This is a genomic window from Mesorhizobium sp. WSM4819, from assembly GCF_055811215.1.
The window spans coordinates 57,672-115,342 of sequence record NZ_JBVVQO010000017.1 but is presented as its reverse complement, the minus strand read 5'-3'; the positions used below and the strand labels follow the sequence as shown (position 1 = coordinate 115,342).

The 57,671-nt window shown below is 63.3% G+C and carries 46 protein-coding genes and 1 tRNA gene (2 of these 47 cut by a window edge); 24 read left to right on the top strand and 23 right to left on the bottom strand.

Annotation, left to right across the window (positions count from 1 at the left end; all coding sequences use genetic code 11):
- Window positions 1-710 carry the 3' portion of an ABC transporter permease subunit gene (locus AC0L18_RS17410; protein ID WP_473493473.1) on the top strand. The gene continues 265 nt to the left of window position 1, outside the view, so only the last 710 of its 975 coding nucleotides appear in the window; its start codon lies off the left edge, out of view; its stop codon occupies window positions 708-710.
- On the top strand, window positions 707-1,525 hold the full coding sequence (locus AC0L18_RS17405) for an ABC transporter permease (protein WP_473493472.1): 819 nt from the start codon (window positions 707-709) through the stop codon (window positions 1,523-1,525). The genes AC0L18_RS17410 and AC0L18_RS17405 overlap by 4 nt, the downstream gene beginning before the upstream one ends.
- Window positions 1,526-1,593: 68 nt before the next feature.
- Here AC0L18_RS17405 and AC0L18_RS17400 read toward each other — a convergent pair whose 3' ends face one another.
- Window positions 1,594-3,444 (bottom strand): AsmA family protein, encoded by a 1,851-nt coding sequence (locus AC0L18_RS17400; RefSeq protein ID WP_473493470.1) that lies wholly within the window; start codon window positions 3,442-3,444, stop codon window positions 1,594-1,596.
- Window positions 3,445-3,743: 299 nt separating this feature from the next.
- Between AC0L18_RS17400 and AC0L18_RS17395 the strand changes: the two genes are divergently transcribed.
- Window positions 3,744-5,738 carry an acetoacetate--CoA ligase gene (locus AC0L18_RS17395; RefSeq protein ID WP_473493469.1) on the top strand — a complete coding sequence of 665 codons (1,995 nt, stop codon included), beginning with the start codon at window positions 3,744-3,746 and terminating at the stop codon, window positions 5,736-5,738.
- 379 nt (window positions 5,739-6,117) lie between these two features.
- On the opposite strand, the gene AC0L18_RS17390 is transcribed toward AC0L18_RS17395, so the two are convergent.
- Complete coding sequence (locus tag AC0L18_RS17390) at window positions 6,118-9,792, bottom strand: PAS domain S-box protein (RefSeq protein ID WP_473493468.1); 3,675 nt, start codon at window positions 9,790-9,792, stop codon at window positions 6,118-6,120.
- 254 nt (window positions 9,793-10,046) lie between these two features.
- On the opposite strand from AC0L18_RS17390, the gene AC0L18_RS17385 reads away from it, so the two are divergent.
- The gene (locus tag AC0L18_RS17385; RefSeq protein ID WP_473493467.1) at window positions 10,047-10,505 is read left to right on the top strand and encodes a phasin; all 459 of its coding nucleotides are present in this window, start codon (window positions 10,047-10,049) and stop codon (window positions 10,503-10,505) included.
- A 442-nt stretch (window positions 10,506-10,947) separates the two neighbouring features.
- A tRNA-His gene (locus tag AC0L18_RS17380) sits at window positions 10,948-11,024 on the top strand.
- A 265-nt stretch (window positions 11,025-11,289) separates the two neighbouring features.
- On the opposite strand, the gene AC0L18_RS17375 is transcribed toward AC0L18_RS17380, so the two are convergent.
- Window positions 11,290-12,741, bottom strand: coding sequence for an acetamidase/formamidase family protein (locus tag AC0L18_RS17375; protein WP_473493466.1), 1,452 nt, complete (start codon window positions 12,739-12,741; stop codon window positions 11,290-11,292).
- Window positions 12,742-13,070: 329 nt separating this feature from the next.
- Here AC0L18_RS17375 and AC0L18_RS17370 point away from each other — a divergent pair, with 329 nt between their 5' ends.
- Window positions 13,071-15,386: an acetamidase/formamidase family protein gene (locus AC0L18_RS17370; protein WP_473493464.1), complete on the top strand. Its 2,316-nt coding sequence runs from the start codon at window positions 13,071-13,073 to the stop codon at window positions 15,384-15,386.
- 10 nt (window positions 15,387-15,396) lie between these two features.
- Here the strand turns inward: AC0L18_RS17370 and AC0L18_RS17365 are convergent, their stop codons facing one another.
- The 3 genes from AC0L18_RS17365 to AC0L18_RS17355 all read right to left on the bottom strand — a co-directional run bounded on the left by AC0L18_RS17365 (window position 15,397) and on the right by AC0L18_RS17355 (window position 20,227).
- Complete coding sequence (locus tag AC0L18_RS17365) at window positions 15,397-17,337, bottom strand: putative bifunctional diguanylate cyclase/phosphodiesterase (protein ID WP_473493463.1); 1,941 nt, start codon at window positions 17,335-17,337, stop codon at window positions 15,397-15,399.
- A 231-nt stretch (window positions 17,338-17,568) separates the two neighbouring features.
- Window positions 17,569-19,053 (bottom strand): ROK family protein, encoded by a 1,485-nt coding sequence (locus AC0L18_RS17360; RefSeq protein WP_473493462.1) that lies wholly within the window; start codon window positions 19,051-19,053, stop codon window positions 17,569-17,571.
- Window positions 19,054-19,321: 268 nt separating this feature from the next.
- A complete protein-coding gene (locus AC0L18_RS17355) occupies window positions 19,322-20,227 on the bottom strand; it encodes a tagatose-bisphosphate aldolase (protein WP_091595244.1) in 906 nt (301 codons plus the stop codon).
- 284 nt (window positions 20,228-20,511) lie between these two features.
- Between AC0L18_RS17355 and AC0L18_RS17350 the strand changes: the two genes are divergently transcribed.
- The 5 genes from AC0L18_RS17350 to AC0L18_RS17330 all read left to right on the top strand — a co-directional run bounded on the left by AC0L18_RS17350 (window position 20,512) and on the right by AC0L18_RS17330 (window position 25,493).
- Window positions 20,512-21,417, top strand: a complete 906-nt coding sequence (locus AC0L18_RS17350) for a sugar-binding transcriptional regulator (RefSeq protein ID WP_473493461.1) — start codon at window positions 20,512-20,514, stop codon at window positions 21,415-21,417.
- 465 nt (window positions 21,418-21,882) lie between these two features.
- Window positions 21,883-22,863 (top strand): ABC transporter substrate-binding protein, encoded by a 981-nt coding sequence (locus AC0L18_RS17345; protein WP_473493459.1) that lies wholly within the window; start codon window positions 21,883-21,885, stop codon window positions 22,861-22,863.
- A 96-nt stretch (window positions 22,864-22,959) separates the two neighbouring features.
- Window positions 22,960-24,012, top strand: a complete 1,053-nt coding sequence (locus AC0L18_RS17340) for an ABC transporter permease subunit (RefSeq protein WP_473493458.1) — start codon at window positions 22,960-22,962, stop codon at window positions 24,010-24,012.
- The gene (locus AC0L18_RS17335) at window positions 24,005-24,760 is read left to right on the top strand and encodes an ATP-binding cassette domain-containing protein (protein WP_023800331.1); all 756 of its coding nucleotides are present in this window, start codon (window positions 24,005-24,007) and stop codon (window positions 24,758-24,760) included. The genes AC0L18_RS17340 and AC0L18_RS17335 overlap by 8 nt, the downstream gene beginning before the upstream one ends.
- Window positions 24,761-25,250: 490 nt before the next feature.
- A complete protein-coding gene (locus AC0L18_RS17330) occupies window positions 25,251-25,493 on the top strand; it encodes a DUF768 domain-containing protein (RefSeq protein ID WP_027156330.1) in 243 nt (80 codons plus the stop codon).
- 170 nt (window positions 25,494-25,663) lie between these two features.
- On the opposite strand, the gene AC0L18_RS17325 is transcribed toward AC0L18_RS17330, so the two are convergent.
- Both AC0L18_RS17325 and xseA read right to left on the bottom strand, forming a co-directional pair.
- A complete protein-coding gene (locus tag AC0L18_RS17325; RefSeq protein ID WP_473493501.1) occupies window positions 25,664-26,797 on the bottom strand; it encodes a DmpA family aminopeptidase in 1,134 nt (377 codons plus the stop codon).
- A gap of 9 nt (window positions 26,798-26,806) precedes the next feature.
- Entirely contained in the window at window positions 26,807-28,372 is a 1,566-nt protein-coding gene (gene xseA, locus AC0L18_RS17320) for an exodeoxyribonuclease VII large subunit (RefSeq protein ID WP_473493456.1), read from the bottom strand.
- 115 nt (window positions 28,373-28,487) lie between these two features.
- Between xseA and AC0L18_RS17315 the strand changes: the two genes are divergently transcribed.
- Window positions 28,488-30,701, top strand: coding sequence for a putative bifunctional diguanylate cyclase/phosphodiesterase (locus AC0L18_RS17315; RefSeq protein ID WP_473493455.1), 2,214 nt, complete (start codon window positions 28,488-28,490; stop codon window positions 30,699-30,701).
- A 3-nt stretch (window positions 30,702-30,704) separates the two neighbouring features.
- Here AC0L18_RS17315 and AC0L18_RS17310 read toward each other — a convergent pair whose 3' ends face one another.
- Window positions 30,705-31,655 (bottom strand): LysR substrate-binding domain-containing protein, encoded by a 951-nt coding sequence (locus tag AC0L18_RS17310; RefSeq protein WP_473493454.1) that lies wholly within the window; start codon window positions 31,653-31,655, stop codon window positions 30,705-30,707.
- 232 nt (window positions 31,656-31,887) lie between these two features.
- On the opposite strand from AC0L18_RS17310, the gene AC0L18_RS17305 reads away from it, so the two are divergent.
- Window positions 31,888-32,172, top strand: a complete 285-nt coding sequence (locus AC0L18_RS17305) for a DUF1127 domain-containing protein (protein ID WP_473493453.1) — start codon at window positions 31,888-31,890, stop codon at window positions 32,170-32,172.
- 159 nt (window positions 32,173-32,331) lie between these two features.
- On the opposite strand, the gene AC0L18_RS17300 is transcribed toward AC0L18_RS17305, so the two are convergent.
- From AC0L18_RS17300 to AC0L18_RS17285, 4 genes are all read right to left on the bottom strand, one after another.
- Window positions 32,332-33,216 carry a DUF937 domain-containing protein gene (locus tag AC0L18_RS17300; RefSeq protein ID WP_473493452.1) on the bottom strand — a complete coding sequence of 295 codons (885 nt, stop codon included), beginning with the start codon at window positions 33,214-33,216 and terminating at the stop codon, window positions 32,332-32,334.
- Window positions 33,217-33,330: 114 nt separating this feature from the next.
- Window positions 33,331-34,704, bottom strand: a complete 1,374-nt coding sequence (locus AC0L18_RS17295) for a glutamate--cysteine ligase (protein WP_091595268.1) — start codon at window positions 34,702-34,704, stop codon at window positions 33,331-33,333.
- A 257-nt stretch (window positions 34,705-34,961) separates the two neighbouring features.
- Window positions 34,962-35,696 (bottom strand): 16S rRNA (uracil(1498)-N(3))-methyltransferase, encoded by a 735-nt coding sequence (locus tag AC0L18_RS17290; protein WP_473493499.1) that lies wholly within the window; start codon window positions 35,694-35,696, stop codon window positions 34,962-34,964.
- Between the two features lie 31 nt (window positions 35,697-35,727).
- Window positions 35,728-36,420 (bottom strand): hypothetical protein, encoded by a 693-nt coding sequence (locus tag AC0L18_RS17285; protein WP_473493450.1) that lies wholly within the window; start codon window positions 36,418-36,420, stop codon window positions 35,728-35,730.
- A gap of 87 nt (window positions 36,421-36,507) precedes the next feature.
- Between AC0L18_RS17285 and AC0L18_RS17280 the strand changes: the two genes are divergently transcribed.
- The gene (locus AC0L18_RS17280; RefSeq protein WP_473493497.1) at window positions 36,508-37,206 is read left to right on the top strand and encodes a type 1 glutamine amidotransferase; all 699 of its coding nucleotides are present in this window, start codon (window positions 36,508-36,510) and stop codon (window positions 37,204-37,206) included.
- Window positions 37,207-37,489: 283 nt separating this feature from the next.
- Window positions 37,490-37,621 (top strand): hypothetical protein, encoded by a 132-nt coding sequence (locus AC0L18_RS17275; protein WP_258124092.1) that lies wholly within the window; start codon window positions 37,490-37,492, stop codon window positions 37,619-37,621.
- Between the two features lie 5 nt (window positions 37,622-37,626).
- Here AC0L18_RS17275 and AC0L18_RS17270 read toward each other — a convergent pair whose 3' ends face one another.
- Genes AC0L18_RS17270 through AC0L18_RS17260 form a run of 3 tightly spaced genes read right to left on the bottom strand, consistent with a single transcriptional unit; the run spans window position 37,627 to window position 40,425 of the window.
- Window positions 37,627-38,400 (bottom strand): metallophosphoesterase, encoded by a 774-nt coding sequence (locus tag AC0L18_RS17270; RefSeq protein WP_473493495.1) that lies wholly within the window; start codon window positions 38,398-38,400, stop codon window positions 37,627-37,629.
- A gap of 35 nt (window positions 38,401-38,435) precedes the next feature.
- Window positions 38,436-39,572, bottom strand: coding sequence for an alpha-hydroxy acid oxidase (locus AC0L18_RS17265; protein WP_128175226.1), 1,137 nt, complete (start codon window positions 39,570-39,572; stop codon window positions 38,436-38,438).
- Between the two features lie 49 nt (window positions 39,573-39,621).
- Window positions 39,622-40,425, bottom strand: a complete 804-nt coding sequence (locus AC0L18_RS17260; protein ID WP_473493449.1) for a FadR/GntR family transcriptional regulator — start codon at window positions 40,423-40,425, stop codon at window positions 39,622-39,624.
- A gap of 199 nt (window positions 40,426-40,624) precedes the next feature.
- Between AC0L18_RS17260 and AC0L18_RS17255 the strand changes: the two genes are divergently transcribed.
- From AC0L18_RS17255 to glcF, 4 genes are all read left to right on the top strand, one after another.
- Window positions 40,625-41,968, top strand: a complete 1,344-nt coding sequence (locus AC0L18_RS17255; protein ID WP_473493447.1) for a DUF3422 family protein — start codon at window positions 40,625-40,627, stop codon at window positions 41,966-41,968.
- Between the two features lie 156 nt (window positions 41,969-42,124).
- On the top strand, window positions 42,125-43,621 hold the full coding sequence (locus AC0L18_RS17250; RefSeq protein WP_473493446.1) for an FAD-linked oxidase C-terminal domain-containing protein: 1,497 nt from the start codon (window positions 42,125-42,127) through the stop codon (window positions 43,619-43,621).
- Between the two features lie 240 nt (window positions 43,622-43,861).
- Window positions 43,862-45,067: an FAD-binding protein gene (locus AC0L18_RS17245; RefSeq protein WP_473493445.1), complete on the top strand. Its 1,206-nt coding sequence runs from the start codon at window positions 43,862-43,864 to the stop codon at window positions 45,065-45,067.
- Window positions 45,068-45,077: 10 nt separating this feature from the next.
- Window positions 45,078-46,409 (top strand): glycolate oxidase subunit GlcF, encoded by a 1,332-nt coding sequence (gene glcF / locus AC0L18_RS17240; protein WP_473493443.1) that lies wholly within the window; start codon window positions 45,078-45,080, stop codon window positions 46,407-46,409.
- Between the two features lie 18 nt (window positions 46,410-46,427).
- Here the strand turns inward: glcF and AC0L18_RS17235 are convergent, their stop codons facing one another.
- Both AC0L18_RS17235 and AC0L18_RS17230 read right to left on the bottom strand, forming a co-directional pair.
- The gene (locus AC0L18_RS17235) at window positions 46,428-47,348 is read right to left on the bottom strand and encodes a bifunctional 5,10-methylenetetrahydrofolate dehydrogenase/5,10-methenyltetrahydrofolate cyclohydrolase (protein ID WP_287071305.1); all 921 of its coding nucleotides are present in this window, start codon (window positions 47,346-47,348) and stop codon (window positions 46,428-46,430) included.
- A 266-nt stretch (window positions 47,349-47,614) separates the two neighbouring features.
- Window positions 47,615-48,358: a L,D-transpeptidase gene (locus AC0L18_RS17230; RefSeq protein WP_473493442.1), complete on the bottom strand. Its 744-nt coding sequence runs from the start codon at window positions 48,356-48,358 to the stop codon at window positions 47,615-47,617.
- 213 nt (window positions 48,359-48,571) lie between these two features.
- Between AC0L18_RS17230 and AC0L18_RS17225 the strand changes: the two genes are divergently transcribed.
- Window positions 48,572-49,207 carry a DNA-3-methyladenine glycosylase I gene (locus tag AC0L18_RS17225; protein WP_473493441.1) on the top strand — a complete coding sequence of 212 codons (636 nt, stop codon included), beginning with the start codon at window positions 48,572-48,574 and terminating at the stop codon, window positions 49,205-49,207.
- A gap of 55 nt (window positions 49,208-49,262) precedes the next feature.
- On the opposite strand, the gene AC0L18_RS17220 is transcribed toward AC0L18_RS17225, so the two are convergent.
- Complete coding sequence (locus AC0L18_RS17220; protein ID WP_473493440.1) at window positions 49,263-49,514, bottom strand: hypothetical protein; 252 nt, start codon at window positions 49,512-49,514, stop codon at window positions 49,263-49,265.
- 203 nt (window positions 49,515-49,717) lie between these two features.
- On the opposite strand from AC0L18_RS17220, the gene hisS reads away from it, so the two are divergent.
- From hisS to AC0L18_RS17200, 4 genes are all read left to right on the top strand, one after another.
- Window positions 49,718-51,250, top strand: coding sequence for a histidine--tRNA ligase (gene hisS, locus AC0L18_RS17215; protein WP_473493438.1), 1,533 nt, complete (start codon window positions 49,718-49,720; stop codon window positions 51,248-51,250).
- Window positions 51,251-51,428: 178 nt separating this feature from the next.
- Entirely contained in the window at window positions 51,429-52,550 is a 1,122-nt protein-coding gene (locus AC0L18_RS17210; protein WP_473493436.1) for an ATP phosphoribosyltransferase regulatory subunit, read from the top strand.
- Window positions 52,547-53,248, top strand: a complete 702-nt coding sequence (hisG, locus tag AC0L18_RS17205; RefSeq protein WP_473493435.1) for an ATP phosphoribosyltransferase — start codon at window positions 52,547-52,549, stop codon at window positions 53,246-53,248. Before AC0L18_RS17210 ends, hisG begins: the two co-directional genes overlap by 4 nt.
- Before the next feature lie 198 nt (window positions 53,249-53,446).
- Window positions 53,447-55,219 (top strand): AMP-binding protein, encoded by a 1,773-nt coding sequence (locus AC0L18_RS17200; RefSeq protein ID WP_473493434.1) that lies wholly within the window; start codon window positions 53,447-53,449, stop codon window positions 55,217-55,219.
- Window positions 55,220-55,279: 60 nt separating this feature from the next.
- Here the strand turns inward: AC0L18_RS17200 and AC0L18_RS17195 are convergent, their stop codons facing one another.
- The 4 genes from AC0L18_RS17195 to AC0L18_RS17180 form a co-directional block, all read right to left on the bottom strand.
- Window positions 55,280-55,804 (bottom strand): hypothetical protein, encoded by a 525-nt coding sequence (locus AC0L18_RS17195; RefSeq protein WP_473493433.1) that lies wholly within the window; start codon window positions 55,802-55,804, stop codon window positions 55,280-55,282.
- Window positions 55,805-56,002: 198 nt separating this feature from the next.
- Window positions 56,003-56,170, bottom strand: a complete 168-nt coding sequence (locus AC0L18_RS17190) for a hypothetical protein (protein ID WP_473493432.1) — start codon at window positions 56,168-56,170, stop codon at window positions 56,003-56,005.
- A gap of 24 nt (window positions 56,171-56,194) precedes the next feature.
- Window positions 56,195-57,616, bottom strand: a complete 1,422-nt coding sequence (locus tag AC0L18_RS17185) for a TRAP transporter large permease (protein WP_473493431.1) — start codon at window positions 57,614-57,616, stop codon at window positions 56,195-56,197.
- Window positions 57,613-57,671 carry the final stretch of a TRAP transporter small permease subunit gene (locus AC0L18_RS17180; protein WP_027152428.1) on the bottom strand. Its footprint extends 589 nt past the window's final position, so the window shows 59 of its 648 coding nt (coding positions 590-648); its start codon lies off the right edge, out of view — the gene reads right to left on this strand; it ends in the stop codon at window positions 57,613-57,615. Before AC0L18_RS17180 ends, AC0L18_RS17185 begins: the two co-directional genes overlap by 4 nt.

Genomic DNA, 57,671 nt, shown 5'->3' with positions numbered 1-57,671 from the left:
GCATCGACAACTACACATGGCTGACGCAGGACGCGCTCTACGTCAACGCCTATGTGACCAGCGTCATCGTCGCCGCCATCTCGACGGTGCTGACATTGCTTGTCGGCTACCCGATCGCCTACGGCATGGCGCGCGCCCCGGCGATGCTGCGCCCGACTTTGCTGATGCTGGTGATCCTGCCGTTCTGGACCTCGTTCCTGATCCGGGTCTACGCTTGGATCGGCATCCTCAAGCCTGAGGGGCTGCTCAACCAGTTGCTGCTCGCCACCGGCGTTATCAGCCAGCCGCTGATCATCCTCAACACCTATACGGCGATCTTCATCGGCATCGTCTATTCCTACCTGCCGTTCATGGTGCTGCCGCTCTATTCGTCGCTGGAAAAGATGGATTATTCGCTGATCGAGGCAGCCAAGGATCTCGGCTGCCCACCGACCAGCGCCTTCTGGAAGATCACCTTTCCGCTGTCGCTACCCGGCGTCATCGCCGGCTGCCTGCTGGTGTTCATCCCCGCCGTCGGCGAATTCGTCATTCCCGACCTGCTCGGCGGCTCACAGACGCTGATGATCGGCAAGACGCTGTGGAACGAGTTCTTCGCCAATCGTGACTGGCCGGTGTCTTCGGCCGTCGCCGTCATCCTGCTGTTGCTGCTGATCGTGCCGATCATGCTCTTCCAGCGGGCCCAGGCCCGCGCCCAGGAGCAGGACAGATGAACCCGACCTGGAGCCGCTTCAACATCACTTCGATCGTGCTCGGCTTTGCCTTTCTTTACCTGCCGATCGTCCTGCTCGTCGTCTTCTCTTTCAACGAATCGAAACTGGTCACCGTCTGGGGCGGCTTCTCGACCAAATGGTACGTCTCGCTGTTCCACAACCAGGGTCTCATGGACGCCACCTGGGTAACGGCCCGTGTCGCCGTCATCTCGGCCACCGTGGCGACCGTGCTCGGCACGCTGGCGGCTCTCACCTTGACGCGCTACACGCGCTTCAAGGGCCGGACGCTGTTTTCCGGCATGGTCTTTGCGCCGCTGGTCATGCCGGAAGTCATTACCGGCCTGTCGCTGCTGCTGCTCTTTGTCGCCGTCGGTCTCGACCGCGGTTTTGTCACCGTCACGCTTGCCCACATCACCCTGACCATGTGCTTCGTCGCCGTCGTCGTGCAGTCGCGCCTGCTCACGTTTGACCGCTCGCTCGAAGAAGCCGCGATGGATCTTGGCGCGCCGCCGGTGAAGACCTTCTTCCAGATCACGCTGCCGGTCATCATGCCGGCGATCGTGTCCGGCTGGATGCTGGCGTTCACACTGTCGCTCGACGATCTGGTCATCGCCAGCTTCACCTCAGGGCCTGGCGCCACCACGCTGCCGATGAAGATCTACAGCCAGGTTCGTCTCGGTGTGACGCCGGAGATCAACGCCGCCTGCACCATCCTGATCGCGGTTGTGGCGGTCGGCGTCATCATCGCGTCGCTCGCCAACAAGCGGCGCGAGGTCCAGCGCCAGCGCGACGAGCAGGCCGCTCAGCGTGGGTGACGAAAGGGGCGGCAGCAGCAAAAGCCGGCAGGAAGCACTTCTGACGACGACCGCAGCAGCTTCGTTGCTTACTCGCCGGATACCCCGCGGCTTATCGGCGAAATGAACGGCGTGCTCCACGTTCCGCCGATGAAGAACGAAGACTGGTTGGGACCTTGGCTATTTGTCTGCGTGGCTGGCTGGTCCGCCTGAATGATGCCGCCGGACAACGCCAGTCCGCGCCCGGCATAGGAGGCGATGCCGGAAAGCCAGATCTTGTACTTCGCCGAATTCGCTTCGGCCTTGTCGATCTTCGCCACACCGTTCGAAATGCTCGCCTTGAGTTCGGCCCCGTCGATCGGCAGCGTTCCGTCGGAGACATCGTCGAGCGCGAAGAACCCGCCCTGTTCATTGTGTTTGAGAAACGCCGGCAGGTTGAACCGGCTCAACGCGCCCTGGCCGAATTTCGCCGAAACCGAGCCGTCGGCGTTTTCGAAAATGGAATCCCAGGTTCTGCCCGGCCCCTTGAGGATGACCGAAACGGTTCCCGTGCCGATCGGCACCAGCCGCGTCATTCCGGCTGCGGTGCCAAAAGCGCCGCCGTCGATGTCGGAGGCGAGCAGCCTGATCTCGACCTGCGTGCCTTCCGGCTTGCGGTCGAAACGAAGGCTGCTCTGGATGTTGCCGCCAAAGGCCGATGCATCGGAAATATCGAAGACGGCAAGACCGTTCTTGACCTGGGCGGTGGCGGCGACGTCGGCAAGCTGGATGGCGCCTGCGGTGGCCTGCGCTGCCGACAGTCTGAGATCGAGATCGATCCGGTCGGCGACGCTTATGTCGATTTCGCCGGGGCCAGCGCCGCTCGTAGGCGCCAGGGGTGCGAAGGCGGAGAGAAACGACCGCAGGTCGAGCGTCTCGAAGGCGAGCGTACCGGCGATCACCGGCCGCGCCTCGCCAAAGGAGAAGTCCAGCGCACCCATTCCCGGATTGTCGTCCAGAGCGATCTCGGTGTTTTCGAATTTAATGCGGCCGGAGGTCGTCGTGAGCTTGCTGGAAACGGAAACCGAGCCAATTGCTGCGCCCGGCGCGATGCCGGCCCGCGACCATTCGAGCGCTCGCCTGAGCGAGGGTGCGGCAAATTTTGCCTGGCCGTCGAAAAAGGCATTCTCGGACATGCTGGCCACGCCGTCGAACGAAAAACTGGCAGGGGCCGCCTTGAAGGAAAGCGTCATCGGCGCCGCACCTCCGCCAAACAGCACCAGCGGGTTTGACGACGCGGCATCCACGGCGACGCTTTCGCCGCGCCAGATCCCGGTCGCCGACAGCGTCGCATTGCTGTTCATTGCGGCCCAGTTCGCCTGGCCGCTCAGGCTGCTCAGTATCTCAGCGTCCTTGCCATCGACGGAAGTCACCACGCGGCCGTTCCTGAACTCCACGGTGCCGAACGGATCAGCCGGCAGCTTGCCCAGGTCCGGCTTGGCTGGATTGGCGCTGACAACGTCGCGAGCGATGTCGATGGACCGGGTGATGCGCCCGCCCGAAGGCAGGGCGGGCAGGAAAAATCCATGTGCTGCGCGTTGAACCCTGATCGTCGGCCGGATCAGCCGCGCCGTCGAGAACACCACATTGCCACGCAACGCCGCCATGGCGGAGAGATTGACCTCGACCCGTTCAGCCTCGATCACCGGCGGCGCGTCGGTCTCTGTCCATTGCGAAAGCGTCACGTCGGCCAGGATGGCACGGAAATTCGGCCAGACCTCGATCCGTGGCGCGCCGTCGATGGTGACCCTGAAACCGCTCCAGGCACTCATTTCCCAGGCGATGCGGTCGCGCACGATACGGGTTGAGGCGACGAGCGGCAGGGCGGCAACGGCCAGCGCGATGACCAGCACGGCAACGCCGATCGCCCATATTCCGCGCCGGATCAAAGGTGATGGCATGTCGCCCCGTATGCTTCCGTTCCGACAAAAAATCGCCCGACGGGTGTAACCCCAGTCGTTTACCTACGACTTAGGGCTGACGCATTTCAAGTCTTTATGGCCCAGCGATGGCATTTGCGCATATCCGCGTCGCTCGGCCGAACAAAATCTTGCTCTGCTGCGTTGCGATATGCATAAGCGATGCCAATGCATGTCGCCAAAATGCGCAACGTTTTTGGATAACGACATGATAATAACAAAAGTCTAAAGCGCGTCGCGTGAATCTCTTCAAGCGTAACGTGCTTTAAGGAGGAACGATCATGGCTGGCGACGCACCGCTCTGGATACCGACCAAAGACCAGATCGACGCGGCGCCGATGACCGCCTTCATGCAGGCCGCGGCGGCCGCAACCGGCAGGTTTTTTTCCTCCTACGGCGATCTTCATCGTTGGTCGATCGACGATCGCGAGGCGTTCTGGAGCCTGGTCTGGGAGTTTTGCGGGATTGTCGGCGACAAGGGCGCCAATGGGGGCGCCAGCGGCGGGATCAGTGGCGGCGAGCACGTGCTCGTCGATGGCGAGAAGATGCCCGGCGCCGCCTTCTTTCCCGACGCCAAGCTTAACTTCGCCGAGAACCTGTTGATAAAAACCGGGCTCGGTGACGCCATCGTCTTTCGCGGCGAGGACAAGGTCGAGCGCCGGCTCTCCTGGAACGAGTTGCATGCGCTGACCTCGCGGCTGCAGCAGCTTTTCCTGTCGCTCGGGGTGAAAAAGGGCGACCGCATCGCTGCCATGATGCCCAACATGCCGGAGACGGTCGCGGCAATGCTGGCGACAGCCTCGATCGGCGCCGTGTGGTCGTCCTGCTCTCCCGATTTCGGCGAGCAGGGCGTTCTGGACCGGTTCGGCCAGATCGAGCCTGTCGTCTTCATCGCGCCCGACGGTTACTGGTACAATGGCAAGGCGATCGAGGTTGCCGACAAGATCGCGGCCGTTGCGGCAAAGCTCGTCACCGTCCGCAAGATCCTGATCGTCGACTATCTCGGCACGTCGACCGATGTGGCGGCGACCATCGAGAAGGCGACTGCGCTGGACGAGGCGGTCTCATCCTTCGCTGCCAAGTCGGTCACCTTCGAACGGTTGCCGTTCGCGCATCCGCTCTACATCCTGTTTTCTTCCGGAACGACCGGCATTCCCAAATGCATTGTCCATTCGGCCGGCGGAACGCTGATCCAGCATGTAAAGGAAGAACGGCTCCACGCCGGCCTGCTCGACGGCGACCGCTTCTTTTATTTCACCACCTGCGGCTGGATGATGTGGAACTGGCTGGTCTCCGGCTTGGCGTCGGGCGCAACCCTTCTGCTTTATGACGGGTCGCCCTTCTACCCTGACGGCAACGTGCTGTTCGACTTCGCCGACGCAGAGAAGATGACCTATTTCGGCACCTCGGCCAAATTCATCGATTCCGTGCGCAAGGCCGGCCTCAGGCCGATCAACACGCACGATCTTTCCAGCGTGCGCACGATCTCCTCCACCGGCTCGCCACTGTCGCCGGAAGATTTCCGCTTCGTCTATGGCGGCATCAAGAAAGACGTGCATCTCGCCTCCATCTCCGGCGGCACCGACATCGTCTCCTGCTTCGTGCTCGGCGTACCGACCCAACCGGTATGGATCGGAGAGATCCAGGGACCCGGCCTCGGCCTCGCCGTCGATGTCTGGGACGACGACGGCCAGCCGCTCAGGCAGGAAAAGGGTGAGCTCGTCTGCACCAAGGCGTTCCCGGCGATGCCGATCGGCTTCTGGAATGATCCCGAAGGCAAGAAATACCACGCCGCCTATTTCGAGCGCTTCGACAATGTCTGGTGCCACGGTGACTTCGCCGAATGGACCGCCCATGGCGGCCTGATCATCCACGGCCGTTCCGACGCGACGCTCAACCCGGGCGGTGTGCGGATCGGCACGGCGGAAATCTACAACCAGGTCGAGCAAATGCCGGAAATCCTGGAAGCGCTGTGCATCGGCCAGGATTTCGACAATGATGTGCGGGTCTTGCTGTTCGTGCGGCTGGCTGCCGGCGTTGAACTCGACGCCGAGCTGGAAAAACGCATCCGGGCGAAAATCCGCAGCGGCGCGAGCCCGCGCCACGTGCCGGCTAAAATCGTCGCCGTCGCCGACATTCCACGCACCAAATCGGGCAAGATCACCGAGCTTGCGGTGCGCGACGTGGTGCATGGCCGTGCCGTCAAGAACAAGGAGGCGCTGGCCAATCCCGAAGCGCTCGAGCTGTTCCGCGACCTGCCGCAGCTGGCCGATTAGTTTCTCGAGGTCAAGACATGCGATCCGTCACGCGTTCAAACGGAGCCGAGCATGGTTAACGAAATATCTCGCTCGAATTTACCTAGATTTCATGAGTGGTACACATTGGTAAATTATTCGCGGTGCCGGTAAGGTTTTGTTAAGGGCCGACATCGATAGTCGTGCGTAACTTGAGGGAGAAATCCCGTTCCTCTAAATCCCCGGAGGATCTGAATTCGCTCAAGCCCCCGATGTACAGCAATCGATCATTCAAGGCGTCCTGTTGGACGCCTTTCTTTTGTGTGCCGAGCATGAGCCAAAGTGGACACCGGTTTTGGGAAAATCCGGTGCTTAAACAAAGAGATAGAGCGGCGACACGGACGACTGAAGATCCGCTGCCCTAATCCGCCAGCACGCGGGTCGACGGGAAGGCGACTTCGACCAGGGTGCCCTCGCCGGGTGTCGAGTTGATGGTGAACCGGGCCCGGTTCGCCTCGACCATGGCCTTGGTCAGCGGCAGCCCGAGACCGGTGCCGTCACCGCGCCCGCGCTTAAGCGCGTTGAGCTGCTTGAACGGCTTGAGCGCCTGCTCGATCTCGGACTGGCTCATGCCGATGCCGGTGTCGCGCACGCGCATCACGACGTCGCCGGAGTTCTCGTAGGATGTCGATACGATCACCTGGCCGCCGGCCTGCGTGTAGCGGATGGCATTCGACAGGATGTTCAGCGCGATCTGGCGCACGCTGCGCAGATCGGCCACCACTTCCGGCAGCCGGGAGGCGAAGCTGGAGCGGATGATGACACGTTCGCGGTTGGCTTGCGGCTGCATCATCGCCACCGTCTCGGCCAGCGTGTCGTTGAGCGACACTGCCTCATAGGCCATCTCCTGCTGGCCGGCCTCGATTTTCGAAATATCGAGCAGATCGTTGACCAGGTCGAGCACATGGTTGCCCGACCGGTTGATGTCGCGCAGATAGTCGCGGTAGCGGTCATTGGCGACCGGTCCGAATTTCTCGTCGACCATCAGCTCGGAGAAGCCGATGATGGCATTGAGCGGCGTGCGGATTTCGTGGCTGATACGGGCGAGGAAGTCGGTCTTCTGCGAGGAAGCGCGCTCGGCCACGGCGCGCGCCTGGGTCAGATCCTCTTCGGCCCGCTTCCACTGGGTGATGTCGCGCACCACCGCGCAGAAACCGCTGTCGTTGGGCAGCCTGCCGATGGTCATGAACAGCGGAATGAAGCGCCCCTGCGCCTCGCGTCCGATCACCTCGCGGCCGTCGTTGAGCACGCTCGCCACGCCGGGCTCAGACAATCCGTCGAGATAGTCTCGCGCGGCGCGCTGGCTTTCGATCGCGAACAGCGAGACGAAGGGTTTTCCGGTCACCTCGTCGCTGTCGAAACCGAACAGCGCCTCCGCCGGTCGGCTGATCGAGCGGATCGTTCCGTCTCGGCCGATCAGCACGACGCCGTCGGTCGCGGTGTCGATGATGGTGCGCATCTCGGCGATGCGCGCCTTGAGCTCGAAAGTGTCCGGCTGAGTCTGATCGTCGGCGGCACCTGCTGCCTCGTCGTCGCCGGAACGGCGCACGACCAGCATCAGCGCCTTGCCGCCACGCCAGGGAACCGAGCGCAGAATGGCCTCGATCGGGAACTCCTGATCGTCACGCGTCTTCAACCGCAGCGCGTGATCGGTTCCATCGGAGGCGCTGCCGTCGTAAGGATCGGCAAACAGCGCGTCGAGGCCACCGGCATCCTCCAGCTGGTCGAGCGTGTCATAGCCGGTCAGGCTGAGGAATTCCTCGTTCGCATAGTGAAGGTCGTCGCCGGAATGGATCAGCAGCGGCACCGGCAGCTTGCCAAGGATCGAAATGTCCGGAGCCTTGTTGTCGTCCGCGGTCGAAAAAGCCGACGGCACGAACCCTTCGAGCTTGAGCGGCGGCACCGGCAGGCGCGGCCGCTCGACCGTCGCCGGCTCGACGTCGCCGGCATCGCCGATGCCATCGGTTGGCGAACCGGTTTCGCCGTCATCGGGTCGCGCCGAGTCCTCGCTGTCTTCTGCATCGCGGAAATCGGCGGCCGTCATGCTGTCGGCGTCTTCGGCGATCGATCGACTGGCGGCGTCGGTGGGCTCAGCGATCTCCTGCGCCGGTTTGTCCGGCTCGGAGACCGGCGCACCGTCGCCATCGGCGGCGACGTAGTCCCGGTCGGCATAGTCGAGCAGCGAGCCTGAGATGTCGGACACGGTTGCTTGCGGCTGCTCACCGTCGAGCCTTGCGACATCCTTCTCGTCTTCGACATCGGTTTCGGTCGGTTCCGCCGCAGCCGGCTCTGCCGCAATTGCGGCGTCGGGCTGTTCGGTCGGGGGATTGTCCTTCTTGAGCCGCTCGCCGATCTCACGGAATGCACTGCGTTCCAGCGTCGACAGGCCTTTGTCGTTGGCCGGCTGCCTGTGCTCCGCCAACCGGATCACCTTGTCGGCAAGGCGCCGCTCCGGCTTCGGCACGATGGTCAGCGCCGGCACCTCGCCCTGGAACGGGTCGGTTTCGTCAGGCGTTTTGGCGACTTCCGGCTCGACGGCCACGGGGACGTCGGCATTGCCGACAAGCGCCATGCCGATCGCTTCCGGATCGACCACCGCATCGCCGGTGCGGGCAACGCCGAAACCGCGAAAGCCTTCGAAGGCACGGCTGCGGCCGTAGACGGGCAGCGCCGCCAGGTCGACGGGTATCTTGAAATCGGTGCCGGCAACCGGCCACAGCACCGAGCGGCCGGACCAGGTATCGCGTCGGTCGAGCAGGCCGGCGATGTCGCCGGTCGCATCGAGGTCGAAGGTGGCCGCCACGTCCCTGAAGCGCCGGCCGATCACATCGGCGGCAGGCTCGCCGACGAGTTCCGCGAATTCCGGCGACAGCGCACTGAATCTGCCCTCGGCGTCGGTGCGCCAGACGAAACGCAGGGGCGCCGCCGCGCGGTCGATCGAGGGGGTGGCATTTTTGACCGGGGAGGCGGCCCTGACGGCATTTTGTGCGAAGCTTTCCGCCGAAGCATCCGCCTCGACAGGACCGGATGCATCCGGTCCCGGCTTTTGCGCCTCCTCCTCGCTGGCGCTGAAATACCAATGGTCATGCTGTGGAGGTATCCCGCCGGCCGCTTCCGGACCCTGCTCGGTTGAATCAGGCGCAGTTGAATGAGATCCGCTCGAATCGAGCCCAGTGGAATCGGGCCCACTGGAATCGGGAACATCATGCTCCGCCGACAGCGAAGTGTCTTCGTCGGCTGCCGCAACCGTCTGCACTGCCGCAGCCGTTTTCGCGACTATTGCCGGCGGGGTGTCCTGTTGTGCTTTTGGCGGGACTGCGGCATCGACCGCCGCCCCTGCGCTGAGCACGGCAGCAGGGGCTGCTTCGGAGTCCAGCTGGTTCTCGTCGATCACCACCAGCAGGTGCCGCTCGTCAGTCAGCCGGGCGAGGCCGGCCGGGTAGGAAGCGGTGCTGCCAGGAACCAGGCGTTTGACGACGCGACCGCTCTCGTTCGCAACATCGGCGACAAGCGCTGTCAGCGTTTCGGGCAGGATGCCGAGTGCCGAAAAACCATCGGAAGCGGCCTCTATGTTGCCGTTGGCATGGACGAAGGCGATGAAATGACCGTCTTCGGTAAAGCCGCTGATGGCCCGAGCGGCAAGCTCGGCGGCGCTGCGCGAGCCGGTCTGCGTCGCCGGCACCGCCAGCATGATGGCGTTTTCGCCGTCAGGCATTGTCACCTCGCTGGCCAGAAAGCCAACCGCGCGGCTGGTCAGCCCGGTTGCCAGCCGCACCGTGATGGCGCGGTCGCGGCCGATCTGTGGAAAACCGCTTGTCGCCATGATCTGGCGCCTGGCGATCGGCGGCAAGCCGGCCGAGGCGCCGATGATCGCCTCGATGGCGGGGTAGCCGAACACCGCTGCCCCTGGTCCGTTGGCCCAGATCACCTGTTCGAGGTCTGCCGACAAAAGGGCGATCGCGTCGCCGGCGGCAAAGCGCTGGCGGACCGCGTCGAGCACGGCGACGTCGAGGAAGGAGTAGTTTTCAGACGGCATGCGCTTTGGGAACCCTTACGAAGCGGGCAGTTTGCAGTTAACGCTTTGTTAATAAAAGCCGACGGTGCGAAGGTCCACAAGCCATAGCGTGCAACCGCCGGAATCTCTGGGCGCGTGGTTAACGCTGGGAGAGAAAATTTATGGTGCGCTGCAACAAAGATATTGCAATGCACAAGATTTGCCTTTATATTGCCATCATACATGAACGAGACGGCTTTCCTATCGAAGCCGCTACCACTGCAAAGGATGGAAAATTGTCCAGGACCAAGACCGCTGACACTATCGAAAACGTTGAATTCCCGAGCTTCGACGCTTCCAAGGCCACCGACCAGATCCGTGCTTTCGCCGAAAAGGGCGTCGAGCAGTCGAAAGAGGCCTATGCCAAGCTGAAGACCGGCGCCGAAGAGACCCAGAAGGCCCTTGAATCCACCTTTGAGACCGCCAAGAGCGTTTCCAACGACCTGTCGCTCAAGACCATTGCCGCTCTGCGCGCCAATACTGAAGCCGGCTTGTCGCATTTCGAAGCTCTGATCGGCGCCAAGTCGCTGTCGGAAGTCGTCGAACTGCAGACCGCATTCCTGCGCAAGCAGGTCGAGATGACTGTCGAGCAGGCAAAGGATTTCCAGACCGTCGCCTCCAAGGCGGCCGAGGACGTCTCCAAGCCGATCAAGACCGCCTTCGAGAAGGCGATGAAGGAAGTTAAGATCGCCTAATATTTGCGCATAGTTCGAAGATGCAACAAAAGGTCGCATTTCTTCGAACAGGATTATGTGAGATATAGTGGTCCAAGCGAATACCCGGCGGGTGGAACCTCCTCCCTCTGCTCTCCGGGATGACCAGCCAGCACCTCCTCCCGCTGGCTCGGAACAGGAAAAGGCCGGCACCTCCTCCCGCCGGCCTTTTTCTTTGCCCGGCGAATATGATGTCGGTGCTGGAGCACCCTTTGCCTACAGCGCCACGCGCCGTCCCGCACGCGCAAAGCGCGCTGCGGAACCCTGGGATTTTGCGCATGATCCCCAGCGAAATCGATTCTGATTTTCCGGGCCATGCGCGGCCAAAAGCCTTGAATTAAACTCCGATAGCCCGTATGGACGCATCGCCGAACGACAGAGCGGGTCTCGGAGGATGAACGTTCCATCCCGCTCAGGCGAACGTGCCGTTGTAGCTCAGATGGTTAGAGCGCCGGATTGTGGATCCGGAGGTCGCTGGTTCGATCCCAGCCAACGGTACCATTGGTGCACGGTCGCCTTCTTCGGTTGCGGCCGCTTCTCTTGGCTACAGATGTCCGTTCTTACGGAGGGACCGGTCGGTGCCCCGCTTGGTTCGGATTCCTGATGCATGTTGCGCAAAAGCATGCCCTCGGGCCTGACCCGGGCCTGACCCGAGGGTGCGCAGCGTAAAGCGCGTCGCATGAATTCCTTCAAACGCGACGCGCTTTAGCCGTTGTCGAGCTTCCGAGTAACGGCGATGTAATGCGAGATTTAGTTACCCACCATCTCAGGCGACACGTGCAGCGAAGATGTCCTTCTTCACCACCGCATGCACCCCCCAGTTTCCATCGACAACCTGGGTGATGCCGAAGTCTACGCCGATCGACATCAGGGAAATCGCCTCGTCCTCTGTCAGTCCTTTGGTTGTCATGAGGAAGTGGCGCATCTTCCGGAACGCATCGCGCAGCGCTCTGTCGACAGACGACTTCGAATAGATGTCGCTCTGAGCGCTCGGTCCCAGTTCCTCAAGATAGTTGGCGTAGGAAAACCCATGCACCAGCCAGTCCGTTTGCGTCTCGAGCATGGGGTAGTTGAGCTCCTCGAGTGGTGTGCCGGCTAGGTCCGCTTTCTTGTGCAAGATGAGCTGGAACGTGCCGGTGAGCGAGCATTCGATCGCCGTCCCGCATAATTCGCTGTCGCCTTGGCTGGCATGGGGATCACCGACCGAGAGCAGCGCGCCGTCGACGGAGACCGGATAATACATCGTGGCGCCCTTGCCGATGCGCCAGTTATCGATGTTGCCGCCGGTGTAGCTCGGCGGGATGGTGTCTACGACGTCCGCTTCTTTCGGTGCCAGTCCGATCGTGCCGAAATGCGGGCGAATGGGCAGTCTCACGCCCTTCAGCACATCGTAGTTTCGTTTGGTCAGGCTGTGGTCGACCGGAACCCCGGGATAGTCGATCGTGTCATGCCTGACGCCGAACGGGTCAGTCTGCGGCACCCATTGGAAATTGTAGACCGCTTCGGCCCAGCTTTTGCCGCCGGCAACGTCGACCTCGTAGATGGTGACGACCTCGCGCTTGGTGCCGCCAAGGAGATCGTTGTAGTGGAAGCCCCAATTGGCCGCCGCGTTGGAGCCATATGATTTGCCGCTGAACTTGGGATTGCCAGAGGGACGCGGCCCGCAATCGAGAATCCGCACCTCTAATATGTCGCCCGGCTCCGCGTTGCGGACATAGACCGGGCCGGTCATGATGTGCACGCCCTGCCCCTCACCAGAACCTTTCTTGTACTTGGCCGGGTCGGTAGGGCCGGCACCGCGGCGGTCGACGCCCTTCTTCTCTTTCGTCCAGAGATAGACGCTCTCTGCACCCTCGTCGCCGTCGACCATGCGCTCCAGGTCATCGCCCGCATGGTGGGTGAGCGACTCGATCGTGACGATGTCGCCGGAATTGACCTCGATGCGCGGCTTCAGCGATTTGCTGAAGTAGCCCCAATGCACGGTCTCGGCGTTGGCTGGCAAATAATGATAGGCGCGTTGTGCAGGCAGCTTCGATGACGTGGCCTGCGCCAGTGCGGGTGTGACCAGCGAGATGCCACCGGCGCCCAGCGTGGCCAGACCGCTGGCCGCGAACAGGCTCCCCTTCAGAAAGCCGCGTCGCTCGGCATTTAGATCTTGCTTCAATTTGTTGTAGTGAAGCTCGAAATGCGGACAGCTGATATCATCGCCTTTGCACATGAACAGTCCCCTTGTTTTTGTTGGAAGGAATGTGCGCGATTTTATGCATCACGCGCGCCATCGGCAATCCAGCCAGCCGGCCGCGAAATCAATGCGTCGCGCTGTTGCCTAAATAAATACGGGTCAATTCAATGGCTTACGCTCACGCCGGCAAGACCGGCGAGCTTGAGCTCCGCCTGGTGACAGGGTAAAGTCAAGAGATTGTTCGCATGCGCACAAAGACTGTCGCCGGCGTCGCGCTAAAGTGAATCTCGGCGGGCGGGTCGCCTGATGGACGTAACGCGCCCCGGAAAGGCCGCTGCAGTATGCAACAAGGACCCTCTTCTCTTATGGTTGCTGCTCTGCGATCGATCGACCATCTGCCCCTCGAACACCGCGACAAGGCGTGGCTCGACTGGTTTGAGGAGCTCTCGCTTTCCGCGTCTGTCGACGACCAGCCGATCCCGAGAGGCACCATGCACCTGCGGGCAGCGAACGCCACCACGCGCCTCGCAGACGTCTCTGGTACACCCCAGCGCATCGTGCCGATGCGCCGGGACCACGGGATTCTTTTCGCTCTCATCGTTGCTGGGCGCGGGCGTCTTGTCGCCCCGCACCAGGCGTTCGATCTCGCTGACGGCGACATGATGGTGCTCGGCACGGCCGACGACTGGTCTATGACCTTTCGCAGTGACTTCCGCGCGTTTATACTTCAGGTGGCCGCCGGTCCGCTGGAAGCACGGCTGGGCCGCAGCGGCATCCGCTTGCCGAAGGTGCTGGGCAGCACCGTCGTCGCTGCGGTTGCGAAATCCGGATTGCGAACGCTGGGCTCCAATCTCGAGACTTCCGGTGCGGCCGATCTGACAGCCGCCGAAGTGGCTTTGACGGAACTCGTGGCAAGCGCCCTGCTTGGTGAGGTACGTGAGCCCGCTGGCAGCCTGACCGGGGTGCAAACGGCGCATTTCAGGCGCGTCGCGGCGACGATTGACGCCCGGCTGTCGGACCCGGATCTTGCCTTGGCCCTGATCGCGAGACTGGAAGGGCTTTCCGTACGCTACGCGCAAAAACTGTTCGAGAGGCGCGGCGAAAGCTTCTCCGAATATGTGCGCCAGCAGCGCCTCGAACATTGCCGCATCGACCTGGCGGATCCCAACCATGCACATGAAAGCGTGGCCGCGATCGGACAGCGCTGGGGCTTTCGCGATCAATCGCATTTCAGCCGCACTTTCGGTGCGACGTTTGGAATGAGTCCCAGGCAGGTGAGGCGCGCCAGGTCGCAGACGGAGGAGGTTTATCCGCTGCGCGGCAAACCGGACGGCCGCAAGTCGGCGGCGGCGCGGCCGGCCCCGATGCTGCAGGCCGCTATGAATCGCCCGCCAACGGCAAGAGCGCGCGAACGCACGGACCATTGGCATTTGCCAGCAACAGCGGAGACCGTGCATTGGGGCTTTTTCAGCCGCTCGCTGCCGCCGGTGTTGCGCGTCGATCCGGGCGACTCAGTCACCGTTGAGACACTCACTCAGCACGCGGGCGACGACTGGCAGCGGATGGTGACGGGTGACAGCGGGGCTGAAAGCGTGTTCGATTGGTCACCCGAATACAAGCGCGTCGACCGTCGCGGGGCCGGTCCGGCAAACGCTTCCATCTTCGGGCGCGGCGCTGGCGAAGGGTTCGGCGTTCACGTCATGACTGGCCCGATCTATGTGCGCGGCGCCGAGCCCGGCGACGTGCTCGAGATCGAGTTCGTCGAAATTCGTCCACGGCCGAGCGCTGCCTTTCCCGGCAAGGCCTTCGCATCGAACGTATCGGCGTGGTGGGGGTATCAGTATCACGACCTTCTGGACCGGGATGCCAAACGCGAAACGGTGACTATCTTCGAGATCGACATGCGGTGCCTGGCCGCAGCGCGGCCGCTGTACAGCTACGAATGGCAGCCGCAGACCGACCCCTTCGGCGTTGTCCACGCGACGATCGACTATCCTGGCATACCCGTCGACCACAGCAAGGTTTCGCATCGCGACTTGAGTGGTAGCGGCGTGCGCATACCGGCGCGCCTGCATTTCGGGTGCATCGCGGTGGCTCCGCGCGAGGCCGACCTGGTCGATTCCATCCCGCCGGGCTATTTCGGCGGCAATATCGACAATTGGAGGATCGGAGCCGGCGCGAAGCTTTATTTGCCCGTTGCGGTTCAGGGCGCACTGCTCTCGCTCGGCGATGGACATTTCGCGCAGGCGGACGGCGAGATCAACGGCACGGGTCTTGAGTGTTCGCTGACCGGCGACATCATCATCAAGCTGCACAAGGCGGGCGAAGGGTGTCCGGCTTTCCTGCGCGGTCTCAACTCGCCGCTCATCGAAACCGAGCACAGCTGGGTGATAGAGAGTTTTAGCCATCCCAACTACCTCAGGGACCTCGGCAGCAACGCGCAGTCGGACGTCTACAAGACATCCACCATCGAGTTGGCGCTGCGCAACGCCTTCCGCCAGACGCGTCGATTCATCATGCAGACATACGATCTCACGGAGGACGAGGTGTTGAGCATCATGTCGCTTGCCGCCGACTTCGGCATTACGCAAGTCGCCGACGGAAATTTCGGCGTGCACGCCACGATCACCAAGGCCGTGTTCGGCGAGCGACAGCACAGCCAGCGTACCGCTCGCCCCTGACCACCCATGATCAGAGATCACGCAGCGGTTTCATTGATGGCCCCCACAACTCCGTAGCGTGCTCTTTTAGTGCCACCTCGAGCGCCTGGCTTAGCGGCACCGCCCTGGAGAATAGGAAGCCCTGAGCCGTTCTGCAGCCGAGCTTGTACAGAATTTGCCGGTCCGCCTCTGTTTCGACGCCCTCGGCCATGACATCGATCCCGAGCGCCCGACCAAGATCGATCACCGTTTTGACAAGCAGCCGATCTTCCCGAGACTTGGCCAAGCCGCGAATGAAGCCTTGGTCTATTTTCACCTTGCGTATCCGGCTGTCCTTGAGCGACGCCAACGTGGAAAAGCCGGTGCCGAAGTCATCGAGCGCGATGGAAATGCCGGCATGTGAAAGCCGTCCGAGCTTTTCATCCAGTCTTTCCGGGTCCACTGGAGATTCTTCGGTAATCTCGATTTCGAACATCGTTGTCGGGAGGTCTTTTGCCGCCAGACCATTCAGAACCATGTCGTCGATATCGCCGGCTTCCAATTCGCGCGGCGAAACATTCATTGCCACACGAACGTCTCGACGGTCAGCTTTCACCAAGCCGTCGATAAGAGCACAACAGTCGGAGAATACCGTTTGCGTTAACAGTTGAAGCATTCCGGTTTCGCGTGCGGCTGTCATGATTTCGGGTGGAGAGATGGAACCATGGATCGGATGGGACCACCTCAACAGGGCTTCGAAACCGATCACGGCTTCGGTGTCGAGTCTCACGATGGGCTGGAACCAAGGTGCCACCCTTCTCGCCTCTATCGCCGAATGAAGGTCGCGTTCGATGGACTGGCGACGTTGCAATTCCCTGTCGAGTTCGGCATCGAACAGGCGAAATTCGTTCCTGCCACGACGCTTGGCCGTGTAGAGGGCGACATCCGCCCGCAGCAACATTTCCGTCAGCCCCGGCCTTTCAGCCAGGTATATTCCGATCGATGCACCGATCCGGACGGACGCGACCTCACGATAGGGGCTGGCGACTTTGGCTATGATATTGGATGCGAGGGTACTGGGAGAAAGCGAACTCCTGAGTGAGGGAAAAAACAGCACGAACTCATCGCCGCCGATACGGGCGAGCGTTGAGCCTGCCGGCGCTGCCTGCTCTATGCGGCGGGCGATCATGACGAGCAGTTCATCACCGGTCCTGTGACCGTAGGTATCGTTGACAGATTTGAAGCCGTCCAGATCAATCAGCATTGCAACGAACGGGCCGTCCGTATTCTCGAACTGATTGATCGCGTGTTCGAGGCCCCGTCTGTTGAGAAGGGCCGTTAGGTGGTCCTCCCTGGAATTGCGCTCCATTTCCGCCGCAAGCCGCTCCGCCTCATGTCTCAGGCGGCTTGCTTCGCGGAAGCGGGCTTGCCCTACAAACGAGCCTCGAACCAAGCCGCCCACGAAGAGCAGAACGGCAAAGGCCAGAATGTAATCTTCAAAGTTGCCTTTCGCCAGCAAGCAAGCCATCGCGACCACAAGCGGCGGCGTGATGAAGTTGATCGCGGCCGCGGCATATGAACTGCCGTATGTAACCGCACCAGCTGAGATGCCCGCCAGAATAATCAGATGCAACGGCGCTTGCGGCGTTGTGTAGCCAACGGTAAGGACGGCAAGAAAGGACCAGGCAAACCCTGACAGAAGAGAAAGGATGCCAAACCAGCGAAGCCGCTGCGAAATCCCTGTTAAATCGTCCTGATCCCCCGTCTCGTTTAGCTGATAACGGGCGAGTCCGAGGCGGGCGGCATTTATGGCATTGATAACCAGGAACCAGATTGCGGCGGCAAAGCCCCCGCCAGAAAAGGCCTGCACCGTCAAAATCAGGCCTGATAGCATAGTGCTTATCGGCATCGATACGAAGAGACCGGCCTTCAGATCAGCAAGCTGATCTCCGAGGATTCTGGCCTCCAGCGCGTTTTCTTTCTTTAGGGCCATAGACCAGTCGGTTCGCTTCCCATGCCGATTCGCAACGTAAGCTTATGCAAGCCCACTGAAGGACGGGTTAACTACTCAGCTTGTATCAGCCTTCTGCGAGGCCTTTGTATGAATCCTCCTCATTTGTGCGGTGATAGAGAACATGGATCGGCAGCATCCTGACGCTCGGGAACAACTTAAGGCGCGTCGCATGCATCCGTTCAAACGCGACGTGCTTGGGGGCTGCGCTGCCTACCTGTCAGCCGCAATCGTCGCCTGCAGCCATTGCGTGATGGCGTCGAAAGCGATCGGTTTGGTCGTGTCGACGTCAAGCAGCGGTCCGCGCCGCAGCGGCTCGGCGCGCTTGGCCAGTTCGATCAGTTCAGGGATGTAAGCCGCGCCGGGATGGCCGGCGGGACGCTGGTCGAGCCGTGCGCGATAGCGCTCGGCAAGAACCTCGCCAGGCGCATGGCACCAGATCTCGGCGGTCTGCTCGACGCCGGCGCTGCGCAGGTGATGCTCGAGCACCTGGCGCGGCTGGAAACCGAACCAGGCGTCGACGACAAATATGGCGCCCGCCGGGGCCTCGCCGACGACCGACCAGATGGCCTGGTAACTGGCGCGGCCGAGTATGCGGTTGAATTCGCGATCGCCGCCGCCGAGCACTTCCAGGAACGGGTTCTTGATCGTATCGAGCGCCAGCAATGGCCAACCCATGTGCGCGGCGATGCCGCGCGAGACCGTGCTTTTGCCGCTGGCGGGGATGCCGTTGACGAGCACGGCGCGCCGGCCGGGCACGGCGCGCCTGGTGCGATCGAGCCGGGCGGTCGGCAAGGATACTGGCGAGGCTTGTGCAACTGCTGATTGTGCAACTGCCGCTTGCGCGGCGAGCGCTTGCAGACCGGCGCCGATGACCCCGGCGTCGTCACCCAGTTGCGCCGCTTCCACCGGGCATTGGTACCAGGGCGCCAGGGCAGGAGCCCTGGCAAGCGCCCGATGGGCCGCCAGGCCAAGTCCGCCGCCGAGCAGCACCAGGTCGGGGTCGAACATGGCCACGGTCGTGTCGATTGCCGCACGCAGCGGCCCGGCCCAGGCTTCCAATATACCACGCGCCAAGGGATCGCCGCCCGCATCCCGGGCAAAAAGCTGATCGACCGAAACGTCCGGACCGAGGCCTGCCCGCGCGATATGACGGCCAAGTGCGGTACCTGAGCTTGTGGTTTCAACGCAGCCGCTCCGGCCGCAGACGCACGCTTCGCCTGATATGTCGACGGTAATATGGCCGAGCTGCCCCGCCGTCCCCTTGCCGCGGACGATCCGCCGGTCCTGGACCACGGCACCGCCAATGCCGGTCCCGATCGTGAACATGACGATGCTTTCATGGCCTCTGGCGCCGCCCAGGGCCATTTCCGCGACCAGTGCCATGTTGCAGTCATTGTCGATCACCACGGGCTTGCCCGCCAGGCTTTCCAGTCGTTGCGCAGGGGAGACCGAGGCGAGGTTGACATAGCCCCCTGACAAGACCGCGCCAAGCCGCGCATCGACGCGGCCGGGGACGCCGATGCCGACGGCCGCAACTTCGGGACAATCGAGCCGGCGCACCATTTCGGCGATCCGGGAGAGCACGAGCTCGGGGTCCGGCGCGCTTTTCTCGGAAATGCGCTCGAGGATTTCGCCCGTGCCGGAAACACGGGCGGCGCGCAGATTGGTGCCGCCGATATCGATTCCTATGGCCATCGAACCAGAGCCTGTTCCATTTCGACTAAATCGAAATGGGGCTCTATCTCTTTGTTTGACCATGATCTTCTCCGAAAACCGGTCCCCACTTTTCGGGATCATGGTCAGAGGCATGACGTCCCGTGCGTGCCTGGTGTGAATGTCGGATAACTACAGCGCCGCGCATCCTGGTGCGCACAGGACGCTATAGTACTTTTATTTGCGCATGATTCTTTTCGAAGATCGACTACGATTTTGCATCGCGGACCTTCGGTTCTGGGTCATCGAGCTAAGCGGCTTTCTGCCGGTAATTTCCGATCACCGCCTGAAGCTCGCGCAATCTCGACACCGCGATAGTCCTGAGCCTTTCACGCTGAATGTCACGGTCGAGCGAGATGCAGTCCTTCCACAGCGACCGGCCGGCGATGACGCCTGACGCGCCGTTCCTCATCGCGATCTCGACCTGGCCCAGGAAGGTTGCGTGGTTGACGCCGGCGGAGAGGACCGCCCAGGGCACCTCGCCAGCCATGCTGCTGATCCTGGCGCAGGCTTCCGGCGTTCCGGGATAAGGAAGCTTGAGCACCTTTGCCCCGCATTCCAGCGAAATACGGGTGCCCTCTTCGACGAGCCAGGGGATCTTGGCCGTATACTCTTCAAGGCTTTCCGCTTCGAGCTGATAGGTCAGGAACTCGACGACGAGCAGGAGGTCCTCTTGCGCGAAATCGGCGATGCATTGGCGCAGAATGGCGACATTATGCTCGTTCGCCTCAGGCCTGTCGGGCCTGAGATAGACCATGATCTTGCCGCCGGTGCCGCCGAGCTCGCGCACGCGGCGCGCGCCGATGCCGGGAACGAGACGCGAAAGGCGGTAGCCGGCAGGCGAGACGTCGAAGCCCGAAGCGTCGAGGCCGATGAGCAGAGCCGTATCGCGGCTCAGCACCCCGTCATCGACAACCCGCGGCACCGCGCAGAGCGGGTCGAGCAGCACGCAGGATGCCTGGCTGGCGAGGTATCGCGTGATGTCCGACTTGGTGTCGCCCAGCATGTCGTTGGTGATCTTGGCCTGTTCTTCAGGGTCCGACGCAAGCAAGCTTCGCATGCCGCCGCGCTGGTCACAGGCGATGGCCATCATCGCCCCGTCCTTGCCGCATATCTGCTGGTAGCCGCGCAACTCTGCGGTCGTCATCTTTGTCATGGGTCTTCTATCCGATGTTGGCGCCCATTCACCGGGGCGCAGATCAGTGGAAACAAGAAAGGTTCAGTTTTACCTGCCTCCCGACAGGAGGTTTTGCCGCTTTGCTGTGCTATCGGACCGAGAAATTCGGCCTTGGCCGCAATCTGCCGTGGAAACCAGCCTACGTTGCGAGTCAGCCGGATTTGCGCGATAACTCCCATCGGTCGATGGGTCTGTAACACATTGCTGAAAGGAATTGCAAGCTGTCTGCACCTCCCGCACAAGATGCAGCCGCATCGCGGACGATGCTGCATACGGTCGCCAAACTGCACTATGAGGCGGACATGTCGCAGGTCGATATCGCGCGGCGGCTTGGCGTCTCCACCGCGACCATATCGCGCCTCCTGCAGCGGGCGAGAGCGGAGGGCATCGTGCGGATCGAGGTTCTCGATCTTGCAACCCCCGAAGTCATCACCACGCAACTGGTCGAGGCACTCGGGCTGCGTGACGCGGCGGTCATCGAAACGCCGTCAGCCGGTGCGCTGGCGGCGCTCGCTGCGCCGCTCGGCGCCTTGCTCAAGCAAGCGGGACTGACAGCCGGCTCGGTCGTCGCCATCGGCTGGGGGCGAGCCATTCGCCAGGTGATCCAGGCAGGCCTGCCGCGCATTCCCGGCGTTCTTACCGTCGCTGCCACCGGCGGCATGCAGCAGCAGGCGGCACATTTTCAGATCAACGAGTTTGTGCGGCTGGCCGCAGAAGAGCTGGGCGGGACGCCGCATTTCATCCATGCGCCCTATCTGCCGTCGTCCGAATTGCGTGAGGTCTTCCTCGGCGATGCGGCCATCCGCGACAGCGTCGCGCTTTGGGACCGGACCGACGTTGCGATTGTCGGCATCGGCCTGCCCCATGCCATCAATCCGCCCGAAGCGAGCGCGGCCACGCTGAGCGAACAGGTCCTGTTTCATGCGGCGGGAGACGTCATCCGCCACTACTTCGACGCCGAAGGCACACTCATCCCGTGGGAGGGGGAGGGCCGGATGATCGCAATGTCGCCGGCCCAGCTTCGAGCCGTCCCGCTGGTGATCGGCGTTGCCGCCTCGCCGGAGAAGGCGAAGGCGATCATAGGTGCCGCCCGCGCCAGGCTTATCAATGCTCTGGTGACGGACACGAAGACGGCCCAGGCTATTCTCGAGGCTCTCTTGCCCCGATAATGCCGGGCACGCCGATACGTGACATCGGCACAGCTGATCGATTCCAGACCGATCGACACCAAACCCGCAGCCGCGAATCATCGCCGCGAAATCATCAGTTGTGTCGTCAAGGCGTTGGGGCAATAGTCTGCGGGAGGGGCTCTGCGGAGCAGACAGATGGTGTCCGGTTTGAAAGCGTTTCGATCCCGGAAATGTGCGGTTGCAATTTCTTTCAGCAAAGTGTTACAACATTGCGGCCAGGCAAGCATGCGCGCCGAGCGGCGCAGTTTCCTGCACCTTGCGGAGGCTCGTAACGGGACTGCGCATCAGGCTGGTCGGTTTCGACGGTCGATTTAATGACTGGGGCGCTTGGGAGGAGGCTGCCCCATAACAGCAAGCAGGCGAAATCCGCTTCTCGCCGCCAGCACTTCACAGAGCCGGGACGACTCGCAACGGCAAATCTGCCAACATTAGGAGGAGGATGTTATGAAGAAGATTGTTGCCGCTCTGGCGGCTCTCGCCATCTGCGCAGCGGCGCTGGTCACGCCCGCATTGGCGCAGGACAAAAAATACACCATTGCGCTCATTCCGGGTCTTACCACCGACGGCTTTTACATCACCATGCGCAAGGGAGCCCAAGCGGCAGCCGATGCCCTTGGTGTGACCCTGGTTTTCCAGGGCGCCCCGGATTTCAATCCGGTAACGCAAGTCCCCGTGCTTGACGCGGTTATCGCCAAGAAGCCGGACGCCATCCTGATCGCGCCGACCGACAAGGTTCAATTGGTCGAACCCCTGCGCAAGGCCCATGACGCCGCCATTCCGGTGATTACCGTCGACACCTTCATCGGCAGCGGCGTCTACCAGTCCGGCGCAGGCGAGGCGGATTTCCCACTGTCCTATATTGCCTCCGACAACATTCTGGGCGGCGAGATCGCCGCGCGGGCATTGGCCAAGGCCATAGGCGACAAGGGCAAGGTCTACGTTTCGAACGTCAAGCCCGGCATTTCGACCACCGACCAGCGTGAAGAGGGCTTCAAGAAGGAGATGGCGGCCAACCATCCCGGCATCACCGTTCTCGAGACCCAGTTCAACGACAATGACGCCAACAAGGCCGCCTCGCAACTCCAGGCTGTGTTCGCGCGCAATCCCGATCTCGTCGGGGTATTCGGCGCAAACCTGTTCTCGGCGCTTGGCGCGGCGAATGGCGTCCAGCAGGCCGGGCAGACCGGCACCGTCAAGGTCGTGGCGTTCGACGCGCCGACCAGCATTGCCGACAACATCAACTCTGGCCTTGTCGACGTCGCGATTGCCCAGCATCCCGCGGAAATCGGCTATTTCGGCGTCGTGTCGGCCTATGCCCATCTGACCGGCCAGTCGATCCCGGTTGCGATCGGCACCGGCTTCACGATCATGGACAAGGCCAACATCGCCGACCCAAACATCTCGAAATACCTCTATTCCGAATAAGTCCAGCCAGTCTCCTTCCGGCTTGCCGGAAGGAGACCTGCGCCGGGTCGCTTTGACCCAGTTTGTCGGAGGCCGCTCTGCGGATCGGAACCATCCATGACTTCAACATCACCAACCGAAACGCATGTCGCTCCTCAGGCGGATCACGGTGATCCGGCCAGGAGCTGGCTCGCACGCATCGCCGAAGGGCGCGCCTGGCTGTTCCTTGCGGGCCTGATCATCTGTTTCGAGGTCTGGTCGAGGCTCTCCTTTGGCGCGACCTTCGTGCTCAACCCGTTCAACGTGCAGTCCATTGCAATATTCGCCGTGGCGCCGTTGCTGCTGGCGACCGGGCAGACCTTCGTCATCATTTCGGGAGGCATCGACCTCTCGCTGGGCTTCATCATGGGTCTCGCGGCCGTCGTCGCCGCCCATGCCACCAATATGGCTGGCGTCGCCATGCCGGTGCCCCTGGCCATGCTGCTGGGCATTCTGGCGGCCGTGATCGTCGCCGGCGTGCCTGGCGTCATCAATGGCTTGCTGATCTCGCGCCTCAGAATTCCACCCTTCATCGGCACGCTTGGCATGTTTGGCGTAGCGCGCGGCGCTGCCTTCCTGCTGGCCGGGGGCACGACTGTGCCGGTCCAGAATTCCTGGTTCGCGCTGCTTGGCAACGGCAGGTTCTACGGTGTGCCTTATCTCGTCATCATTGCCGCCGTCTTTGTCGTGGTGATGCACTACATCCTGAGCCAGACCCGGTTCGGCCAGCATAACTACGCCATCGGCGCCAATGTGCAGGCGGCGCGCCGCGCCGGCATCGACATCAGGGGCCACATCCTGCGCCTCTACGTGCTTTCGGCGATGTGCGCCGGCCTCGGGGGCGCGCTCTATGCAGCGCGCTTCACCGCGGGCGCCGCCCAGGCCGGCGAGCCCTTGCTGCTGGACAGCGTGGCAGCCGTGGTGATCGGCGGCGCCAGCCTGTTCGGTGGCTCAGGCACCATCTTCGGGACGGTCGCCGGCGCCTTGGTCATCGCGGTCATTCAATACGGGCTGGTTTTCGTCAATGTCGAGCCGTTCTGGCAGTTCATCGCGGTCGGCCTCGTCATCATCATCTCCGTCCTTATCGACCAGGCGCAGCGCCGGTTCAGTGGAGCTCGCCAGGATGAATAGTTCCGAACCAACCACCCCCCTTCTCGAAGTCCGGCACCTTTCCAAGCATTTCGGTGCGGTGCAGGCGCTGAACGATTTCTCCATGGCCGTGCGGCCGGGCGAAGTGGTGGCGCTGGCCGGCGACAACGGCGCCGGCAAGACGACGCTGATCAAGGCGATATCGGGCGTCTTTCAGCCGACCGGCGGCGAAATTCTGCTGAGGGGGCAGCCGGTCACCTTCGCGACGCCGCAGGAGGCGCGCGAAAAAGGCATCGAGACCATTTACCAGGATCTCGCTCTCGCCGACAATTTGTCCATCGGCGCCAATATCTTCCTCGGCCGTGAACCCATGCGCAAGGCTTTCGGTTTCTTGCCGGTGCTCGACCGCAAGGCGATGGCCGTCGCCGCCAAGCAGACGATGGGACGGCTGGACTTCCATGTCAGCCGGCTCGACGCCCCGGTCAGCAATTTCTCCGGCGGTCAACGGCAGGCCGTTGCCATCGGCCGGGCCGTCTATTGGGATGCGCAGATCCTGATCATGGACGAACCGACCGCGGCCCTCGGCGTGCCGGAGCAGCGCAAGGTCATCTCGCTCATCCACCAGCTCAAGGCGCAAGGCCGGGGGGTGATCTTCATCTCGCACAATCTGCAGGATATTTTCGCCGTTTCCGACCGCATCGTCGTGCTGCGCCGCGGCATCCAGGCTGGCGAGCGCAAGATCTCGGAGACCAACCATGACGAAGTCGTCAAACTGATGGTTGGCGGATAGGCCGAGCGCCCGACCGATTTCCGGCGAAATATGCTCGCCCCCGACGATGACAAAATGACAACCAGATACGCTCGGCGCGGCGGAAAGAAGCAGGTCGGCCAGCAGAGTCGACATTGCCTGAGGATGTCACTATATAGCGGCGGCTTTGCGCGTATCCTAGGGTTGCGCAGCGAATGGCGCCGCAAACGTGCCGCGTAATGTGATACCTATTGTCATACAAATTGACTGGATTGCCGGAAAATAACAAGTAGAAACAATGGCGCGATCCGGGACCTGATCCCAGTCAACGGTGCCAGTCTGCTCAGGAAAATAGAATCTCCTTCAGAATTAGAACGTGCTCCTTGAACCTTCGATTTCCGTCAGCCCTGTGGAGCTTGGGCAAGATCGGCTTGGCGGGTGACGGCGACTCGGTTGGAATAGGAGCGTGCATCTTTTTGGGGATGCCGGCGTTTATGATTACCAACCGGCGCAGCCGCCAGGGAACAGCAGCATGAGCGAACACGCGATCGAGTTCTTGCAGGAGTGGATCGGCGAAAAGGTCCACTGCCAGTCCTCGCTGGACAGGATCGAGGAGCAGGCCGAGACCCTCGCCAAGGAATGCGCGGCGAAGGCGGCTGAGGCCGGCATACCGCTGGAGGATATCCAGGAAGAGGTCGGCGACATTCAGGAACTAATCGCGTCGAGGTTGGAAGAGGCGGCTGAGGCCGACCAGGACGAAAAGAATTCGGACTAATGCATGTCGCCCAAAAGTGCGCAGCGGTTTTGGGATAACCACATGCATAAAACAAAGAACTAAAGCGCGTCGCATGAATCCCTTCAAACGCGACGCGCTTTAGCGAGTGACATGCCGACCCGGCGAAAGGCATCTCTTCACCTGTGCGACGCGTGACACGCCGCACAGTTCTACTTTCGCTGCCTAGCCCCGAATTTGTTCTTGAGCCATGCCGTTGGCAGCGCCGGCACGAAATTGCCGTCGCGCCCGGTCATGTCGTCATTGGCGACCAGCGCATTGAGGATCGCTTCCTCCACACTCCCGATCACGGCGTCGAAGAACGGGTCGATGTCGGTATCCGGGATAAAATCGGCGCTGGCGATGCGGCCTGACGGCGCCAGCGCCGCCTCGCGGTTGGCGGTCGAAAAGGCCAGGAAAATATCGCCCGAGCTGTGATAGCCGAATCCGCCGGTCATGGCGACGCCGAGCGGCGCCCGGCGTGCCAGCCGCTTCATCTGATGCGGCAGCAGCGGCGCGTTGGTGGCGACGATCCCGATGATCGAGCCCTTTTCGGCGCGCGGCGTACTTTCGCGGATCGCCGGTTCCACGAGATCGGGCCCGGCGCGCAGGCCGCGAATGGTAAAATTGCTCCGCCTGCCGAAATTCGCCTGCACGAAGGCGCCGACCGTGTAGCGCCGGCCGTGCCATTCGACGAGGCGCGATGCCGTGCCGGAGCCTGCTTTGAAACCGAAGGCGATCATGCCGGTGCCGCCGCCGACGCTGCCTTCCTCGATCGATCCGCAGGTCGCGCCATCGAGGGCCGCGGCGACATGCTCAAACCCGAGATGGTGGCCATTGATGTCGTTCAGGAAGCCGTCATAGGTCTCCGCCGCCACCGGCAGGCCCCAGCCGCTGTCGAGCGCGGCCGGCAGCACGCGCTGCATCCAGCGCAGCGTTGCGTCGCGTGAAACGCCGCAGGAATGCGTGTTGGTGATGGTGATCGGAAAATTGAAGGCACCGGTTTCCTCGATGATGTGCGAGCCGGTCAATTCGCCATTGCCGTTCTGGCCGAAAATGCCGGCAAAGACCGGCGTGGCCAGTTCGGCGCGCGGTCTGGGCAGGATGGCGGTCACGCCGGTGCGCACCGGCCCCTCGCCGACCACCAGCGCACCTTCGCCCGAAATCAGCGTCGAATAACCGACCGCAACGCCAGCCACATCGGTGATGGCGTTGAACGGTCCGGGCGTGCCGTCAAAACGAATGCCGAAGGCTCGCGCGCGCTGCTTGCCGGAAGGCGTCGTCTGGTGATGTGGATTGCCGGAAATCATCGGCACTCAAAACAGCGAGCCTTGGCTGCCGGGCTCCTTGGCTTTGGCGGCCGGCTTTGCAACAGTTTTCGGCCGTGCCGCGCCGCTGGTCGCAATCGCATCGGCGGTCCCGTCGGCGAACTCCAGCGAAAGTGCCAGCCCCGGCGTCACTTCCGCCGCTTGCTTGATCACCGCACCGTCGGCGTCTTTCACCAGGGCGAAGCCGCGCGCCAGCACCGCCTTGTGCGACAGCGTCGCCAGCAGCCGGTCGGCCTGAGTCAGTTTCCCACGCAACCGCTCGAGCCGCACCGAAATCACCCGGTCCTGTCGTCGCCACAGCGCCACCAGGGCATCTGCCTGCAATTTCTGCCGCCTTGCGAGCGGCGCCGGCGACAGCCGCGCCGCGGTGCGCGAAAACCGCGTTCGCCGCTCGCGCACGATGGCGAAGAACGCCGCTTGCGCGCGGCCAAGGTCGCGGCCGGCCAGTGTGCGGGCCTCGTTCATGCGTCGCGACAGGGTGGCCGGCGTCAGCCGCTGCGCCTGGAGCCTGGCTCGCTTGCGCTGGACGCTGACGGACAGCGCTCGGCCAAGCCGGCTCGTCGCCTCGTCGAAACGCCGGCGCGGCAATGCCAGCAACTGGTCGGGCGAGGGCAGCGCCCGGGCGGCGGCACGCACCGCCTGGCGCTTGCGCTCGAAATTGCGCGATACCGCGGCCTTGAGCCGCGCACCAAGGCCGGCAAGCGTCACTTCGAGGTCGGCGCGCACGGGCACGGCGATTTCGGCGGCACCCGTCGGTGTCGGCGCCCGCACATCCGCCGCCAGGTCGATCAGCGTCCAGTCCGTTTCATGGCCGACGGCGGAAATCACCGGAATGCGTGAGGCGGCGACGGCGCGGGCCAGCGCCTCGTCATTGAACCCCCAAAGATCCTCGAGGCTGCCGCCGCCGCGCGCCACGATCAGCAGGTCGGGCTGCGGGATGACGCCATCCTGCGCCAGTCCGTTGAAGCCGTTGACGGCGGCGGTCACTTCGGCGCCGGCCGTTTCGCCCTGCACCCGCACCGGCCAGACCAGCACATGCAGCGGAAACCGGTCCTTGATCCGGTGGATGATGTCGCGGATGACAGAGCCTGTCGGCGAGGTGACGACGCCGATGACGCGCGGCATGAACGGCAGCAAGCGCTTGCGGCCGGCATCGAACAGGCCTTCGGCCTGCAGCCGGCGCTTGCGCTCTTCCAGCAGTGCCATCAGCGCCCCGGCGCCGGCGGGCGCCAGATTGTCGATGACGATCTGGTAGGTGGATTTTCCGGGATAGGTGGTGAGCCGGCCGGTGGCGATCACCTCCATGCCTTCTTCAGGGCGGAATTTCAGCCGGCCCATTGTGGTCTTCCAGACCACGGCGTCGAGCCGTGCGCGGTCGTCCTTGAGGCAGAAATAGGCATGGCCGGAGGAGTGCGGCCCGCGATAGCCTGATATTTCGCCGCGCACCCGGACATTGCCGAAGACGTCCTCGACCGTGCGCTTCAGCGCGCCGGAAATCTCGCTGACCGTGTATTCGGTGGCGTTGGTACGTGATTCGGATGCAGCGTCGCTCATTGGCCGATTGGGGGGCGGTTGTTGGCCGGCGTCAAGGCCGTCGCTCGTAGCCGATGTCATAACTCGATCTTAACCCGATCTGATGACTGTGCGGAAAAGAGAGTGGCCAGGACGCATGAGCCGTCGTCTTCAACGCAGCCCATTAACGTTCCAGGTCACGCTGACGGTGATGGCGCTTGCCATTTTCGCGCTTGCCATGGTCGTCGGCTTTGGCTTTTACGCCACTGTGCAGGCGGATAGCGTCTCCCTCGAGCGGCAGAAAATCCTTTTCGCCAACGGCATGCGGGACCGGATCGCGGCGGTGGATCGCGAGCAGGAAAGCATCGCAGTCTGGGACGATTCCGTCATCAATGCCAAGGCCGGCAACGTGGACTGGATGATCGATAACATCAGCGTCTGGATGTATTCCTACTATGGGCATGATCGGGTCTATGTACTGGACGCCGCCGATCGCCCGGTCCATGCGATGCGTGAAGGAAACGTGCTGGCGCCGGCGCGTTACAGCGAGGATGAACCGGTTCTGTTGCCCACGGTCGAAAGGGTGCGCCGGTTGATCCGCGAGCCGGCGAAAGAAGACCTGGCCGGCGGTCCGGTCAAATTGGCCGCAGGGGATTTGGTGGAGCTTGACGGGAAACCTGCCATCTTCAGCATCATGCCGCTGGTGCCGAGTTCCGACCGCGTCATCCAGACGCCTGGCAGCGAATACCTTCATATCTCGGTGGACTTCATCACCGACGCGCTGCTGGCCAAGATCGCCGGGCAATATCTGTTGGCGGGCGCCCGCCTGCTGCCGTTGTCGCAGCCGGTCGGCGGGGCTGCCATTCCGCTGGTCGACTCACACGGCGTCATCCTGGCTTATGCCGGCTGGGATCAGGAGCGGCCCGGCAGCGCGCTTGTGCGCGAGGCAGGGCCGGCCCTGATCGGTGGCGCGCTGCTCGCGGCAGGTGTCCTGGCATTCCTGCTGCGCCGCCTCCGCCGTGCATCGTCGGCGCTGCAGACCAGTCAGGCCGAGGCGCAGTATCTCGCCTTCCACGACACGCTCACCGGCCTTCCCAACCGGGCGCTGTTCGAGGACCGGCTCCGGCGCGCTTTGCTCACGGCCAGTCACGAAACAGCCAAAGTGGCGCTGCTTTATCTCGACCTCGACCGTTTCAAGCATGTCAACGACACGCTTGGCCATCCTGCCGGCGACGAGCTTGTCCGCCAGACCGCCGCGAGGCTCCAGCAGGCAATCCGGGAGGTCGACACGGTGGCACGGCTCGGCGGCGATGAGTTCGCCATGATCCTGATTGATGTTGACGACATCCGAGGCGCCGAGGATGTTTCGGAGGGTCTGCTTCAAAAGCTGCAGGAGCCGTTCAAGCTGGCCGACGACCAGGTCTTTGTCAGCGCCAGCATCGGCATAGCATTGTCGACCGGTCCGGATGCCGATGCGGACGACTTGCTGCGCAAGGCCGATATCGCGCTTTACGAAGCCAAGAAGAACGGCCGCGGCCGCTACCAGGTCTTCGCCGGCGACATGGACGACCTCCTGTTGCGCAAGCGCCAGGTTGAGAGCGAGCTTCGCCACGCCCTGAATGGCGGAACCGGGATCAAGCTGGCGTATCAGCCGATCTTTGCGGCGGACGGCAGCACGATCCTCGGTGCCGAGGCGCTGATCCGCTGGGGACATGAGGTCCATGGTGGCTTGCCGCCGGCACAATTCATCGCCATCGCCGAAGAACGTGGCATGATCGGCCAGCTTGGCAAATGGGTGCTGCAAGAGGCTTGCCGCTTCGCTGTCGGCACCGAATTGCCTTGGGTGGCCGTCAACGTGTCGCCGCTGCAACTGCGCGACACCGGTTTCGCCGAGCAGCTTGCGGCAGTTCTCGCCGAGACCGGATTGGCGCCAGGGCGCCTGCAGCTCGAGATCACCGAGAGCGTGCTGTTGGACAACAACGATACGACCAGGACGGCTCTGGCTGCCTTGCGCCGGTCGGGGATCGCCATAGTGCTCGACGATTTCGGCACCGGCTATTCGTCGCTGAACTATCTGCGCCGCCACGCCATCGACAAGCTCAAGATCGACCGCTCCTTCGTGAACCTCCTCGGCCGCGACGAGAGTTCGGCGGCGATCGTCAGGGCGCTTGTCGATCTTGCCGACGCTCTTAACGTCGGCGTCACCGCGGAAGGCGTGGAGACCGAGGAGCAAAAGGCGCTGCTCGTCGCCATGGGCTGCCGAGAGTTTCAGGGCCATCTGCTGTCGCTGCCGCTGGAGCCGGCGCAATTGCTGCGGCTGGCCGGCCTTTTGCCTGGCAAGGACAGCACGCCGGCAGCAGTTTCCGCCTGATCCTTACCAGCCCGGCACGATCTGGTTCGGCTTGCCCCGCTTCATCTTCGAAAAGGCTGCGAAGTCGAAGTTTCCCGTCTCTTCGCCGAGCGGCACGGAAATATTGTCGAGGCTTTCCGAAATGTGACGGGCCAGCGCGTCGACGATCTCCGGCCGCGACGTCTGGCCGCGCATGATGCCGATGCGGCAATCGGGCAGGACGCCGAACCCGTCGGCGTCGCCCAGCACCCGCATGCCGGGGCGCAGCGCGCATTCCGGCAGCACCGAGATCGCCAGGCCGGAAAGCACCGCGGCGGTGATGACGGTCGCCGAGAAGCTGGTGAACAGGATGCGGTAGTCGCGGTTCTGCCGGTCGAGCACGTCGACCGCGGCCCGCCGCCAGATGCAGTTCGGCCGGCCGAAGGCCATCGGCAGAACGTCCTGTTCATGCGTCGCATGGTTGGCCGAAGTCACCCACAGCAGCGGTTCGCGCCGCACCACTTCCGACTGGCCGTGCGCGTCACTATGCGTCACCAGTGCCAGATCGAGATTGCCACGCTTGATATGTTCGACCAGCCCCGGCGTCGGCTCGCAGATCACGGTCAGTTCGACACGTGGGTTGGAACGGGCGAAGCGGGCCATGATCTCGGGCAGGAAGCGATCGGCATAGTCGTCCGGCGTGCCGATGCGGATCGTGCCTTCGAGCCGCCGGTCGTCGAAGGCGGCCAGCGTTTCCCGATTGAGGAACAGCAACCGTCTTGCGTAGGAGAGCAGCCTGTCGCCTTCCTCGGTCAGCCTGTTGGTGCGCCCGTCCTTTTCGAACAGCGGCTTGCCGATCCGTTCCTCCAGCCGGCGCATCTGCATGGATACCGCCGACTGGGTTCGATGCACCGCTTCCGCCGCGCGGGTGAAGCTGCCGGTGTCGACGATTGAGACGAAGGTCTGCAACTGATCGAGATCGAGTGGCGCTTTCATCGGTCTAATCCATCACTAGAGTTGATGTTAAAGATTAGAAACATTCGTTGGATTAATCAATCGAACGATGGCAAATTTACGACTGTCCACATGACGGCAATGCAGGTCGCCTAAAAGTGGTCACCGGTTTTGGGACAACGACCTGCATTTTCTATGTGAATCGGGACCGGAACGGCCGCTGTTTCCAGCGCCGATCACCGTCTTCGTCCGTTCGAATATGAAGGAGACTGACATGGCTACGTTTGATTTCGCCACCGAGACTTCGCGCATCACGTCGCGTCCGGCTATTGCGACGCGCGTGGTCAACACCATCTCCAATGTCTATCGCGCTTGGAAAAACCGCCGCGCCTTCTATCGCCTTGGCGAGATGTCGGACGCCGAACTTGCCGACATCGGCTTGACGCGCGGCGATCTCCACGTCGCTATCGAGGTGCCGTTCGGCCGCGATCCAACCGAGAGGCTTCGCGCCATCGCGGCCGATCGCACGGAAACGATCGAGGATATTGCCCGCAGGTGACCTGATCGCGCTGGCTGCGTGCCCTTTGGGGCACGGCGCTAAAGGACTTCGCAGGCCCCCACTCCCTGCCGGTTTCCCCGCCGGCCCGCCTGCGCACTGCCCGGTCCTCCCAAGGATCGGGCATTTTTCTTTTTGAATCAGGCGAAGGCCAGCTTCACGCTACCGCCGGTCCATGCCTCGCTTGAACTGATCGAAGATCGAGTCCATGCCCTTCTGGTAATCGTCGCGTTGCTGCGCGCCCGCTTCGAACATCTTGCCGAACAAATCGTCGAACGGATTGCGTGGCCTGCCGCTCGGATTGGTCTGCGGCTGCGGCGCTTCGCGTTGCTGCGGCGCTTCGCGCTGCGGCTGTTGCGCGCCGCCGCCGAACATGTCCTGCAGCACCTTGCCGAGCGGATTGTCGCCGTAGGGATTGGGCGCCTGCTGCGGCTGACCCTGCGGCTGCTGCGCGCCGCCGAACATGTCCTGCAGCACCTTGCCGAACGGATTGTCCATCGGGCCGGGCTGCGGTGCCTGGCGCTGTTGCGGCGCCTGCGCGCCGCCGCCGGCCTGCCGCATCATCTGCTCGATGATCTCGCCGAGCGGATTGCTGCCGCCGCCGAATCCGCCTGCCGCCTGCATCTGATTTGTGGTCTGCTTGAACAGGCCGCCCATCATCATCGAAGCCACGACCGGCAACATCTGCTGCAAGATCTGCTGGCTGACGCCGCTCGCATGCGCTGCCTGGCTGGCAACGGCGCGGGACAGGTCTTTTGAGCCGAACAGATGGCCAAGAATGCCGTTGCCTTCATCGACGCCCTGCGGCGAGAAGGCACGGCCTGCGTCCTCGAAATATTTGGCGTGCTGGCCACTGGCCATTGCCGTCATGAACGCGCCGAGCCCGTAGGGGTCGGAGGTGCTGCGCTTCAGCCCCTGTGAAAAGGCCGGCAGCAGCGCCTCGACCGCCGATTGCGCTTGCTGCTGCGAAAGCCCGAACTGTTGGGCCAGGGCCTGCATGCCGTTACCGTTCTGCGCCTGCGCCAGAATGTCGAACAAGGAAGCCATTGGTTTTCTCCTCGGGAAAATCCTCGTAGGAGAGCCTACCGCATCGGCCCGAAAATCGGAATCGATTTCGGAAAACGCGTTTCCCGAGCCGTCGGCCAAGCCGATAGCAAACGGCTAATACGCATACTCCATGAACACCGGCTCGATCGAGCCGCCCCAGCGCGTATGATAGGCGGAAAGCAGTTCCTCGGCGCTGGTGGTGCCGCGCGCGACGACTTCGTCCAGCGTGCTGAGGAACGACGTTTCGTCATAGCCGTCGCGGTTCTTGCGGCCGCGGTTCTTCAGCCCCATGCGCGAGATGACGAGCACGTCGCGGGCGATCTCGCGCAGTGTCGTGTTGCGGAACGGCGCCGAAATGCCCTGTTCCGGCACGGCGTTGCGCATCGCCAGCACCTCTTCATAGCTCCAGCTCGAGGTCAGCGCCTCGGCCGCGTCGAGCGCCGCCGCGTCGTAGAGCAGCCCGACCCAAAAAGCCGGCAGCGCGCAGATGCGCCGCCACGGTCCGCCATCGGCGCCGCGCATTTCAAGGAAACGCTTCAATCGCACGTCGGGAAACAGCGTCGACAAATGGTTCGCCCAATCGCCCATCGTCGGCAGCCCGTCAGAAATCTCGTTGCGGGCCGCACCTGCCATGAACTGGCGGAAGGTGACGTGCGTCATGTCGTGGTAGTGGCCGTCGCGGATGACGAAGTACATCGGCACGTCGAGCGCCCATTCGACATAGTCGGCGAAGCCGAAATCGGGCGAGAAGCAGAAGTCGAGCAGTCCCGAGCGCTGATTGTCGGTGTCGCGCCAGATGTCGCCGCGCCAGCTCTGAAATCCGTTGGGCCGGCCCTCAGTGAACGGCGAGTTGGCGAACAGCGCCGTCGACAGCGGCTGCAGCTTCAGCGACACCTGCATCTTGCGGCGCATGTCGGCCTCGCTCTCGAAGTCGAGATTCACCTGGATGGTGCAGGTGCGGTACATCATGTCGAGACCCTTGCTGCCGACCTTGGGCATGTAGCGCGTCATGATCTCATAGCGCGACTTTGGCATTTTCGGCGTCTCGGCCAGCGACCATTTCGGGCTGCCGCCGAGGCCGAGGAAGCGGATGCCCATCGGCTCGGCGATCTCGCGCACCTGCGCCAGATGCGCATTGCCCTCGCGGCAGGTCTGGTGGATCGTCTCCAGCGGCGCGCCGGACAGTTCGAACTGGCCGCCGGGTTCCAGCGAGATCGCGCCGCGGCCGGTCGGCTCGACCAGGCCGATGATGCGGCCGGCATCCATGATCGGATCCCAGCCGAGTTTTTCCTGCATGCCCTCAAGAATGGCGCGGATGCCGTGCTCGCCGCCATAGGGGACCGGCGCATTGCCGTCGACATAGAACGGGAATTTCTCGTGTTCGGTGCCGATGCGCCATTTGTCGCGCGGCTTGTTGCCTTCAGCCAGGTGCTCGACAAGCTCGTCGACGCCTTCGATCGGCCGGAAATCGGTTGTGTCGCGCGCCATTATAAGTCCTCTAGCACATGACCCCGAAAATCGGCTTCGATTTTCGGAAAGGATCATGTGCCCAATCAAGTGCTACAGCGTCCTTTGCGCGTCCGAAAGGACGCGCGGCGCTGTAGGTGGTCGGACGACCGCCGGCGCTAGATGGACGAAATGTCAGTAGGCGATCAAGCGAAAAATCCTGAGCCACAGGGTAACTGGAATTGATTGGCTGCTTCTTCCTTCTCCCACAAGGCCCACAAGGGGCGAAGGGAAGTGCCTCACCAATCTCCGATTGTCGCCTGTATCACCGCCAGCGCCGCCACCGCAGCCGTATCGGCGCGCAGGATGCGCGGACCGAGTGGAATCGCGGTTACGAAAGGCAGCGTCCGCAGCATCCTTCGTTCCTCGTCGGAAAACCCGCCCTCGGGGCCGACCAGCAGCCCGAGCTTCTTCTCCCGCACCGCCTGCAGCGCCGGCAGCGGATTGTTGGTGGAAGCATCCTCGTCGCAGTAGATCAACCGCCGCTCCTTGTCCCAGCCGGCCAGCAGGCGCTCGATTTTTTCCGCTTCGCGCACTTCCGGCACCGCAAGGATGCCGCATTGTTCGGCGGCCTCGACGACATTGGCGCGCAGCCGTTCGATGCCGGGCTTTGCCACCTGCGTGTGCTGGGTAATGACCGGCTGCAGGACGCCGGCGCCCATCTCGACCGCCTTCTGCACCAGATAGTCGAGCCGACCCTGCTTAAGCGGCGCAAAGCAGTAGACGAGGTTGGGCAGCGGCGGCTGCGGCCGCTGCAAGGCCAGCACCTTCAGCCGCACCGTCTTTTTGGACCTGGCGGCGATAGAAGCCGACCATTCGCCGTCGCGGCCGTTGAACAACAGGATTTCGGCGCGCTCGCCGAGCCGCAGCACATGCAACAGGTAATGGCCCTGCTGCGGGCTCGCCTCGAACTCGATATCCGGTCCGAGGTCGTCCGGCACGAACAGCCGCTGCATCTTGTAATTGGCGCGCATCGCCGAGGAATGGGCGAGCCGGCTCTTGGCGTCAAGTCTCGGCCGACGGATGCCACACTGGCACATAGCCTTGCCTCAGCGCGGCAACGGTGGTCGCCGGCGTGAGCAGGCGGATTGGACGGTCGGCAAAACCGCCGAACCCCACGGGATCGCCGTCCACCGGATCGCCCCCCACACGATCACCATAGCCTGCGAACGACCAGCGCAGCGCCTTGCCGCCGCGCATCGCATAGGCATTGCCGCCGTCCGCAACCATGGCGCCGTCCGGCAACCCGGCAAGCTCTTCTACGGATACGACCGGTGCCTGCCCACCCGACGCCAGCCGCTCCTTATGCAGCCGCTTGTCGACCTGCGGTGCGCGCGGCTCGGCAATGCCGAAGGCCATGCCGAAGCGCCGGACGAAGTCCCTGGCCCGCTCTCGCCGGCAGAAGAAGCAGGGCCGATGCCCGGCCGCGAGCGCGGTCACCTCGTCCAAGAAAAACAATTCGGTCCAGCCGGCCTTGCCCCCCGATTGGTCGTCGCTTTGCCTGTTGCGGCCCATCGGCTCGCGCCGCACATCGCGGAATTCGCAGACGCAGATGATCCAGGCCTGCAGCGCCCAGCGTTTTTTCAGCAGCGTCTTCGTTTCGGGGTCATGGATGATGCCGCGATTGCCCATGAACAGGCCGCGCTCCGGCACGGCGTGGATGACGCCGAACGGGTCGACCCGATTCTGCAGTGGCATAGCTTTCTCCCCGAATACGCATCTTGGCCGGAATGACGGCGGCATGATATCGCTCGTCGCATCGTTTTCATGTCAGCAGGTTTTTCGATGCGGGTGCTGGTGGTCCAGAATTTCGACAGCGAGGGCCTTGGCCAGATCGGCGCAGCGCTTGTCGAGGCAGGCGCCGATATCGACCTGCGCCGGCCCTATTGTGGCGAGATGCTGCCGCAGGATAGCGCCGCGCACGACGCCATGGTCGTGCTCGGCGGCGCCCAGAATGCGCTGGACGACGAGATCTGCCCGTATTTTCCTGAACTTCTCGACCTGACGCGCGATTTCGCCGGCAAGGATCGCGCCGTGCTCGGTATCTGCCTTGGCAGCCAACTGGTGGCGCGCGCCTTCGGCGGCGAGAACCGGATAGGCGGCGCCTCGGAATTCGGCTGGCACAAGGTTTCGCTCACGCCGGCGGCGACGGCCGATCCGGTGCTCGGCGCGCTGCCCGAAGATTTCCCGATCTTCGAGTGGCACGACGACACCTTTGTCTTGCCCGAAAATGCCGTGCGGCTCGCCGGCAACGACGTCGCCGAGAACCAGGCGTTTCGCATCGGCCGTGCCGTCTATGGCTTCCAGTTCCATTTCGAGGCGGACCGGCCGATGGTCCGCGACTGGAGCGCATCCTTCGCATCGCTCATTGCCGAGCGGCACCCGGACTGGAGCGATCGGCTCGACGACGAAATGGCCCGCCACGGAGCGGCTGCCGATGCCGCCGGGCTGGCCATCGCCCGCGCCTGGGTGGCGACGATCTGATCAGTCAGTATCGACGTTGCATATTTGGCACGCCGGCAAAAATCCGCTGTGGACAGCATGTTTCGTGCTTGGCTTGTGGCCGCCCGCCACCCTAGAAGGCACCCGCTCTGCATCTTCCGTGCAACGCGATGAACCTTTTGGGTCACTCGCGCGACACATCGCCGATACAGAACATGCCTAAAAGCGCGAAATCGTCGAAACTTTAAGACGCATTTTCCGTTTCAACCCATTCGTAACCTGCCCCGTGCACAGATGCAGAAAGCCTAACCAAGAGATGACGTCCGTGAAAGCAGCGCTTCTGTCCTTTGTCATGTTGTCGGCCATAGTGTTGTGCGGCTTCGGCACCTACGCCGGCGACGCAGCCAACAACCACAACGCCGTCGACGGCTACGGCGTCACCGCCGCGCTTCGCTAAGCGCTTTAACCCCTCTCGCCTGACACCACCAGGATACGCTTGTCGGCACCGTCGACGACGAGCGCGCTGAGGTTTCCCGTCTGGTAGGCGAGCGTGTCGATATTGACGCGGTTGACCATCACCTCGGCCTCCGGCACCGGCGTGTGGCCATGCACCACGATTTTTGGATGCAGGCCGGAATGATTGTGGAAGACATCGCGGATCCAGATCAGGTCCTGCGCGCTCTGACTTTCCAGCGCAATGCCCGGCCGGATGCCGGCATGGCAGAAGAAGAAGTCGCCGAAGGTCAGTGAAAACGGCAGCGACTGCAGGAACTCGACATGGCTTTTCGGCACGGCCTCGACAACTGCTGCATGGCCTTGCCGCAATGCCGCCTCGGACCTGCCGAACCACGCGCCGCCACCTTCATTGAGCGCTACGCCATAGGATTGCGCGGTCTGGATGCCGCCATAGCGCATGAAAAGCCCGTCCGCATCGGGAGTGTCGAGGAAGTCTAGGAAGCCGATGTCGTGGTTGCCGGCGAGCATCAGGTGGCGCGGGTCGCGTTTTCGCACTTCGATCAGGAAATCGATAACGCCCTTGGAGTCCGGGCCGCGGTCGACATAGTCGCCGAGATGGACGACACGCCAGTCGACCGGCCGCGCCTGACTGATCTCGGCCGCAATCCGGCGGTACATGGCGGCGAGCAGGTCGAGCCGGCCATGCACGTCGCCGACCGCATAGATGCGCATGCCTTCCGGTCCGCGCGCGTCGAGAAAGTGGATGCCGGGGGCAGTCAATGATTCCATCTCCGTGATCATGGCGCCACGGGAGTCTAACGCCGAAGCTGATCCTTGCCCATGTCGGTCACCAGACGCTTTCCGCACAGTGCCAGCGTTATGTCCATCTCCTTGCGGATGATTTCCAAGGCTTTGGTGACTCCATCCTTGCCGAGCGCGCCGAGGCCGTAGAGGAAAGGCCGGCCGATATAGGTGCCCTTGGCGCCGAGACACAGCGCCTTCAGCACGTCCTGGCCAGAGCGGATGCCGCCATCCATATGCACCTCGATCGTGTCGCCGACCGCGTCGGCGATTTCTTCCAGCACCGAGATCGACGACGGCGCGCCGTCGAGCTGGCGTCCGCCATGATTGGAGACGATGATCGCGTCGGCGCCGGTCTTGGCCGCCATCAGCGCGTCCTCCTTGTCGAGGATGCCCTTCAGGATCAGCTTGCCGCCCCAGCGCTCCTTGATCCAGGCGACGTCCTTCCACGACAGATGCGGATCGAATTGCTCCGTCGTCCACGACGACAGCGAGTTGAGGTCGCCGACGCCCTTGGCGTGGCCGACGATGTTGCGAAAAGTCCGGCGCTTGGTACCGGCCATGCCAAGGCACCAGCCCGGCCTGGTCGCCACCTGCCAGACATGCTTCGGCGTGAAGCGCGGCGGCGCCGACAGCCCATTGCGGATGTCCTTGTGGCGCTGGCCCAGGATCTGCAGGTCGAGCGTCAGCACCAGGGCCGAGCACTTCGCCGCCTTCGCCCTGTCGATGAGACTGAGGACGAAATCCTTGTCGCGCAGCACATAGAGCTGGAACCAGAACGGCTTCCTGGTCACCGATGCGACATCCTCGATCGAGCAGATGCTCATCGTCGACAGCGTGAACGGCACGCCGAATTCCTCCGCCGCCTGCGCCGCCAGCATCTCGCCGTCGGGATGCTGCATGCCGGTCATGCCAGTCGGCGCCAGCGCCACCGGCATCGCCACATTCTCGCCGATCATGGTCGATTCCAGCGAGCGGTTGCTCATGTCGACCAGCACGCGCTGGCGGAACTTGATCTTTTGGAAATCCTCCTCATTGGCCCGGTAGGTGCTTTCGGTCCATCCACCGGAATCGGCATAGTCGAAGAACATCTTCGGCACGCGGCGGCGCGCCAGGTCCTTGAGATCGGCGATGGTGAGGATCATGCTCATGGGCTTCCCGCTGATGGTTCGCTAATTCGTCGCAATTCTTGGCCGGCGCTCACGAGCGTTTCCGTGCCGGCTCGCTGTCGCCGGCTTCGGAGCGCTGCATCAGCCTCAGCCGCGACACGCGTTGCCAGTCGCCGCTGCGCTCGGCCTCGGCCATGGTGCGTTCGACATGGGTGATGTGGTCCATCGCCGCCTGCCGCGCGGCCGCCGGATCGCCGGCCTTGACCGCCGCGTAGATCGCCCGGTGCTGCGAAAGCAGCGCCTCGCGCGCGCCCGGCACGTTGAACACCAGGAGCCGGTTCTGGAACACGCCCTCCGACAGCAGCCGGTAGCACGAGCGCAGCGTGTGCAACAGGATGATGTTGTGCGCGCATTCGCAGATCGCGTGGTGGAACTCGACGTCGATTTCCGCCTCGTCGTCGAAATTGCCGGTCCGGTGCGCCTCGTCCATGCGCGCCATGATGCGGTCGAGCAGCGCCAGGTCGTCTGATGTGGCGCGCCGCGCCGCGTACTCGGCCGCCACCGCCTCGATCTCGCGGCGGTATTCCAGATAGTCGGTCACCGCCTTGCGATGCATGGAGATCAGGTCCGTCACCGGCTTTGTGAACAGCTGGCCGATGACATCGGCGACATGGGTGCCGCCGCCGGGCCGGGTCGTCAAAAGCCCGCGCCCCTCCAGCGCCTTCAGCGCATCGCGCAGGATCGGCCGCGACACCTCGAACCGGCGCGCCAGCTCGCGCTCGCCCGGCAGCCTGTCGCCGGTGCGCAGAACGCCTTCGAGGATCAGACTCTCGATCTGCTGCACCACCTCGTCGGCGGTGCGGGAATGCTCGATCCTGGAGAAAATGTCGCTCAACGGGAATGGCCTGGGGGAATGAACCGGTGTCGCGCAGGATAAAGCCTGTGTCGGCAACTGGTCAAATTATTTATCCAGTTTGCCCGCTTGGCCGGGGCCGACGTCGTCCCGGCATATCGCTTTCGGCTAATTTGTCGTTTGCTTGCCCCGGCAATTGGCTCTAGAGGGACGCGAGTGCACCAGGCCCGGGGGACCAGCCGTGGCAGATGACCCGTCCAATCCAAAATTCCAGCCGCGCGTCGAGGGCAGCGTCATGGGCTTTCCCGCGCATGAGGGACGGCCTGGCGCGCTCGGCGAGGTTCACGCCCGTCCGCATCCGCTGGTCGAGAAGCCGCGCGTGCTGGTGCAGCTTTCGTTCATGACCGAAGCCGGCTCCGGCGTCGACCAGGCAGTGCTTTCCGAACTGTCGCGGCGCCTCGGCATCGCCGCGCCTGACCCTCATGCCCGCCACCACGCGATGAAGTGGGGCAAGGGCTCGCTGCGCTGGGAACGGCATACGGAATTCTCCACCTATCTATGGGAAGGACCGCTCTCCGAGAGCGGCCAGCGTCAGGAAGGTTCGCCTTTCGGCAACGGCTTTTCGCCGCCGGGAACGGTGATTTCCGGCATCAGGCTCGAAATCCGCAAATGGACGCAGGCGAGCGAAAGGCTGATCGCTGGCTTCGACCCGACCAGCCTGTGCTATTCGCTGGTCGAGCGCGGCAACGCCGCCATCGTCACCGATTTCCGCCAGGACGGTGACGGCATGACCCGCATGCTGGTGCTCGACCGCGGCCTGACGCCGGCACGCACCGGTGCGCTGGCGCAGCGGCTGATCGATATCGAGACCTACCGCACGCTGGCCATGCTTGGCCTGCCGCTGGCGCTGATGCTGTCCGGTCGCGCCCGCCGCATCGAAGACCGGCTGGCGCAGACCACGCTGGAAATGAAGGTCGCCGAAACCCGCGACAACCAGACGCTGCTTGCCGACCTGACCGAGCTTGCCGCCGAACTCGAGGCCGATGCAGCCTCCAGCCTCTATCGCTTCGGCGCCAGCCGCGCCTATGACGGCATCGTCCGCGAACGGCTGGAGGCGCTGGAGGAAGAGGCGGTGCCCGGCTACGACACCTGGGGCGGCTTCCTGCAGCGCCGCGTCGCCCCCGCCATGCGCACCTGCCGTTCGGTCGAGGAGCGTCAGGCCAATCTGTCGACCAAGCTCACCCGTGCCACCACGCTGCTGCGCACCTGGGTCGACGTCGAGGTCGAGAAGCAGAACCGCGACCTGCTGGCGTCGATGAACAACCGCGCCCGCCTGCAATTGCGGCTGCAGCAGACGGTGGAGGGTCTCTCGGTCGCCGCCGTCTCCTACTACGTCGTCGGGCTCATCGGCTACCTCGCCAAGGGCGCCTCGATCTTCGGCCATGCCGTCGCGCCCGAGGTCGTCACCGCCGCCTCGGTGCCGCTCGCCATCCTGTTGGTCTGGTGGGGCGTGCGCCGAGTGCGCCGCCTGCACTCCGAACCCGCCAAGCCGGCAGGCGAGCAGGCAGGCAATCTCCCACCTTGAGGGGGAGATGTCGCCGAAGGCGACAGAGGGGGAGAAAGTCAGCGCTTCCTTCTCGCCGACCCGCGCAAGATCGTCCCGATTTCGGCCAAAGCAGGATTTGCAACAAGCGCCTGCCGCTGGTAAAAGATTTTTACCAGTCGATCGAAGGAACTGTCGATGTCCGGCCTGCTTATGCCGAAGCCAGACGACGCCACGATGCGCCGGCGCGACGAGATCGTCGCCGATATGCGCATCATCGTGCCCGGCGAGGGCATCGTCGACGCGGCCAATTCGATGCGCGCCTTCGAGAGCGACGGCCTCACCGCCTATCGGCAATTGCCGCTGGTCGTGGTGCTGCCCGAAACGGTGGCGCAGGTCTCGCGCGTGCTGAAATATTGCAACGACCGCAACATCCGCGTCGTGCCGCGCGGTTCCGGCACCTCGCTGTCAGGCGGCGCGCTGCCGCTGGAAGACGCCGTGCTGTTGGTGATGAGCAGGTTCAACCGCATTCTCGAGATCGATTTTCCCAACCGCATCGTCGTCGCCCAGCCGGGCGTCACCAATCTCGGCATCACCACCGCCGTCGAGCAGGAGGGCTTTTATTACGCCCCCGATCCATCCTCCCAGATCGCCTGCTCGATCGGCGGCAATGTCGCGGAGAATTCCGGTGGCGTGCATTGCCTCAAATACGGCCTTACCGCCAACAATGTGCTCGGCATCGAGATGGTGCTGATGAACGGCGAGGTGGTGCGGCTCGGTGGCAAGCATCTCGACGCGGAAGGCTACGACCTGCTCGGGGTGATGACCGGTTCCGAAGGGCTGCTCGGCGTCGTCACCGAGGTCACCGTGCGCATCCTGAAGAAGCCGGAGACGGCTCGCGCGCTACTGATCGGCTTCCCGACCAGCGAGCAGGGCGGCCAATGCGTCGCCGACATCATCGGCGCCGGTATCATCCCGGGCGGCATGGAGATGATGGACCGCCCGGCGATCCATGCTGCCGAGGATTTCGTCCGTGCCGGTTATCCCCTGGATGTCGAGGCGCTGCTGATCGTCGAACTGGACGGGCCGGGCGTCGAGGTCGATCATCTGATCGGCCTGGTTGAGGCAATCGCTTATAGGAACGGCTCGACCACATGCCGCATCTCGCAATCGGAGCAGGAGCGGCTGAGTTTCTGGGCCGGCCGCAAGGCGGCCTTTCCGGCGGTCGGCCGCATCTCGCCGGACTATTACTGCATGGACGGCACCATCCCGCGCAAGGAACTGCCGCGCGTCCTGCACGGCATGCGGGAACTCTCCAAAAAATACGGGCTCGGGGTCGCCAATGTATTCCATGCCGGCGACGGCAATCTGCATCCGCTGATCCTCTATGACGCCAACGTGCCGGGCGAGCTCGACAAGGCGGAAAGTTTCGGCGCCGACATCCTGCGGCTCTGCGTCAAGGTCGGTGGCGTGCTGACCGGCGAGCACGGCGTCGGCGTCGAGAAGCGCGACCTGATGCCGGAAATGTTCAACCAGATCGACCTCGACCAGCAGATGCGGGTCAAATGCGCATTCGACCCCAACCATCTGCTCAACCCGGGCAAGGTGTTTCCGCAGCTTCGCCGCTGCGCCGAGCTCGGACGCATGCACGTGCATCGCGGCCAGATGGCGTTTCCGGACATTCCGAGGTTTTGAGGTGATGGGGGCTTGCTTCACTAACGCCGCGATCCTTCGCGCCCCCCTCTGTCCTGCCGGACATCTCCCCCACGAGGGGGGAGATTGGCCGTCATTTTCGGTTTCGCCAATCGCCAACGTTGCAGGAAGAGTGCCGTCCGCGAAGCTGCCAATCTCCCCCCTTGTGGGGGAGATGTCCGGCAGGACAGAGGGGGGCGCGACAGAACTCGACCTATCTTCCTTCGAGGTGGTTTTGCAGCGATGACCACCTTCACCGCCGCCACCACCGCCGAAACTCTCGCCACCGTCGCCTGGGCGGCGGCGGAAGAAACGCCGCTCGAAATTCTTGGTCACGGCTCCAAGCGCGGCATCGGCCGTCCGCTGCAGACCGAGCACACGCTCGACCTGTCGAAACTGTCAGGCGTGACGCTCTACGAGCCGGCTGAACTGGTGCTGTCAGCAAAGTCCGGCACGCCGCTCGCCGAGATCGAAAAATTACTTGCCGAAAACGGCCAGCAACTCGCTTTCGAACCACTGGATTATGGCCCGCTGCTCGGCGGCGAAAAGGGAAAAGGCACGATCGGCGGCGTACTGGCCGCGAACCTTTGCGGTCCGCGCCGGCTGAAGGCCGGGGCGGCGCGCGACCATATTCTTGGCATAGCAGCGGTTTCCGGGCGTGGCGAGGCGTTCAAATCGGGCGGCCGCGTGGTCAAGAACGTCACCGGCTATGACCTGTCCAAGCTCATGGCCAACAGCTGGGGCACGCTTGCCGTTCTTACCGACGTCACCTTCAAGGTGCTGCCCGCTGCCGAGACCGAAGTCACGCTGGCTGTGCGCGGACTGCTCGACGATCATGCCGCGGCCGCTATGGCGCTGGCGCTCGGCTCCAGCGTCGAAGTGTCGAGTGCTGCCCATCTTCCCCAACGCGTTGCCGCACGGGTCGCCGGCGGCGGTCTCGGTAGCACCGCCGCGACATTGCTGCGCGTCGAGGGGTTCGGCCCGTCGGTCGCCTACCGCATCGCAGCGCTGAAAGGTCTGCTCGAAAATGCCGGCCCGCTCGAGGAAATCTCGGGCGAGACTTCGCATTCGGTCTGGCGCGACATCCGCGATTGTGCGCCGTTTGCCGACGGCCTGGAAAAGCCGGTGTGGCGCGTGTCGATGGCACCGGCGCAAGGCCACCAGATGGTGCTGGCGCTGCGCATGCAGGCGGCCGTCGATGCCTTTTATGACTGGCAGGGCGGACTGATCTGGCTGCGCATGGAGCATGGCGATCCCGAAGCCGATCTTCTGCGCGCACTGGTGAGACAGTATGGCGGCGGCCATGCGACGCTGGTGCGCGCCGCCCCTTCGCATCGCGCCGCTGTGCCGGTGTTCGAGCCGCAGGCGCCGCACCTGGCAGCATTGTCGGCGCGGCTCAAAGCCGAATTCGATCCGAAGGCGATCCTCAACCCCGGCCGCATGGCTTAGGAGGTACGAGATGCAGACCAATTTCTCAGCTGCCCAGCTTGCCGATCCGCATGTCGCAGAATCGGAAAAGATCCTGCGCAAATGCGTGCATTGCGGCTTCTGCACGGCCACCTGCCCGACCTATGTGACGCTTGGCAACGAACTGGATTCGCCGCGCGGGCGGATCTACCTGATCAAGGACATGCTGGAGAACGGCCGACCGGCCGACAAGCAGATCGTCACCCATATCGACCGCTGCCTGTCCTGCCTCGCCTGCATGACAACCTGCCCGTCGGGCGTCAACTACATGCATCTGGTCGACCACGCCCGCGTCCATATCGAGGAAACCTACAAGCGGCCGCTGCCCGATCGGCTGACGCGCGCCATGCTGGCCTTGGTCCTGCCTTATCCCTCGCGGTTTCGCGCTGCGCTCAAGCTGGCAAAGCTCGGCCAGCCATTCGCCGGATTGCTGGAAAAGCTCCCGGCGCTGAAGCCGCTGGGGGCGATGCTCAAGCTCGCCCCGGCGTCGGTTCCTGCGGCCTCGCCAATGGCTTCGCCGGGCATTCATGCCGGGCAGGGGACGAGCAAAAATGGCCGCGTCGCCATCCTTACCGGCTGCGCGCAATCCGTGCTCGATCCCGCCATCAACGACACGACGATCGCGCTGCTGACGCGGCTCGGCGTCGAGGTCGTGGTTCCCGAGGGCGAGGGCTGCTGCGGCGCGCTGGTGCATCACATGGGCCGCGAGGCGGCAGCCCTTGCCTCGGCTAGGCGCAATGTCGACGCCTGGACGCGCGCCATCGAGCAAGGCGGGCTGGATGCCATCGTCATCACTGCGTCGGGCTGCGGCACCACCATCAAGGATTATGGTTTCATGCTGCGCCTCGATCCCGCCTATGCCGACAAGGCGGCGCGGGTGTCGGCGCTGGCCAGGGACATCACCGAATATCTGGCAAGCATCGATCTGCCCGAGCCGGCGCGCAAGCCCGGCACCATCGTCGCCTATCACTCCGCCTGCTCGATGCAGCACGGCCAGAAAATCACTCGCCAGCCGAAGGAGCTTCTGGCCAAAGCCGGCTTCGTCGTGCGCGAGCCGCGCGAGGGGCATTTGTGCTGTGGCTCGGCCGGCACTTACAACATTTTGCAATCGGAGATTTCGGCTCAACTTCGTGACCGCAAGGTGAGAAATATCGAGGCGACCGGTGCTGAAATCGTCGCCACCGGCAACATCGGCTGCATCACCCAGATTGCGTCCGCCGCGAAACTGCCAGTGGTGCACACGATAAAGCTGCTCGACTGGGCCTATGGCGGGCCGCAGCCGGAGGGCGTTCCGGACAGCAGGGCAGCCGTTGCAGCGGAGTGATCCACCGGCGCTGCCGGCTTATTCCGCTGCGAGCTTGTCCACCACGCCATAGGTCGCATGGTAGCGCGCGCGCTGCCGGCTGAGCGCCACCATCGTGTTGCGCAAAAGAATCGCCACGGTGATCGGGCCGACGCCGCCCGGCACCGGCGTGATCCAGGACGCCACATGCTTGACGCTCTCGGCGTCGACGTCACCGACGATGCGGCTCTCCCCGTCCGGTCCGATCTCGGCATTGATGCCGATGTCGATGACAGCCGCGCCGGGCTTGACCATATCGGCCTTGATCAACCGCGGCTTGCCGACGGCGACGAACAGCGCATCGGCACGCCGCGCATGCGCCGCCACCGAGCGCGTCATGTGATGGCACACCGTCACCGTCGCGCCTTCGCTCATCAGCAGGAAGGCGATCGGCTTGCCGACGATCTCGGAGTGGCCAACAATGACGACCTCGAGCCCCTTGAGATCGAGACCGGTCTCCTTGAGCAGTTCGACCGAAGCGGCGGCCGTGCACGGTGCGAGGTCTAGCTGGTTGTAGACGATGTTGCCGATCGAGGCTGGATGCATGCCCTCGACGTCCTTGAGCGGATGCACCGCCGCTTGCAGCGTCTTGATCGGGATATGCACCGGCACCGGCCGCTGGATGATGATGCCGGTGACGCGCGGATCGGCGTTCAGGCCGTGGATCGCTGCTTCGAGTTCGCCGGCGGTGATGTCGGCGGGAAATCGTCTTTCCTCGAAACCGATACCGGCCAGTGCCGCCTTGGCGCGCTGGTTGCGCACATAGACATCGACTGCAGCCGTGTCGCCGACGGTGATCGATATCAGTTTGGCCGGAAAGCCTTCGGCGGTTGCGATCGCTGCATCCTCGCGCACCGAGGCGATGATGCGTTGGGCGACCGGACCGCCCCGGAGATAGCGGCTGTCGTCGGACAGGGACATTGAGCTTAAGCCTTTGTCTGGAAGCGTTGCAGCCGACATAGCAAAATACCGAGGAGAATGGCAGCGAGAATGCGAACCGCCATGCCGCGGGCGCGACGTACCACCCGATCCTGCCAAACTATCCTATCGCGTCCCGGAAACAGAAAGGGCAGCGCGGTTTGCCGCGCTGCCCTTTCGTGACCGACCGTATCCCCACACGGCCCGTCCCCCGTATTCTGATGATCCCGAGACTTCTGGACAGACTCGGCAACAAAATCAACCGCAGATTACATCACCACAACCATCGTGCCAACATCGACCCGCTCATAGAGATCGACGACGTCCTCGTTGCGCATACGGATGCAGCCCGACGACACGGCGCCGCCGATCGTCCATGGCTGGTTGGTGCCGTGGATGCGGTAGAGCGTCGAGCCGAGATAAAGCGCGCGCGCGCCGAGCGGGTTCTCGACGCCGCCGGCGACATACGTCGGCAGATAACGGCCATGGGCGGCTTCACGCGAAATCATCTGCGCCGGCGGTCGCCATTCGGGCCAGACCTTCTTCTGCGAGATCTTGTGCTTGCCGGCCCATTCGAAGCCCGGCTTGCCGGTGCCGACGCCATAGCGCCGCGCCTTGCCGTTGTTCTCGACCAGATAGAGGAAATTCTCCCGTGTATCGATAACGATCGTGCCCGGCTTCTCCGGGCCATCATAGGCGACTTCCTGCGGCAGGTAGATCGGGTTGATCTGCGGTCGCGCGATAATGCGCTTCTTGGCCGGCGCTTGCATCGCGGCCGTGTGCAGCTGAGCCGGTTGCGCCTGCCGCTGAGAACGGCGCTGCGGCTTTTGCATCTCTTGCCGGTTCTGGCGGACGATGCCCGGCGCGCGGCCAAGCTGCAGCACCCAGGGCGCCGAAAGGTCGGGGCTCACCATCACCGGCGGCCTGTCGGCATAGCGGTCATTGGCGCTGGAGGGCGTAGCGGCGGCCAGTACGGCAGCGGCGCCGAGCAGCGGGAACAAAAATGTCTTCATTGGAACGCACCCTGATCGTCGAACATGCCGGGGCGCACAAGCGTCCCCGATGTCGCGAACATTGGGCGCGGAGCAGCAACCGAAACATGAATCGGAATGCGTAAAATGCTGCATTGTCAGTAAAGCTTTCGGTGTGGTTACCGGCCGGTTCAGGAATCTGGTAAAGCCGCGGTAAAGGCAGCGCTGAGGCGCATTAACCAATGGAATTGTGCCATGGATGAGAAGACAGGCCTGCTCGCCGGACCCGATGGTATCGCGCGCTGCTTCTGGCACGGCAATCTGCCGGACTATCTGCACTACCACGATCACGAATGGGGCCGGCCGGTCGACGACGACCGCAGGCTGTTCGAAAAGATCTGCCTCGAAGGCTTTCAGTCGGGCCTGTCCTGGCTGACCATATTGCGCAAGCGCGAGAATTTTCGCGAGGCGTTCGCCGGCTTCGATATCGACAGGATCGCCGCCTTCACCGAACAGAATGTCGAGCGCCTGCTCGGCAATGCCGGTATCATTCGCCACCGCGGCAAGATTGTCTCGACCATCAACAACGCCAGGCGCGCGCGTGAATTGGCCGACGAGGCCGGCTCGCTGGCGGCCTGGTTCTGGAAGTTCGAACCCGGCCCGGACGAACGGCCCGAAATCGTCGATCTCGCCCATCTGCGCGCCAATCCGACCACGGTAGTCTCGGTGCGGATTTCGAAGGAGCTGAAGAAACGCGGCTGGAGCTTTGTCGGCCCGACCACCGTCTACGCCTTCATGCAGGCGATGGGGCTGGTCAACGACCATCTCGAAGGCTGTGTCTGCCGCGAGCAGGTCGAGGTGGAGCGCAAGGCGTTCAAAAGGCCCAAGTAGCGTCGTTCTTGCCTTCTCCCACAAGAAGGGGAGAAGGCAAGGGGCACTCAACAACTCAAGCGCCGGCGCCCGCCAGAAAGAGCCCGGCAACGATAGCCGCTATCGTGGCAAACGCCGGATAGATCACGAGCAGGCTGGTCAGCAGCGCATCGCGCATGGTCGGCCCCGTACGCTTGTCTGCGGCAACCTCGAACGGTCCCGCCATTTGGGTTGCAGGTCCCGGTGCATGATGATCGGCCGGCCTCAGCTGGGCGGGCAGCTCGCGGGTGCGGCTGTCGTTGATGTCGAATTTCTGCGCCAAGGTCATGGCCCGAACCCCTTGTTTCGGCGAGCTTTATCGGCTGCGATTGTGTCGGCACGATGCCGCGCTTATGGCGGAATTGTTTCAGCTTCTTGCCTTCTCCCGCACGGGGAGAAGGCAGGGAGCAAACCCTTGCCGCGCCAAGCCCCATCGGTTAGGACACGCCCACTCGAAACAAGTCAGCTTTACCTAGCGAAAAGACCCATGCCATGGCCGACCAATCGGAAAAGATGAAAGCGCGGCTGCCGCGCGGGCTTGTCGATCGCGGCGCCGAGGATATCCGTGCCGTCGAGAAGATGATGGCGACGATCCGCTCGGTCTATGAGCTGTACGGCTTCGAGCCGGTCGACCAGCCGCTGATCGAATACACCGACGCGCTGGGCAAATTCCTGCCCGATCAGGATCGGCCGAACGAGGGCGTGTTCTCCTTCCAGGACGATGACGACCAGTGGCTGTCGCTGCGCTACGATTTGACCGCGCCGATGGCCCGTTTTGTCGCTGAGAACTTTGAGCGCCTGCCGAAACCCTATCGCAGCTACCGTTCCGGCTGGGTGTTCCGCAACGAGAAGCCCGGCCCTGGCCGATTCCGCCAGTTCATGCAGTTCGACGCCGACACGGTGGGCACGCCAGGTGTCGCGGCCGACGCCGAAATGGCGATGATGATGGCCGACGTGATGGAAGCGCTCGGCATCAAGCGCGGCGACTACGTCATTAGGGTCAACAATCGCAAGGTGCTCGACGGCGTGCTGGAAGCGATCGGCCTTGGCGGCGACGAGAATGCTGGACGCCGGTTGCAGGTGCTGCGGGCGATCGACAAGCTGGACAAGTTTGGACCGGAAGGCGTCAAGCTTTTGCTGGGCAAAGGTCGCTGGGACGGCGGTAAAGAGGGCGAGGGGGATTTTACAAAGGGGGCTGGGCTAGACGAAGTTCAAGCAGCGTTCATTGTCGCCGTCGTTCTTCACAACCAACACGTCGAGGCTGGGCTCAAAAACGATGTAGGAAAATGGAACAGGGTACTTGAGGCCAACCCCACCGCCGAAGCGGGATTTGCTGAACTCAAAGAGATTGAAGCGCTTGTCCTGGCTGCCGGCTATGGTCCGGACCGCATTCGCATAGACCCCTCCGTCGTCCGCGGCCTCGAATATTACACCGGCCCGGTCTATGAAGCCGAACTGCTGGCCGAAATTCCCAACGAAGAGGGAAAAATCGTCCGCTTCGGCTCGGTCGGCGGTGGCGGGCGCTATGATGGCCTCGTCTCGCGCTTTCGCGGCGAGCCGGTGCCGGCGACCGGCTTTTCCATCGGCGTCTCCAGGCTGATGACGGCGCTGAAGAACCTCGGCAAGCTCGATACATCGGACGTGATCGCGCCGGTCGTCGTGCTCACCATGGACAAGGACACGGACAGTCTCGGCCGCTACCAGAAAATGGTGGCCGAGCTGCGCGCCGCCGGCATCCGCTCGGAAATGTATCTCGGCGGCGCCGGCATGAAGGCGCAGCTCAAATATGCCGACCGCCGCGGCAGCCCGGTCGCCATCATCCAGGGCGGCGACGAGCGGGCGAAAGGCGAGGTGCAGATCAAGGACCTGATCGAGGGCGCCCGGATGTCGGCGGAGATTGTGGACAACGCCGAATGGCGCTCCGCGCGCCCGGCGCAGGTGACGGTGGCGGAAAGCGATCTGGTTGGCGAGGTAAGGAAGATACTGGCGGCGCAGGCGGCCGACCGGGCGAAGGGTGGCGCGTGAACACCCCCCTCTGGCCTGCCGGCCATCTCCCCCTCAAGGGGGGAGATTGGCAGCCGTACCGCCGGCACTTACCTTTCAACCTTGAAAATAGGGCGAAGGCTGCGACGAGACTAATCTCCCCCCTTGAGGGGGAGATGGCCGGCAGGCCAGAGGGGGGTGCCTCGCACCCAACCGATCAATGACCTCCCGCTACCCCGCCATCGCATCAGACATCACAAAACTCTTTGCTGCGCGAAACACGCATGCGGTCGAGGTGGCGGTGCTGCAGCCGGCCGACCCGTTCCTGGACATGGCCGGCGAGGATTTGCGCCGGCGTATTTTCCTCACCGAAAGCGAGACCGGACAGACGCTTTGCCTGCGGCCGGAGTTCACCATCCCGGTCTGCCTCGACCACATTGCCAGCCAGGCCGGAACGCCGCGCCGCTATTCCTATCTCGGCGAGGTGTTTCGCCAGCGCCGCGAGGGCGGAAACGAGTTTTTCCAGGCCGGCATCGAGGATCTCGGCGACGGCGACATCGCACAGGCCGATGCCCGATCGCTGGCCGATGCGCATGCGCTGCTTTCGCTGGTGCTGCCGGGCCAGGAACTGACGATCACGCTCGGCGACCAGACTGTTTTCGAGGCGGTGCTCGCCGCACTCGGCCTGCCGCGCGGCTGGCGCATGCGGCTGGCCCGCGCCTTCGGTTCGGCGGCGATGCTGGAGGCAGCGCTTGCCGACCTCGCCAACCCGCCGCGCAACGGCCAGCTCGCCGGCGCGGTCGCAGCCCTTGTCCTCGATGGCAATCTGGAAGCGCTTTCCTCGCACATCGCCGGCGGCATGGAGCAGGCGGGTCTGTCGGCGTCGGCCGGACGGTCGCCGACCGAGATTGCGCGGCGCTTGATCGAAAAGGCCGAGCTGCGCAGCGTCAGGCTGTCGAACGAGGCATTTTCGGCGCTTAAGGATTTTCTGGCAGTCGATGTGGCGCTCGACGGCGCGGCAAAAGCGCTCGAAACCTTTGCGACCGGGGCCGGCGTTTCGCTGGGCGCGGCACTGGAAGATTTTTCAGCTCGCGCCAAGGCGATCGAAGCGCTTGGCCTGTCCACGGCAAAAATCCGCTACGACGCCGCCTTTGGCCGTCCGCTCGATTACTACACGGGCCTGGTCTTCGAGATCGCGGCGGAAAACGGTGACCGGCCGCTGGCCGGCGGCGGCCGTTACGACCGCTTGCTGACGTTGCTCGGCGCGAAAACGCCGATCCCCGGCGTCGGCTTTTCCGTCTGGCTCGACCGCATCGAAACGTTGCGGGAGAAGGCGCAATGATCACGCTGGCGATTCCATCGAAGGGCCGGCTCAAGCAGCAGGCGCTGGAGGTGCTGGCCAAGGCCGGGCTTGCCGTCAGCCTGCCCGGCGACGAGCGCAAATATCGCGCCCGCATCGAAGGCGTGGAAGCGGTCGAGGTGGCGTTCCTGTCGGCCTCAGAAATCGCAGGCGAAATCGGCCAGGGCTCGGTCGACCTCGGCATCACCGGCGAGGATCTGTTGCGCGAAAGCCTCGCCGACTGGGAGGCGCGCGCGGAGATCGTCGCCCGCCTCGGTTTCGGCAATGCCGATGTCGTGGTGGCGGTGCCCGAGATCTGGCTCGACGTCGATACGATGGCCGACCTCGACGATGTCGCCGCCGATTTCCGCCAGCGCCACGGCAGGCGGCTCAGGATAGCCACAAAATACTGGCGGCTGACGCAGCAGTTCTTTTCGCAAAAGCACGGCATCCAGGTCTATCGCATCGTCGAGAGCCTCGGCGCCACCGAAGGCGCGCCAGCGGCGGGATTGGCCGATGTCGTCGTCGACATCACCACGTCAGGCTCGACGCTGCGCGCCAATCACCTGAAGGTTTTGGCGGACGGCGTCATCCTGCGCTCGCAGGCCTGCCTCGTCGCGTCGCGGAAGCCGCGTGCGGCGACCGACGAGGCTGTCGTGCGCGACATCGCGGCAAAGATGGGTGCCTTCCCTCCCCCTTGAGGGGAGGGTGGACAGCCGCCGAAGGCGGATGGACGGGTGGGTCGTTGCGGCAGTGCTCGACGCGAGACGATCCCACCCGCCTCGCTTCGCGAGGCACCCTGCCCTCAAGGGGGAGGGGATTGCGCTCCAAAACCATCAACGGGATTTCCACCATCCCGGCAGGCTGATAGACTCGGGTCGCCTGCGGAGGAGACGGCAATGCCGATCAATCTCGACGAGTTGAAGAATGCCACCAGCCTGCGCGGCCGCCGCCCGGGCAATGGAGCCACGTTTGTCGCGCCGGTCGACGGCAGGGCGCATGTGTCGGGCGAGCGCACCGTGCCGCTGCTGCAGCAAACGATCCCGGCGCTGCTTTCGGACACCGTCAGCAAATACGGCACGCTCGATGCCGCCGTCTTCGTCGACCAGGACAAGCGCTTCACCTGGAGCGAACTTTCAGACACGGTGGATGCGCTGGCCGCAGGCTTCCTGGCGCTTGGCCTTGAAAAAGGCGACCGCGTCGGCATCTGGTCGCCAAACCGCTGGGAATGGCTGGTGACGCAATTCGCCACCGCCCGCATCGGCCTGATCCTGGTCAACATCAACCCGGCTTATCGGTTGACCGAACTCGACTATGCGCTGAACAAGGTCGCTTGCCGAGCGCTGGTCACGGCCGTCAAATTCAAGAGCTCCGACTATCTCGGCATGATCGAGACGCTGGCGCCGGAGATCGCGACGGCGACGCCGGGCGAGCTCGATGCGAAAAAATTGCCGGCGCTAAAAATCGTCATCCGCATGGGCGAGGAGCATTCGCCCGGCATGCTCAATTTCACCGACGTGCTGGCGATGGGCGGGCGCGACGAGCATGACAGCCTCGACCGGATCTCCGAGGGGCTGAAACCCGGCGATGCCATCAACATCCAGTTCACCTCAGGCACGACAGGCGCGCCCAAGGGCGCGACGCTGACCCACAACAACATCGTCAACAACGGCAATTTCGTCACCTCGGCGATCAGGCTCACCGTCGACGACCGGCTGTGCATCCCGGTGCCGCTCTATCACTGCTTCGGCATGTCGATGGGCACGATCGGCTGCGTCACCAAGGGCGCGACGATGGTTTTCCCGGGCGAGGGGTTTGATGCCGGCGCCACGCTGAGAGCGGTGGCGGGTGAGCGCTGCACCGGCCTCTATGGCGTGCCGACCATGTTCGTCGGCCTGCTCGACCATCCGGATTTCGACACCTTTGATCTCACCAGCCTGCGCACCGGCATCATGGCCGGCTCGCCGTGCCCGATCGAGGTGATGAAGAAGGTGGTCTCGCTGATGCACATGGCGGAGGTGACAATCGCCTATGGCATGACCGAGACCAGCCCGGTGTCGTTCCAGAGCAGCGTCGACGACCCGCTGGAAAAGCGCGTCTCGACCGTCGGCCGCGTCCACCCCCATGTCGAGGTGAAGGCGATCGATGCCGATGGCGCGACCGTTGCGGTCGGCGCGCCGGGCGAACTCTGCACGCGCGGCTATTCGGTGATGAAGGGCTATTGGGACGACGAGGAAAAAACCCGCGAGGCGATCGATCCCGACGGCTGGATGCACACCGGCGACCTCGCCACCATCGACGCCGAGGGTTATTGCAACATCGTCGGCCGGGTCAAGGATATGGTCATCCGCGGCGGCGAGAACGTCTATCCGCGCGAGGTCGAGGAATTTCTCTACCGCCACCCCAAGGTCAGGGAAGTGCAGGTGTTCGGCATCCCCGACCCGAAATTTGGCGAGGAGCTTTGTGCCTGGATCGTGCTCAAGCCGGGCCAGACCGCCACCGACCAGGAGATCAAGGCCTTCTGCGCCGGCCAGATCGCCCATTACAAGATCCCGCGCCACATCCGCTTCCGCACCGAATTGCCGATGACGGTGACCGGCAAGCCGCAGAAGTTTCTCATGCGCGAGGCGATGGTTGACGAACTCGGCCTGGTGACGCCGAAGACGGCTTGAAGCGGGGTGTGAGCACTCTTTCCGCTTCAATCCGACTGTGCCAGCTCGGTGCTGGCAAGGCTAAACCGCCGGTCCTTCGAGCCCGCTTCTCTCGTGCGACTTCCACAGGTACCAGCCGAGGACGGTACCGAAGAAGAATGTGTGGGCAATGAACTGCACGACCGGGCTTGCTTGCAGGAACCAGGGGAATGCGATCGGCGCGATCACATAGAAATTGACGAGCCACAAGGCGAGGCCAAAGATGCTGCCGAGACCGATGAAGGCTGCTCGCCCTCGCAGCATTGCGGCAATCTCCCCGAACACGATCCCGTAGGCGATGGCGAGGATCAAATGTACGACCACGCCGGCGATGCTGGCCGTCAAGAGCGGGTAGCCGGGATCGAGGGCTTCCGGTCCAAGCGCGATGGCGCCGATCATGCGCAGGGGCATGAAGAACGCTTCCGCCCCCATCATGAACGCACTCGCCGCCATTTCGAATGCCGCAAAGACGAGGCCAGCGACGATGCCCCCATCAGCCCCCTGCTGGAAACCCCATCGGATCTCGCGCGGCGTCACCGGTGTATGGATATAATCACGGTAAGCCATAGCACTGCTGCTCCCTGTTCTGGACGCAGATTCCTCCATAAAATCAATGCTGGGAACGCGTCGGCGGTTCCGGATGTCGGGTATAATTCACGAGGATTTGATTGAAGTTGATGTTTCTCGGCCGAGCTGACGGTTCGGCTCTTTGCCCGCATCGACGCTGCAGCCATGCAGCTTTCCACGACCGCCCCAAGCCGGCTGTTACCTCGCGCGAGACCACAACTGGCTCCATAGATCGTAGCCCGCAAGGAGGACGCCGATGCCGACCGCAACGCCCAGATCGGGATGTGGGACGAAACGGACTACGACGCCGAAAAACGCCAGAAAAGCTACAAACGCCAGGACGGCCAGGAAGCGGCTCAAATTCATCTGTTGTCCTCCTTTCGCCCGTCCTTAGCCCCCGTAGATCATGTTGGGCAGCCCGTACACGATCTGCGGGAAGACGTAGATGATGACCATGCACAGGATGACGATCAGCATATAGGGCATCATTCCGCGGAAAATATCCGAAAGCTGAACATGCGGCGGCGAAATGCCCTTGAGGTAGTAGGCCGACATCGCCATGGGCGGCGACAAAAAGGCCGTCTGAAGGTTGACTGCGACGAGCACGCCGAAAAACAGCGGATCGATCTCGAAATGCGCCAATAGCGGCAGGAAGATCGGAACGAAGATCACGATAATCTCCGTCCATTCCAGCGGCCAGCCCAGGATGAAGATGATGATCTGGGCGACGATCAGAAACATCAGCGGCGACATGTCGAGGCCGGTGACGAAATCGCTGATCAGTTGCTGGCCTCCCAGATAGGCAAAGACCGAGGCGAAGGTCGCGGAGCCGACGAACAGCCAGCACACCATCGCGGTGGTGCGCGCCGTCAAATAGACGGACTCCTTCAGGCGTTGCCACGTCAGGGCCCGGTAGGCGGCGGCCAGCACGACGCCGCCGAGCGCGCCGATGGCGGCAGCCTCCGAGGGCGTGGCAAGGCCGAACAGGATAGCGCCGAGCACCGCGAGTATCAGGGCCGCCAGAGGGACGAAAGAAGTCAGCAGCATCCAGCTGATTTGCAAGACCGAATAGTGCCCTACCTCGTCTCGGGTCGGCTTCGGCGCCACCTGCGGCTGCAGCACCGCCATCGTCACCACATAAATCAGATAAAGGCCGGCAAGCAGCAGTCCTGGAAGCAGGGCTGCCGCATACATACGAACTACCGACACACCCGCCGTCGCGCCATAGACGATGAGCAGAATCGACGGCGGAATGAGGATGCCTAGGGTTCCGCCCGCGCAGATCACTCCCGAGGCATAGCTGACGTCGTAACGCGCCTTCAGCATGGCGGGAAACGCCAGCAGGCCCATCAGTGTCACGACCGCGCCGACGATGCCTGTGGCCGTTGCGAAAAGGGTGCAGGTGATGAGGGCGGCGACCGCCATGGAGCCAGGAACGTGCCTGGTGGCGATATAGAGGGTGCCGAAAAGGCGCTCGATGATATTGGCCCGCTCGACGATATAGCCCATGAACAGGAACAGCGGGATGGCAGTCAGCACGTCGTTCGAAATCACGGAATAGGTCTGATTCACGAACAGATCGAAAATTCGGTTGTTGAAGAAGCCGCCGATCCAATGCTCCGCAAGCGTCCAGCCGTCGGCGCCATCCTCAACCGCGCGTTCGTAGGCGCGCCACATCCGTCCCGGATTTAAATAAGCGTAGTAGCCGAAGGCGACCCCGAGCGCCATCAAAGTGAACGCAACCGGGAAGCCAAGGAAGATCGCCAGAAGCAGAATGAGCAGCATCGCGACGGCGACCTGGGGATCGCTCATCTGTCTTCTCCGTCGCGGTCGGGTTTATTGTCGGGGTGGAGGAATGGGAGGTCGA

Coding starts and splice junctions, on each gene's coding strand:
- AC0L18_RS17405 (WP_473493472.1), top strand. CDS start 707: ATGAACCCGACCTGGAGCCGCTTCAACATCACTTCGATCGTGCTCGGC.
- AC0L18_RS17400 (WP_473493470.1), bottom strand. CDS start 3,444: ATGCCATCACCTTTGATCCGGCGCGGAATATGGGCGATCGGCGTTGCC.
- AC0L18_RS17395 (WP_473493469.1), top strand. CDS start 3,744: ATGGCTGGCGACGCACCGCTCTGGATACCGACCAAAGACCAGATCGAC.
- AC0L18_RS17390 (WP_473493468.1), bottom strand. CDS start 9,792: ATGCCGTCTGAAAACTACTCCTTCCTCGACGTCGCCGTGCTCGACGCG.
- AC0L18_RS17375 (WP_473493466.1), bottom strand. CDS start 12,741: ATGTGCAAAGGCGATGATATCAGCTGTCCGCATTTCGAGCTTCACTAC.
- AC0L18_RS17370 (WP_473493464.1), top strand. CDS start 13,071: ATGGTTGCTGCTCTGCGATCGATCGACCATCTGCCCCTCGAACACCGC.
- AC0L18_RS17365 (WP_473493463.1), bottom strand. CDS start 17,337: ATGGCCCTAAAGAAAGAAAACGCGCTGGAGGCCAGAATCCTCGGAGAT.
- AC0L18_RS17360 (WP_473493462.1), bottom strand. CDS start 19,053: ATGGCCATAGGAATCGATATCGGCGGCACCAATCTGCGCGCCGCCCGT.
- AC0L18_RS17355 (WP_091595244.1), bottom strand. CDS start 20,227: ATGACAAAGATGACGACCGCAGAGTTGCGCGGCTACCAGCAGATATGC.
- AC0L18_RS17350 (WP_473493461.1), top strand. CDS start 20,512: ATGCTGCATACGGTCGCCAAACTGCACTATGAGGCGGACATGTCGCAG.
- AC0L18_RS17345 (WP_473493459.1), top strand. CDS start 21,883: ATGAAGAAGATTGTTGCCGCTCTGGCGGCTCTCGCCATCTGCGCAGCG.
- AC0L18_RS17340 (WP_473493458.1), top strand. CDS start 22,960: ATGACTTCAACATCACCAACCGAAACGCATGTCGCTCCTCAGGCGGAT.
- AC0L18_RS17335 (WP_023800331.1), top strand. CDS start 24,005: ATGAATAGTTCCGAACCAACCACCCCCCTTCTCGAAGTCCGGCACCTT.
- AC0L18_RS17330 (WP_027156330.1), top strand. CDS start 25,251: ATGAGCGAACACGCGATCGAGTTCTTGCAGGAGTGGATCGGCGAAAAG.
- xseA (WP_473493456.1), bottom strand. CDS start 28,372: ATGAGCGACGCTGCATCCGAATCACGTACCAACGCCACCGAATACACG.
- AC0L18_RS17315 (WP_473493455.1), top strand. CDS start 28,488: ATGAGCCGTCGTCTTCAACGCAGCCCATTAACGTTCCAGGTCACGCTG.
- AC0L18_RS17310 (WP_473493454.1), bottom strand. CDS start 31,655: ATGAAAGCGCCACTCGATCTCGATCAGTTGCAGACCTTCGTCTCAATC.
- AC0L18_RS17305 (WP_473493453.1), top strand. CDS start 31,888: ATGGCTACGTTTGATTTCGCCACCGAGACTTCGCGCATCACGTCGCGT.
- AC0L18_RS17300 (WP_473493452.1), bottom strand. CDS start 33,216: ATGGCTTCCTTGTTCGACATTCTGGCGCAGGCGCAGAACGGTAACGGC.
- AC0L18_RS17295 (WP_091595268.1), bottom strand. CDS start 34,704: ATGGCGCGCGACACAACCGATTTCCGGCCGATCGAAGGCGTCGACGAG.
- AC0L18_RS17290 (WP_473493499.1), bottom strand. CDS start 35,696: ATGCGCGCCAATTACAAGATGCAGCGGCTGTTCGTGCCGGACGACCTC.
- AC0L18_RS17285 (WP_473493450.1), bottom strand. CDS start 36,420: ATGCCACTGCAGAATCGGGTCGACCCGTTCGGCGTCATCCACGCCGTG.
- AC0L18_RS17280 (WP_473493497.1), top strand. CDS start 36,508: ATGCGGGTGCTGGTGGTCCAGAATTTCGACAGCGAGGGCCTTGGCCAG.
- AC0L18_RS17265 (WP_128175226.1), bottom strand. CDS start 39,572: ATGAGCATGATCCTCACCATCGCCGATCTCAAGGACCTGGCGCGCCGC.
- AC0L18_RS17250 (WP_473493446.1), top strand. CDS start 42,125: ATGTCCGGCCTGCTTATGCCGAAGCCAGACGACGCCACGATGCGCCGG.
- AC0L18_RS17245 (WP_473493445.1), top strand. CDS start 43,862: ATGACCACCTTCACCGCCGCCACCACCGCCGAAACTCTCGCCACCGTC.
- glcF (WP_473493443.1), top strand. CDS start 45,078: ATGCAGACCAATTTCTCAGCTGCCCAGCTTGCCGATCCGCATGTCGCA.
- AC0L18_RS17235 (WP_287071305.1), bottom strand. CDS start 47,348: ATGTCCCTGTCCGACGACAGCCGCTATCTCCGGGGCGGTCCGGTCGCC.
- AC0L18_RS17230 (WP_473493442.1), bottom strand. CDS start 48,358: ATGAAGACATTTTTGTTCCCGCTGCTCGGCGCCGCTGCCGTACTGGCC.
- AC0L18_RS17225 (WP_473493441.1), top strand. CDS start 48,572: ATGGATGAGAAGACAGGCCTGCTCGCCGGACCCGATGGTATCGCGCGC.
- AC0L18_RS17220 (WP_473493440.1), bottom strand. CDS start 49,514: ATGACCTTGGCGCAGAAATTCGACATCAACGACAGCCGCACCCGCGAG.
- hisS (WP_473493438.1), top strand. CDS start 49,718: ATGGCCGACCAATCGGAAAAGATGAAAGCGCGGCTGCCGCGCGGGCTT.
- AC0L18_RS17210 (WP_473493436.1), top strand. CDS start 51,429: ATGACCTCCCGCTACCCCGCCATCGCATCAGACATCACAAAACTCTTT.
- hisG (WP_473493435.1), top strand. CDS start 52,547: ATGATCACGCTGGCGATTCCATCGAAGGGCCGGCTCAAGCAGCAGGCG.
- AC0L18_RS17200 (WP_473493434.1), top strand. CDS start 53,447: ATGCCGATCAATCTCGACGAGTTGAAGAATGCCACCAGCCTGCGCGGC.
- AC0L18_RS17195 (WP_473493433.1), bottom strand. CDS start 55,804: ATGGCTTACCGTGATTATATCCATACACCGGTGACGCCGCGCGAGATC.
- AC0L18_RS17190 (WP_473493432.1), bottom strand. CDS start 56,170: ATGAATTTGAGCCGCTTCCTGGCCGTCCTGGCGTTTGTAGCTTTTCTG.
- AC0L18_RS17185 (WP_473493431.1), bottom strand. CDS start 57,616: ATGAGCGATCCCCAGGTCGCCGTCGCGATGCTGCTCATTCTGCTTCTG.